At 62.6% G+C, this 54,939-nt stretch carries 55 protein-coding genes (1 of these 55 only partly in view); 11 read left to right on the top strand and 44 right to left on the bottom strand.

Annotated features, from left to right (window positions below; all coding sequences use genetic code 11):
- From ACQKPS_RS10490 to ACQKPS_RS10475, 4 genes are all read right to left on the bottom strand, one after another.
- Nucleotides 1–1,579: the 5' portion of a putative 2-aminoethylphosphonate ABC transporter permease subunit gene (locus ACQKPS_RS10490; protein WP_427603945.1), read on the bottom strand. 146 nt of this gene lie to the left of the window's left edge; the window shows 1,579 of its 1,725 coding nt (coding positions 1–1,579); the start codon lies at nucleotides 1,577–1,579; its stop codon lies beyond the left edge, outside the window.
- 1 nt (nucleotide 1,580) lies between these two features.
- Nucleotides 1,581–2,639, bottom strand: a complete 1,059-nt coding sequence (locus ACQKPS_RS10485; RefSeq protein ID WP_254482617.1) for a putative 2-aminoethylphosphonate ABC transporter ATP-binding protein — start codon at nucleotides 2,637–2,639, stop codon at nucleotides 1,581–1,583.
- Between the two features lie 130 nt (nucleotides 2,640–2,769).
- Complete coding sequence (locus ACQKPS_RS10480; RefSeq protein WP_283724667.1) at nucleotides 2,770–3,639, bottom strand: LysR family transcriptional regulator; 870 nt, start codon at nucleotides 3,637–3,639, stop codon at nucleotides 2,770–2,772.
- Between the two features lie 9 nt (nucleotides 3,640–3,648).
- Nucleotides 3,649–5,898 carry a heavy metal translocating P-type ATPase gene (locus ACQKPS_RS10475; protein ID WP_427603942.1) on the bottom strand — a complete coding sequence of 750 codons (2,250 nt, stop codon included), beginning with the start codon at nucleotides 5,896–5,898 and terminating at the stop codon, nucleotides 3,649–3,651.
- Between the two features lie 83 nt (nucleotides 5,899–5,981).
- Between ACQKPS_RS10475 and cadR the strand changes: the two genes are divergently transcribed.
- Entirely contained in the window at nucleotides 5,982–6,425 is a 444-nt protein-coding gene (gene cadR / locus ACQKPS_RS10470; RefSeq protein ID WP_254482614.1) for a cadmium resistance transcriptional regulator CadR, read from the top strand.
- A gap of 41 nt (nucleotides 6,426–6,466) precedes the next feature.
- Here cadR and ACQKPS_RS10465 read toward each other — a convergent pair whose 3' ends face one another.
- The 3 genes from ACQKPS_RS10465 to ACQKPS_RS10455 are packed head-to-tail and all read right to left on the bottom strand — an operon-like array spanning nucleotide 6,467 to nucleotide 9,096.
- Nucleotides 6,467–7,438, bottom strand: coding sequence for a thymidylate synthase (locus ACQKPS_RS10465; RefSeq protein WP_254482613.1), 972 nt, complete (start codon nucleotides 7,436–7,438; stop codon nucleotides 6,467–6,469).
- Nucleotides 7,439–7,490: 52 nt separating this feature from the next.
- Nucleotides 7,491–8,297, bottom strand: coding sequence for a prolipoprotein diacylglyceryl transferase (gene lgt, locus ACQKPS_RS10460; RefSeq protein WP_079230092.1), 807 nt, complete (start codon nucleotides 8,295–8,297; stop codon nucleotides 7,491–7,493).
- A 16-nt stretch (nucleotides 8,298–8,313) separates the two neighbouring features.
- Entirely contained in the window at nucleotides 8,314–9,096 is a 783-nt protein-coding gene (locus ACQKPS_RS10455; RefSeq protein WP_254482612.1) for a sulfite exporter TauE/SafE family protein, read from the bottom strand.
- 129 nt (nucleotides 9,097–9,225) lie between these two features.
- Here ACQKPS_RS10455 and ACQKPS_RS10450 point away from each other — a divergent pair, with 129 nt between their 5' ends.
- Nucleotides 9,226–9,972: an NRDE family protein gene (locus tag ACQKPS_RS10450; protein WP_427603939.1), complete on the top strand. Its 747-nt coding sequence runs from the start codon at nucleotides 9,226–9,228 to the stop codon at nucleotides 9,970–9,972.
- Between the two features lie 23 nt (nucleotides 9,973–9,995).
- On the opposite strand, the gene ptsP is transcribed toward ACQKPS_RS10450, so the two are convergent.
- The 4 genes from ptsP to ilvA all read right to left on the bottom strand — a co-directional run bounded on the left by ptsP (nucleotide 9,996) and on the right by ilvA (nucleotide 14,891).
- Nucleotides 9,996–12,275 (bottom strand): phosphoenolpyruvate--protein phosphotransferase, encoded by a 2,280-nt coding sequence (gene ptsP / locus ACQKPS_RS10445; RefSeq protein ID WP_254482610.1) that lies wholly within the window; start codon nucleotides 12,273–12,275, stop codon nucleotides 9,996–9,998.
- A gap of 22 nt (nucleotides 12,276–12,297) precedes the next feature.
- Entirely contained in the window at nucleotides 12,298–12,777 is a 480-nt protein-coding gene (locus tag ACQKPS_RS10440; protein WP_003249017.1) for an RNA pyrophosphohydrolase, read from the bottom strand.
- A 135-nt stretch (nucleotides 12,778–12,912) separates the two neighbouring features.
- Nucleotides 12,913–13,338, bottom strand: coding sequence for a DUF2269 family protein (locus tag ACQKPS_RS10435; RefSeq protein WP_427603936.1), 426 nt, complete (start codon nucleotides 13,336–13,338; stop codon nucleotides 12,913–12,915).
- 38 nt (nucleotides 13,339–13,376) lie between these two features.
- Entirely contained in the window at nucleotides 13,377–14,891 is a 1,515-nt protein-coding gene (ilvA, locus tag ACQKPS_RS10430) for a threonine ammonia-lyase, biosynthetic (protein ID WP_254482608.1), read from the bottom strand.
- 134 nt (nucleotides 14,892–15,025) lie between these two features.
- Between ilvA and rpiA the strand changes: the two genes are divergently transcribed.
- Nucleotides 15,026–15,700, top strand: coding sequence for a ribose-5-phosphate isomerase RpiA (rpiA, locus tag ACQKPS_RS10425; RefSeq protein ID WP_054885499.1), 675 nt, complete (start codon nucleotides 15,026–15,028; stop codon nucleotides 15,698–15,700).
- A gap of 82 nt (nucleotides 15,701–15,782) precedes the next feature.
- Here the strand turns inward: rpiA and ACQKPS_RS10420 are convergent, their stop codons facing one another.
- From ACQKPS_RS10420 to ACQKPS_RS10405, 4 genes are all read right to left on the bottom strand, one after another.
- On the bottom strand, nucleotides 15,783–16,685 hold the full coding sequence (locus tag ACQKPS_RS10420; RefSeq protein ID WP_254482607.1) for an SdiA-regulated domain-containing protein: 903 nt from the start codon (nucleotides 16,683–16,685) through the stop codon (nucleotides 15,783–15,785).
- Between the two features lie 81 nt (nucleotides 16,686–16,766).
- Nucleotides 16,767–17,690 carry an SdiA-regulated domain-containing protein gene (locus ACQKPS_RS10415; RefSeq protein ID WP_427603934.1) on the bottom strand — a complete coding sequence of 308 codons (924 nt, stop codon included), beginning with the start codon at nucleotides 17,688–17,690 and terminating at the stop codon, nucleotides 16,767–16,769.
- Between the two features lie 181 nt (nucleotides 17,691–17,871).
- Nucleotides 17,872–18,537 carry a fumarylacetoacetate hydrolase family protein gene (locus ACQKPS_RS10410; RefSeq protein WP_427603932.1) on the bottom strand — a complete coding sequence of 222 codons (666 nt, stop codon included), beginning with the start codon at nucleotides 18,535–18,537 and terminating at the stop codon, nucleotides 17,872–17,874.
- Between the two features lie 24 nt (nucleotides 18,538–18,561).
- Nucleotides 18,562–19,959, bottom strand: coding sequence for an FAD-binding oxidoreductase (locus ACQKPS_RS10405; RefSeq protein ID WP_427603930.1), 1,398 nt, complete (start codon nucleotides 19,957–19,959; stop codon nucleotides 18,562–18,564).
- Between the two features lie 171 nt (nucleotides 19,960–20,130).
- Here ACQKPS_RS10405 and serA point away from each other — a divergent pair, with 171 nt between their 5' ends.
- Nucleotides 20,131–21,360, top strand: coding sequence for a phosphoglycerate dehydrogenase (gene serA / locus ACQKPS_RS10400; RefSeq protein WP_254482604.1), 1,230 nt, complete (start codon nucleotides 20,131–20,133; stop codon nucleotides 21,358–21,360).
- Nucleotides 21,361–21,406: 46 nt separating this feature from the next.
- On the opposite strand, the gene ACQKPS_RS10395 is transcribed toward serA, so the two are convergent.
- Nucleotides 21,407–21,883 (bottom strand): DUF4399 domain-containing protein, encoded by a 477-nt coding sequence (locus ACQKPS_RS10395; protein WP_427603928.1) that lies wholly within the window; start codon nucleotides 21,881–21,883, stop codon nucleotides 21,407–21,409.
- A gap of 199 nt (nucleotides 21,884–22,082) precedes the next feature.
- On the opposite strand from ACQKPS_RS10395, the gene ACQKPS_RS10390 reads away from it, so the two are divergent.
- Nucleotides 22,083–22,604 carry a substrate-binding periplasmic protein gene (locus tag ACQKPS_RS10390; RefSeq protein WP_254482601.1) on the top strand — a complete coding sequence of 174 codons (522 nt, stop codon included), beginning with the start codon at nucleotides 22,083–22,085 and terminating at the stop codon, nucleotides 22,602–22,604.
- On the opposite strand, the gene ACQKPS_RS10385 is transcribed toward ACQKPS_RS10390, so the two are convergent.
- A complete protein-coding gene (locus ACQKPS_RS10385; RefSeq protein ID WP_254482599.1) occupies nucleotides 22,543–23,052 on the bottom strand; it encodes a DUF523 domain-containing protein in 510 nt (169 codons plus the stop codon). The genes ACQKPS_RS10390 and ACQKPS_RS10385 overlap by 62 nt on opposite strands.
- Nucleotides 23,039–23,671, bottom strand: coding sequence for a 2OG-Fe(II) oxygenase (locus tag ACQKPS_RS10380; protein WP_254485513.1), 633 nt, complete (start codon nucleotides 23,669–23,671; stop codon nucleotides 23,039–23,041). The genes ACQKPS_RS10385 and ACQKPS_RS10380 overlap by 14 nt, the downstream gene beginning before the upstream one ends.
- 113 nt (nucleotides 23,672–23,784) lie before the next feature.
- Between ACQKPS_RS10380 and ACQKPS_RS10375 the strand changes: the two genes are divergently transcribed.
- Nucleotides 23,785–24,537, top strand: coding sequence for a DUF2059 domain-containing protein (locus ACQKPS_RS10375; protein WP_427603926.1), 753 nt, complete (start codon nucleotides 23,785–23,787; stop codon nucleotides 24,535–24,537).
- Here ACQKPS_RS10375 and ACQKPS_RS10370 read toward each other — a convergent pair whose 3' ends face one another.
- On the bottom strand, nucleotides 24,538–25,464 hold the full coding sequence (locus ACQKPS_RS10370) for an alpha/beta hydrolase (protein ID WP_427603924.1): 927 nt from the start codon (nucleotides 25,462–25,464) through the stop codon (nucleotides 24,538–24,540).
- A gap of 98 nt (nucleotides 25,465–25,562) precedes the next feature.
- Here ACQKPS_RS10370 and ACQKPS_RS10365 point away from each other — a divergent pair, with 98 nt between their 5' ends.
- On the top strand, nucleotides 25,563–26,132 hold the full coding sequence (locus tag ACQKPS_RS10365) for a DUF6436 domain-containing protein (protein ID WP_427603922.1): 570 nt from the start codon (nucleotides 25,563–25,565) through the stop codon (nucleotides 26,130–26,132).
- Here ACQKPS_RS10365 and ACQKPS_RS10360 read toward each other — a convergent pair.
- The gene (locus tag ACQKPS_RS10360; RefSeq protein WP_427603921.1) at nucleotides 26,111–26,677 is read right to left on the bottom strand and encodes a sugar O-acetyltransferase; all 567 of its coding nucleotides are present in this window, start codon (nucleotides 26,675–26,677) and stop codon (nucleotides 26,111–26,113) included. The genes ACQKPS_RS10365 and ACQKPS_RS10360 overlap by 22 nt on opposite strands.
- An 87-nt stretch (nucleotides 26,678–26,764) precedes the next feature.
- Here ACQKPS_RS10360 and ACQKPS_RS10355 point away from each other — a divergent pair, with 87 nt between their 5' ends.
- On the top strand, nucleotides 26,765–29,122 hold the full coding sequence (locus ACQKPS_RS10355) for a penicillin acylase family protein (protein ID WP_427603919.1): 2,358 nt from the start codon (nucleotides 26,765–26,767) through the stop codon (nucleotides 29,120–29,122).
- 69 nt (nucleotides 29,123–29,191) lie between these two features.
- On the top strand, nucleotides 29,192–30,010 hold the full coding sequence (locus tag ACQKPS_RS10350; protein ID WP_427603917.1) for an alpha/beta fold hydrolase: 819 nt from the start codon (nucleotides 29,192–29,194) through the stop codon (nucleotides 30,008–30,010).
- Nucleotides 30,011–30,071: 61 nt separating this feature from the next.
- On the opposite strand, the gene ACQKPS_RS10345 is transcribed toward ACQKPS_RS10350, so the two are convergent.
- The 19 genes from ACQKPS_RS10345 to ACQKPS_RS10255 all read right to left on the bottom strand — a co-directional run bounded on the left by ACQKPS_RS10345 (nucleotide 30,072) and on the right by ACQKPS_RS10255 (nucleotide 47,831).
- Complete coding sequence (locus ACQKPS_RS10345) at nucleotides 30,072–30,944, bottom strand: transporter substrate-binding domain-containing protein (protein ID WP_427603915.1); 873 nt, start codon at nucleotides 30,942–30,944, stop codon at nucleotides 30,072–30,074.
- Nucleotides 30,941–31,714 carry an amino acid ABC transporter ATP-binding protein gene (locus ACQKPS_RS10340; protein ID WP_254482587.1) on the bottom strand — a complete coding sequence of 258 codons (774 nt, stop codon included), beginning with the start codon at nucleotides 31,712–31,714 and terminating at the stop codon, nucleotides 30,941–30,943. Before ACQKPS_RS10340 ends, ACQKPS_RS10345 begins: the two co-directional genes overlap by 4 nt.
- Nucleotides 31,711–32,370: an amino acid ABC transporter permease gene (locus tag ACQKPS_RS10335; RefSeq protein ID WP_427603912.1), complete on the bottom strand. Its 660-nt coding sequence runs from the start codon at nucleotides 32,368–32,370 to the stop codon at nucleotides 31,711–31,713. Before ACQKPS_RS10335 ends, ACQKPS_RS10340 begins: the two co-directional genes overlap by 4 nt.
- Complete coding sequence (locus ACQKPS_RS10330; protein WP_427603910.1) at nucleotides 32,351–33,016, bottom strand: amino acid ABC transporter permease; 666 nt, start codon at nucleotides 33,014–33,016, stop codon at nucleotides 32,351–32,353. The genes ACQKPS_RS10335 and ACQKPS_RS10330 overlap by 20 nt, the downstream gene beginning before the upstream one ends.
- Nucleotides 33,017–33,182: 166 nt before the next feature.
- Nucleotides 33,183–33,467, bottom strand: a complete 285-nt coding sequence (locus ACQKPS_RS10325; protein ID WP_427603908.1) for a hypothetical protein — start codon at nucleotides 33,465–33,467, stop codon at nucleotides 33,183–33,185.
- A 15-nt stretch (nucleotides 33,468–33,482) separates the two neighbouring features.
- Nucleotides 33,483–34,268, bottom strand: a complete 786-nt coding sequence (locus ACQKPS_RS10320; protein WP_054885481.1) for a MetQ/NlpA family ABC transporter substrate-binding protein — start codon at nucleotides 34,266–34,268, stop codon at nucleotides 33,483–33,485.
- Nucleotides 34,269–34,442: 174 nt separating this feature from the next.
- Nucleotides 34,443–35,273: a sigma 54-interacting transcriptional regulator gene (locus tag ACQKPS_RS10315; protein ID WP_427603906.1), complete on the bottom strand. Its 831-nt coding sequence runs from the start codon at nucleotides 35,271–35,273 to the stop codon at nucleotides 34,443–34,445.
- A gap of 64 nt (nucleotides 35,274–35,337) precedes the next feature.
- Nucleotides 35,338–35,919, bottom strand: a complete 582-nt coding sequence (locus tag ACQKPS_RS10310; RefSeq protein ID WP_427603904.1) for an alpha/beta hydrolase — start codon at nucleotides 35,917–35,919, stop codon at nucleotides 35,338–35,340.
- A 178-nt stretch (nucleotides 35,920–36,097) separates the two neighbouring features.
- Complete coding sequence (locus tag ACQKPS_RS10305) at nucleotides 36,098–36,499, bottom strand: ExbD/TolR family protein (RefSeq protein WP_054885478.1); 402 nt, start codon at nucleotides 36,497–36,499, stop codon at nucleotides 36,098–36,100.
- A 1-nt stretch (nucleotide 36,500) separates the two neighbouring features.
- Nucleotides 36,501–37,220 carry a MotA/TolQ/ExbB proton channel family protein gene (locus ACQKPS_RS10300; protein ID WP_054885477.1) on the bottom strand — a complete coding sequence of 240 codons (720 nt, stop codon included), beginning with the start codon at nucleotides 37,218–37,220 and terminating at the stop codon, nucleotides 36,501–36,503.
- A gap of 30 nt (nucleotides 37,221–37,250) precedes the next feature.
- A complete protein-coding gene (locus ACQKPS_RS10295; RefSeq protein ID WP_254482582.1) occupies nucleotides 37,251–38,039 on the bottom strand; it encodes an energy transducer TonB in 789 nt (262 codons plus the stop codon).
- 332 nt (nucleotides 38,040–38,371) lie between these two features.
- Nucleotides 38,372–39,361: a sulfate/molybdate ABC transporter ATP-binding protein gene (locus ACQKPS_RS10290; protein ID WP_079230119.1), complete on the bottom strand. Its 990-nt coding sequence runs from the start codon at nucleotides 39,359–39,361 to the stop codon at nucleotides 38,372–38,374.
- Between the two features lie 3 nt (nucleotides 39,362–39,364).
- Nucleotides 39,365–40,237: a sulfate ABC transporter permease subunit CysW gene (cysW, locus tag ACQKPS_RS10285; RefSeq protein WP_254482580.1), complete on the bottom strand. Its 873-nt coding sequence runs from the start codon at nucleotides 40,235–40,237 to the stop codon at nucleotides 39,365–39,367.
- 10 nt (nucleotides 40,238–40,247) lie between these two features.
- Nucleotides 40,248–41,066, bottom strand: coding sequence for a sulfate ABC transporter permease subunit CysT (gene cysT, locus ACQKPS_RS10280; RefSeq protein WP_254482579.1), 819 nt, complete (start codon nucleotides 41,064–41,066; stop codon nucleotides 40,248–40,250).
- 118 nt (nucleotides 41,067–41,184) lie between these two features.
- On the bottom strand, nucleotides 41,185–42,192 hold the full coding sequence (locus ACQKPS_RS10275; protein ID WP_254482578.1) for a sulfate ABC transporter substrate-binding protein: 1,008 nt from the start codon (nucleotides 42,190–42,192) through the stop codon (nucleotides 41,185–41,187).
- A 50-nt stretch (nucleotides 42,193–42,242) separates the two neighbouring features.
- Nucleotides 42,243–42,425, bottom strand: a complete 183-nt coding sequence (oscA, locus tag ACQKPS_RS10270) for a sulfur starvation response protein OscA (protein WP_016712582.1) — start codon at nucleotides 42,423–42,425, stop codon at nucleotides 42,243–42,245.
- A gap of 194 nt (nucleotides 42,426–42,619) precedes the next feature.
- Nucleotides 42,620–45,685 (bottom strand): efflux RND transporter permease subunit, encoded by a 3,066-nt coding sequence (locus ACQKPS_RS10265; protein WP_427603898.1) that lies wholly within the window; start codon nucleotides 45,683–45,685, stop codon nucleotides 42,620–42,622.
- Nucleotides 45,682–46,746, bottom strand: a complete 1,065-nt coding sequence (locus ACQKPS_RS10260; RefSeq protein ID WP_427603896.1) for an efflux RND transporter periplasmic adaptor subunit — start codon at nucleotides 46,744–46,746, stop codon at nucleotides 45,682–45,684. The genes ACQKPS_RS10265 and ACQKPS_RS10260 overlap by 4 nt, the downstream gene beginning before the upstream one ends.
- Nucleotides 46,743–47,831 carry an efflux RND transporter periplasmic adaptor subunit gene (locus ACQKPS_RS10255; RefSeq protein WP_427603894.1) on the bottom strand — a complete coding sequence of 363 codons (1,089 nt, stop codon included), beginning with the start codon at nucleotides 47,829–47,831 and terminating at the stop codon, nucleotides 46,743–46,745. Before ACQKPS_RS10255 ends, ACQKPS_RS10260 begins: the two co-directional genes overlap by 4 nt.
- A gap of 218 nt (nucleotides 47,832–48,049) precedes the next feature.
- Between ACQKPS_RS10255 and ACQKPS_RS10250 the strand changes: the two genes are divergently transcribed.
- The gene (locus ACQKPS_RS10250) at nucleotides 48,050–48,814 is read left to right on the top strand and encodes an RHS repeat-associated core domain-containing protein (protein WP_427603892.1); all 765 of its coding nucleotides are present in this window, start codon (nucleotides 48,050–48,052) and stop codon (nucleotides 48,812–48,814) included.
- Between the two features lie 228 nt (nucleotides 48,815–49,042).
- Nucleotides 49,043–49,348: a transposase gene (locus tag ACQKPS_RS10245; protein ID WP_427603890.1), complete on the top strand. Its 306-nt coding sequence runs from the start codon at nucleotides 49,043–49,045 to the stop codon at nucleotides 49,346–49,348.
- A gap of 105 nt (nucleotides 49,349–49,453) precedes the next feature.
- Here the strand turns inward: ACQKPS_RS10245 and ACQKPS_RS10240 are convergent, their stop codons facing one another.
- The 5 genes from ACQKPS_RS10240 to ACQKPS_RS10220 form a co-directional block, all read right to left on the bottom strand.
- Nucleotides 49,454–50,347 carry an ABC transporter permease subunit gene (locus tag ACQKPS_RS10240; RefSeq protein WP_003258560.1) on the bottom strand — a complete coding sequence of 298 codons (894 nt, stop codon included), beginning with the start codon at nucleotides 50,345–50,347 and terminating at the stop codon, nucleotides 49,454–49,456.
- Nucleotides 50,344–51,225, bottom strand: coding sequence for an ABC transporter permease subunit (locus tag ACQKPS_RS10235; RefSeq protein WP_176507617.1), 882 nt, complete (start codon nucleotides 51,223–51,225; stop codon nucleotides 50,344–50,346). The genes ACQKPS_RS10240 and ACQKPS_RS10235 overlap by 4 nt, the downstream gene beginning before the upstream one ends.
- A gap of 35 nt (nucleotides 51,226–51,260) precedes the next feature.
- Nucleotides 51,261–52,403 (bottom strand): ABC transporter ATP-binding protein, encoded by a 1,143-nt coding sequence (locus ACQKPS_RS10230; protein WP_254482572.1) that lies wholly within the window; start codon nucleotides 52,401–52,403, stop codon nucleotides 51,261–51,263.
- Nucleotides 52,404–52,474: 71 nt separating this feature from the next.
- The gene (locus ACQKPS_RS10225) at nucleotides 52,475–53,569 is read right to left on the bottom strand and encodes a polyamine ABC transporter substrate-binding protein (protein WP_254482571.1); all 1,095 of its coding nucleotides are present in this window, start codon (nucleotides 53,567–53,569) and stop codon (nucleotides 52,475–52,477) included.
- A gap of 173 nt (nucleotides 53,570–53,742) precedes the next feature.
- Entirely contained in the window at nucleotides 53,743–54,840 is a 1,098-nt protein-coding gene (locus tag ACQKPS_RS10220; protein ID WP_254482570.1) for a polyamine ABC transporter substrate-binding protein, read from the bottom strand.
- Nucleotides 54,841–54,939 lie beyond the last annotated feature (99 nt).

The raw sequence follows: 54,939 nt of genomic DNA, 5'->3' as shown, positions 1-54,939 counted from the left end.
CCATGTTCAACACGGCGACGGCGGCGAGGATGGTGTCGGGGCTGTAGAGAAAGATCGCCGCCGACACGGTGGTCATCGCCGAGACGAACAGGTAACGGATGATATCCAGCAGCGCCGGCAGGCAGATCGGCACGGTGACGCGCACGAAGTGCTTGTATAACGGCGCCTTGAGCGACAGCGCGGCAGCCTCGAACTCGGCGTCGAGCTGGCGCAGCGCGGTGGCGGCGGTCATCTGCGCGGTGGTCAGGTAGTGGGCGATGGTGCACAGCACCAGCAGCGCCATGCCGCCATAGAACACGTGCAGCGGGTTGCCGTTGAGGTTGAAGAAGAACACGTAGCCCAGGCCCAGTACCAAGCCAGGCACAGCCATGGGGATGAAGCTGAGCAGGCGCAGGGCCTGGTTGAGCAGACGCTGCCCTTGGGTCTTCTCCATCAGGTAGGCGCCGGTGAAGATCACCAGGCTACCAATCAGTGCAGTGCACAACGCCATGGTCACGCTGTTGCGATAGGCCAGCCAGCCGCCACCGGCGGTGTCGTCGAACCTGTAGTGCTTGAATGACAGGGTCAGGTTGTACGGCCAGAAGGTCACGAGCGACGAGTACACCGCCATGCCGATCACCACCAGCAGCGCCGCGCAGACCAGCAGCACGATGGTCAGGAAGCAGGCATCACGGCAGCGCGACGGCTTGGGTTCGAACACTTGGGCACGGCCGCTCATGGCCTCGCCCTGGCGCCGACGCAGCCAGGCATCGACGCCGAAGCTGAGCAGCGCTGGCAGCAGCAGCACGATGCCGATCAACGCGCCACGGCCGAACTGCTGCTGGCCGACCACCGCCTTGTAGGCTTCCAGCGCCAGCACCTGATAATCGCCACCGACCACGACAGGCACGCCGAAGTCGGTGATGGTCAGGGTGAACACCAGGCAGAATGCGGCGAACACCGCCTGACGCGTGGCTGGCCAGGTGATGCTGCAGAATGCCCGCCACGGCCCGGCGCCCATGCTCGACGCCGCGTCGAACAGCCGTGCGTCGGCCAGCGACAAGGCAGAAAGCAGGATCATCAGCGCATGGGGGAAGGTGTAGATGGCCTCGCCGAGCACGATGCCCCAGAAGCCGTAGATGTTGTCGTTAAGGAGGCTGCGCAGCAGGCCCTGGTTGCCGAACAGGTAGACCAGCGCAATCGCCGGCAGCATCGACGGCGCCAGCAGCGGCAGCAGCGAGATGCCGCGCCACAGGCCCTTGGCCGGGATCAGGGTGCGCTGCAGGGCATAGGCGAACAGGTAGGCCAGCGGTACCACGATTGCCGCCACGCTGAACGCCACCGACAGGCTGTTGCCGAGCAGCCAGCGGAAGTTCTCGCTGGCAAACAGTTCGCGGGCCGCCAGCAAACCGCCCCCCTGGCCGGCTTCAGCGCTGAAGCCTTTCCAGAAAATGGCCAGCAGCGGCATCACCACGGCCAGCAATAGCAGGACCAGCAGCAGGCTTTTGCCACCGATGACGAACAGGCGATCACCCAGGGCGACGTCACCGCGTCGCGCATCCTTGGTCTGGGTAAACGGCAGGGACATTGGCGCGGCCATTTCAGGCAAACACCTGCAGGCTCTGCGGCGGCAAGGCCACCCAGATATCCTGCGAGCCCAGGCGCGGCATGGCTTCCGGCGCCAGTTCGGCGAGCAACGCATGCCCCGGCAGGGCTTTGAGTTCGAAACTCATGCGGCAGCGGTTGCCCAGGAAGGTGATTTCGCGGACCTTGGCCGGGAACAGGTTTTCCTCATGCATCACCGGGTTCACCGTGATCGCCTCCGGGCGACAGAACAACCGGCCGCTGCGTGCGGAGCCGGCGTTGGCCGCCAGGCGCATGCTCATGGCGCCGACCTGGGCATGGCTGTCGCCACTGCGCTGGAACGGTAGCCAATTGCCCTGGCCGACGAATTCGGCGACGAACGGCGTGGACGGCTGGCCGTAGACTTCCTGCGGGGTCGCGTACTGCTCGACCTGGCCGTTGTTCATCACCGCAATGCGATCGGCCATGAGCATGGCCTCGTCCTGATTGTGGGTGACCATCAACGTGGTGATGCCCAGCTGGCGCTGCAGCTGGCGAAGCTCGGTGCAAAGGTGCTCACGCACCCGGGCATCCAGTGCCGACATCGGTTCGTCGAGCAGCAGCAGCGACGGCGACGGTGCCAACGCGCGCGCCAAGGCCACGCGCTGTTGCTGGCCGCCGGACAGCTGGCCGGGGTATTTCTTTTCGCTACCGGACAGGCCAACCAGTTCGAGCATATCAGCCACGCGCTGACGGCTCTCGTCGCGACTGCCGCCAGTCAAGCCGTAGGCGATATTGGCTTCGACAGTAAGGTTGGGGAACAGCGCGTAGGACTGGAACAGGATGCCGTAGTCCCGCGCTTGGGGAGGCAGCTCGGAAACATCGCGTTCACCGATGTACAGCGCACCACGGTCCTGGCGTTCGAGGCCGGCAATGCAGCGCAACAGGGTGGTCTTGCCGCAACCGGACGGGCCGAGCAGGCAGACCAGCTCGCCCGCAGCGACGTCCAGAGACACGTCGTTGAGCGCCGTGAAGGCACCGAAACGCTTGTGGATACCGCGCACTTTCATCTGTGCGCCCGGAATGGCGTGGTTCATGGCAAGGCCTCATCGAACAAGTGAGGGCCATGCTAGGAAGGCTGTGCGAAGGTTCTGTGGCTTTAGGGCAAAAGCCGGTGATAGTGGTATAGGCAGATTTTGTAGTGCCCGCGAAGAAAGCAACACCGATCTAGAACTGCGAACCCACCACTTCCTGGGCGACGCCAAGGAAAGCCGCCGGCAACCGGGCCTGGCGCCGCTCCTTCAGGCAATACAGGTACTCATGCATCACCGGCGCATTGTCCAGCGCCAGCACCCGCAGCTCCGGATTGTGCGGCACCTCATGGCGGGCTATCACGCTGATGCCGATATTGCGCAGTACCGCCTCGCGGATCGACTCGCGGCTGCCAATCTCCAGCAACGACCCGGCCTTCACCCCCGCCTCAAGCATCATCTGCTCGGTCAGCTGGCGCGTGGTCGAGCCCTTCTCGCGCATCAGCAGGCAATGCCCCGCCAGCACATCGATGGATACCGCATGCCGATGGGCCAACGGATGATTGCGATGCACTGCCACCACCAGCGGATCGGTGCCCAACACCCGTCGCACCAGCCGGGCATCCTCTACCAGCTGCGACGAGGCAGCGATATCCACCCGGTAATCTTCGAGCATCTCCAGCACCTGCTGCGAGTTGCCGATCTCCACCGTCAACTCGACATGGGGCAGGCGCTCGCGAAAGATCTTCACCAAGTCGAGGATGTAGTACGGCGCGGTGGCAGCGATGCGCAAACTGCCCTGGGCCTGGCCGCTGTTACGCAGCTCGAACTCGATGTCGGCCTCTTGCTGCAGCAGCGCCTTGACCATGGGTAGCAGCCGCACACCCTGCTCGCTTAACACCAGGCGCCGTCCACCGCGGTAGAACAGCTCCACCGCATAGTGGCTTTCCAGGCTGCGGATCTGCGTCGTCACGGTCGGCTGGCTGAGCCCGAGCTTCTTCGCCGCCAGGGTGATGCTGCCCAGACGGGCCACCATGTAGAAGGCTTTGAGCTCGGCACTCAGCATTGCAGGACCTCATTTGCGCAACAGGCGCAGACCGTTGAACACCACCAGCAGGCTCACGCCCATGTCGGCGAACACCGCCATCCACATGGTCGCCATGCCGGCAAAGGTGATCGCCAGGAATATCGCCTTGATGCCCAGCGCCAGAACGATGTTCTGCGTCAGGATCGCCGCACTTTGGCGCGACAGCCTGACGAACGCCGGGATTTTACGCAAGTCGTCATCCATCAACGCCACGTCGGCGGTCTCGATCGCCGTGTCGGTACCTGCCGCCGCCATGGCGAAACCGATCTCCGCACGGGCCAGTGCCGGCGCGTCGTTGATGCCATCGCCGACCATGCCGACCCGGTGCCCTTCGGCGTACAAGCGCTCGATGCTGTGCAGCTTGTCGGCCGGCAGCAGGTTGCCCTCGGCCCGGTCGATACCCACCTGCGCGGCAATGGCCTGGGCAGTGTGCGGATTGTCGCCGGTCAGCATGACGGTCCTGATACCCAGCGCGTGCAGTTCGGCAATGGCCTGGCGGCTGCTGTCCTTGACCGTGTCAGCCACGGCGAACAGGGCCAACGGCCCGGAGCGGTCGAGCAGCAGCACCACCGTCTTGCCCTGCCGCTCCAGCGTATCCAGCTGCGCCTCCAGCTCCGGCGAGCACAGGCCCAGCTCCTCGACCAGGCGATGGTTACCCAGGTGGTAGGTTTCGCCGTCGATATCACCGCGCACGCCGCGGCCGGCCAGGGCGACGAAATCGTTGACCTCGCTCAGCGCCAGGTTCTGCGCCTTGGCAAACTGGGCGATGGCGCCCGACACCGGGTGGTCGGAACGGTCGGCCAGGCTCGCCGCCAACGCCTGGGCACGGCCCTCGAACAGGGGTTCGAGCACCTTGGCATCGGTTTGCACCGGTTTGCCGTGGGTGATGGTGCCGGTCTTGTCCAGGGCGAGGAAATCCAGCTTGCGGCCGCCTTCCAGATAAACCCCGCCCTTGATCAGGATGCCTTTGCGCGCCGCAGCGGCCAAGCCACTGACGATGGTCACAGGCGTGGAGATGACCAGCGCACACGGGCAAGCCACCACCAGCAGCACCAACGCACGGTACATCCAATCGAACCAGGCCCCGGCCATGAACAGCGGCGGTATCACTGCCACCGCCAGGGCCACGATGAACACCACCGGGGTGTAGAGGCGCGAGAACTGGTCGACAAAACGCTGGGTAGGCGCACGCGCACCCTGTGCTTCTTCGACGGCCTTGATGATGCGCGCCAGGGTCGATTGCCCTGCAGCGGCCGTTACGCGGTATTCCAGGGCACCAGCCTGGTTGATGGTGCCGGCGAACAGTTTGTCGCCCGCCGCCTTCTCCACAGGCAGGCTTTCGCCAGTGATCGGCGCCTGATCGACGCTGGATTGCCCGCTGACCACGTGGCCATCCAGACCAATGCGCTCGCCTGGGCGCACCCGCACCAAAGCACCCGTCGTCACCTCACGCACCTCTACCTCATGCCACTGACCATCGGCCTGCTGTACCGTGGCCATGTCCGGAGCCAGCTGCATCAACCCGCCGATGGCATTGCGCGCACGGTCCAGCGAGCGCGCCTCGATCAGCTCGGCGACGGCGAAAAGCACCATGACCATGGCTGCTTCCGGCCACTGGCCAATCAGCACGGCGCCGGTCACGGCAATGCTCATCAGCGCATTGATGTTGAGATTGCGGTTCTTCAGGGCGATCCAGCCCTTCTTGTAGGTGCCCAGGCCGCAGCCGAGGATTGCCGCCAGCGCAAGCGCGGCCACCAGCCATTGCGGCGCAAGGCTGGCGAAGTGCACGATTTCAGCGGCGATCGCGGCAATACCCGAGAAGGCCAGCGGCCACCAATGGGCCTTGTGCGGCTGCGCTGCGGCGCCGCTGCCGTCGTCTTCAGCAGTCAACGGCTCGGCCTTCATGCCCAGGCTGTCGATGGCTCGCTCGATCTCGCCCGTACCGTTCAAGGTATGACGCACGCCGAGCACACGGTTGATCAGGTTGAATTCCAGCTGCTCGATGCCCGCCAGCTTGCCCAGCTTGTCCTGGATCAAGGTCTGCTCGGTGGGGCAGTCCATGGCGTCGATGCGAAAGCGGCTGAGCTGGGCGTGGCTGCTGGCCTCGCTCAATTGCACAAACGCGGGCGCAGCGCTGGAGCCACAGCAGCTGTGACCGTGAGCGACGTGGCCATGGTCTTCTTCGCCATGGGCATGATCGTGTGGATGCTTGTGTTCGTGGCTGACAGGCTGGTTCATGGGGTCATCCTTAAATTGAGCCTGTTGCCAAGTGAACACCCTGTAGCCACTATAGGGTCAAGCCACTTGTTGGAGATTTCGTCATGAAAATCGGAGAACTGGCCAAAGCCACCGATTGCGCCGTGGAAACCATCCGCTACTACGAGCGAGAACAGTTACTGCCGGAACCGGCGCGCACCGAGGGTAACTACCGGCAGTACACACAGGCTCATGTCGAGCGACTGACCTTCATCCGCAACTGCCGAACGCTGGACATGACCCTGGACGAAATCCGCAGCCTGCTACGCCTGCGCGACAGCCCCGACGACGCGTGCGGCAGCGTCAATGCGCTGATCGACGAGCATATCGAGCATGTACAGGCGCGGATCGATGGCTTGGTGGCATTGCAGGAGCAGCTGGTGGAGCTGCGGCGGCGCTGCCATGCGCAGGGGGCGGAGTGTGCGATCTTGCAGCAGCTGGAGACGAACGGGGCGGTATCAGTGCCTGATACCGAGCATTCGCATGTAGGCCGAAGCCACGGGCACTGAGATTGCCGGGGCTGCAAAGCAGCCCCCGGTAATCTAGAGAATCACACCGCCATCGGCGCCGTCATCGGCGCATGGTGCTCATACCCTTCCAGGCTGAAGTCGCTCGGCTCGATCTTCTCCAGCCACTCCGGCTCGTACTTGCCGGTCTTGGCGAACTCCGGCACACGGTCACTGATCACCAGCTTCGGCGCTGCCAGCGGTTCGCGCTTGAGCTGCTCGTTGAGCATGTCCAGGTGATTTTCATACACATGGGCATCGCCAATGAAGTAGGTGAACCAGCGCGGGGTGTAGCCGGTCAGGCGGCCGAACAGCGACAGCAGCGCCGCGCCTTCGGTGAGGTTGAACGGCGTGCCCAGGCCCAGGTCGTTGGAGCGGATGTAAAGGGTCAGGGAAATTTCCCTGGTCTCGACATTCGGGTGGAACTGGTACAGCAGATGGCACGGTGGCAGGGCCATTTCGTCAAGCTGGGCGCAGTTCCAGCCGTGGAACAGGATGCGTCGGCTGCCTGGGTCGTTGGCGATGGTGTCCAGGCACTGGCGCACCTGGTCGATGGCCTTGTACAGGATGACGAAGGCCACGCCATCCTCTTGGTCCTGGGCAATGCGACGGAAGCCCGCCTTCTCGGCCATTTCGATGGCGGCCGGGTTACTCAACGGGATGCGCTTGTAGCCCGGCCACTGGCGCCATTGCACGCCGTAGATCTCACCAAGGTCGTCATGGCCCTGGCGGAACGGGTTGGCCAGCCACTGGGCGTTCTCGTTGGCGTTCTGGTCCCAGACTTTGCAGCCCAGGTCGCGGAATTCACCGGCGTTCTTCACGCCACGCAGGAAGCCTACCATCTCGCCGATCGCCGACTTGAACGCCAGCTTGCGCGTGGTGATGGCCGGGAAGCCTTTTTGCAGGTCGAAACGCAGCATGGCGCCCGGCAGGCTGATGGTGCGGATGCCGGTGCGATTGCCTTGCAGGGTGCCGTTTTCGATGACGTCGCGGACCAGGTCCAGATACTGTTTCATGGCTTACCTGTAACGAAAACGGCAGGGGGATCACCCCCTGCCGTGGGAATAATCAGGCGGGTTTCGCCGTGGGCTTGCGATTATAAGCCCACCAGATCAGGCCAAGGCCAGCCAGGATCATCGGCACGCAGAGAATCTGACCCATGGTCAGCCAGCCCCAGGCGATGTAACCGAGCTGGGCGTCCGGCACCCGGACGAATTCGACGATGAAGCGGAAGATGCCGTAGAACAGCGCGAACATCCCGGATACCGCCATGGTTGGCCGCGGCTTGCGCGAGAACAGCCAGAGGATGACGAACAGTGCCACGCCTTCCAGGGCGAACTGGTACAGCTGCGACGGATGGCGCGGCAGCTGGGCCGGGTCGCTGAAGGGTGGGAAGATCATCGCCCATGGCACGTCGGTAGGCTTGCCCCACAGCTCAGCGTTGATGAAGTTGCCGATGCGCCCGGCGCCCAGGCCGATCGGCACCAGCGGCGCGACGAAGTCCATCAGCTCGAAGAACGACTTGTTGTTGCGCTTGCCGAACCACAGCGCGGCCAGCATCACGCCGATGAAGCCACCGTGGAACGACATGCCGCCTTTCCAGACCTCGAAGATCAGCGTCGGGTTGGCCAGGTAGGCATGCAGGTCGTAGAACAGCACGTAACCCAGGCGCCCACCCACGATCACCCCCATCGACAACCAGAACACCAGGTCGGAAAGTTTCTCGCGGGTCCAGGTCGGGTCGAAGCGGTTGAGCCGGCGCGAGGCCAGCAGCCAGGCACCGCCGATGCCGACCAGATACATCAGGCCGTACCAGTGGATTTTCAGTGGCCCGAGGGCTACGGCCACGGGGTCTATCTGCGGGTAAGGCAGCATGGAACTTCCTCTCGATTCAAATCAGAAAGCTGAGGCCGACGCAGAACAGCAAGGCTGCGAACAGGCGTTTCAACAGGCGTGGCGACAGCTTGTGCGCCAGGCGGGCGCCGAAGCGTGCGAAAAACATGCTGGTCACGGCAATGCCGATCAGCGCCGGCAGGTAGACGAAACCCAGGCTGTGGGGCGGCAAATGCTCCTCGTGCCAGCCCAGCAGCATGAAGCTCAGGGCGCTGGCCAGGGCAATTGGCAAGCCGCAGGCCGATGACGTCGCCACGGCTTTTTGCATCGGCAGGCCGCGCCATGTCAGGAACGGCACGGTCAGCGAGCCGCCGCCGATGCCGAAGATAGCCGAAGCCCAACCGATCACCCCGCCAGCGCCAATCAAGGCCGGCTTGCCAGGAATGTCACGGCTGGCCTTGGGCTTGAGGTCCAAGGCCATCTGCGCGGCGATGATCAGGGCAAATACGCCAATGATCTTCTGCAAGTGCGGGCCCTGGATCAGCGAAGCGGTCTTGGCGCCAATACCGGCGCCGATAAGGATACCGAGGGTCATCCAGGCGAAGATCGGCCATTGCACGGCGCCCTTGCGGTGGTGCTCGAGCACGGCATTGATCGAGGTGAAGACAATGGTTGCCAGCGAGGTGCCGACCGCCAGGTGAGTCAGCACTGACGCATCGAAACCTTGCAGGGTGAAGCTGAACACCAGCACCGGCACGATGATGATGCCGCCGCCCACGCCGAACAGCCCGGCCAGCACACCGGCACAGGCGCCCAATAGCAGATAGAGCACGAATTCCATTCGTCGTCCCCGAGAAAACAATCCGGCATGGTAACGGAAGCCGGGCTCGGGGCTCTAGTGAACTCTGTGACAGGATGGATCGACACCCGCGCACTGGGTACAGTGGGCAAAAACACAGAGGCCCAACCTATGTGCCTGATCGTATTCGCCTGGAGGCCCGGGCATGCCCTGCCACTGATCGTCGCGGCCAACCGTGACGAGTTCTACGCCCGCCCGACCCAGGCCCTGGCTGCGTGGGGCGATGCGCCCGGGGTATATGCCGGGCGTGACCTTGAAGCAGGCGGTACCTGGCTGGGCGTTGGCCCCCAAGGGCGCTTTGCGGCGCTGACCAATATCCGCGACCCTGGGCAGGTGCTGGGGCCGCGTTCGCGGGGCGAGCTGGTGGCGGCTTATCTGCAGGGTGAACTGGGGGTGGAGGCCTACCTCGACCAGGTGGCCAGCTGCAGCGACCAGTATTCCGGATTCAACCTGCTGGTGGGGGATGGCCGTCAATTAGGCTACCTGCATGCCCGCGACGTGGCGCCGCGCTTGTTGGAGGCCGGGGTGTACGGGCTTTCCAACGCCGGGCTGGATACGCCATGGCCGAAGCTGGTGAAGGCACGTACTGGGCTGGAGGCAGTGCTTGAGTCGGCAGATCCGCAGCGCTTGCTGGCGTTGCTGGCCGATAACGAGCCGGCAGCCGACGCTGAGCTACCGGAGACCGGCGTAGGGGTAGCGACCGAGAAGTTGCTGTCGAGTGTGTTCATTGCCAGCCAGAACTACGGCACGCGGGCGAGTACCGTGCTGATAGTGGATGAACAAGGCAGAAGGCAGCTGATTGAGCGTAGTTTCGGGCCTTTTGGTGGGCATTTGGGCGAAGTCAGCCTGGATATATGAGGCCAGTACAGGCAACTTCAAATTCACAGGGTTTTATTGGCCCCGGGCCCGATCATGCGCGCCAGCCCGAGGTTCTTCAGGGCCAGTTGCAACGAGCTGTGGATAACTTGCGGGTTGTCATGGCTCAAGGCTTCGACCAGCAGCTCCTTGGCCTTGCTCATGTTCACCTGGCGCAGCATCCACTTCACCTTCGGCAGGTTGGTGGCGTTCATCGACAGGCTATCGAAGCCCATGGCCATCAACAGGATCGCTGCCGCCGGGTCGCCGGCCATCTCGCCACAGATGCTCACCGGCTTGCCTTCGCCATGAGCATCACGCACCACGGTATTGAGCGCCTGCAGCACCGCTGGGTGTAGATAGTCGTAAAGGTCGGCGACCCGCGGGTTGTTGCGGTCCACCGCCAACAGGTACTGAGTGAGGTCGTTGGAACCGACCGAGAGGAAGTCCACCTGCCGCGCCAGCTCCTTGGTCTGGTACACCGCCGCAGGAATCTCCACCATCACGCCCACTGGCGGCATCGGCACGTCTGTGCCTTCGTCGCGTACCTCGCCCCAGGCACGGTGGATCAGATGCAGCGCCTCTTCCAGCTCGTGAATGCCGGAAATCATCGGCAACAGGATGCGCAGGTTGTTCAGGCCCTCGCTGGCCTTGAGCATGGCGCGGGTCTGCACCAGGAAGATTTCCGGGTGATCGAGGGTGACGCGAATGCCGCGCCAGCCGAGGAACGGGTTTTCTTCCTTGATCGGGAAGTACGAAAGCGCCTTGTCACCACCGATGTCGAGGGTGCGCATGGTCACCGGCAGCGGGTGGAAGGCCGCCAACTGCTCGCGGTAGATCGCCAGCTGCTCCTTCTCGCTGGGAAAGCGCTGGTTGATCATGAACGGCACTTCGGTGCGGTACAGGCCAACCCCTTCGGCACCGCGCTGCTGGGCGCGGGCCACATCGGCGAGCAGGCCGGTGTTGACCCACAGCGGCATGCGGTGGCCGTCGGGGGTGACGCACGGCAGTTCACGCAGGGCATCGAGGCCTTGGGCCAGCTGGCGCTCTTCCTCGACCACATCGCTGTACTGCTTGCGCAGCACGTCACTGGGGTTGGTGAACACCTCGCCCTTGTAGCCGTCGACGATCATCTCGATGCCATCGACCTTGGAATACGGCAGGTCGACCAGGCCCATCACCGTCGGGATGCCCATGGCACGGGCGAGGATGGCGACGTGGGAGTTGCCCGAACCCAGTACCGAAACCAGGCCTGCCAGCTTGCCTTCCGGCACTTCGCCGAGCATCGCCGGGGTCAGCTCTTCGCTGACCAGGATGGTGTTGTCGGCATACACCAGCGACTGCGAGCGGGCTTCCTGCAGGTAGGCCAGCAAGCGCCGGCCAAGGTCCTTCACATCCGAGGCGCGCTCGCGCAGGTAGTCGTCGTCCATCAGCTCGAAGCGGTTGACGTGCTCGCCAACCACCTGGCGCAAGGCACCCTGGGCCCATTGGCCGGTCTTGATGACTTCGATCACTTCGCCACCGAGGGCGGCGTCTTCGAGCATCATCAGGTACACATCGAACAGTGCGCGCTCTTCCGGGCGCAGCTGGGTCGCCAGCTTGGCCGACAGCTTGCGCATGTCTTCACGCACGCCTTCGAGGGCGTTCTGGAAAAGTTTCAGCTCGGCGTCGATGTCATCGACGGCCTTGTCCGGCACCACTTCCAGGTCGGCCGGTGGCAGCATGACCACGGCACGCCCAACAGCAGCCCCCGGCGAGCCCGGTACGCCGACGAAGCGCGCTTCCTGGATGCCCTTGCCCTGGCGGCCCAGGCCACGAATGGAGCCCGTGGCTTCGGCGTGGGCGATAACCCCGGCGAGCTGCGCGCTCATGGTGACGAGGAAGGCTTCTTCGCCTTCGTCGAACTGGCGGCGCTCCTTCTGCTGGATGACCAGTACACCCACCACACGCCGGTGGTGGATGATCGGCGCACCGAGGAAAGAGGCGAATTTCTCTTCGCCGGTTTCGGCGAAGTAGCGATAACGCGGGTGATCGGCGGCGTTTTCCAGGTTCAGCGGCTCTTCCCGGGTACCGACCAGGCCGACCAGGCCCTCGTTGGGAGCCATGCTGACCTTGCCGATCGAGCGCTTGTTCAGGCCCTCGGTGGCCATCAGCACGAAGCGGTTGGTTTCCGGGTCGAGCAGGTACACCGAGCAGACCTGGCTGCCCATGGCCTCCTTGACGCGCAAGACAATGATCCCCAACGCCGTCTTGAGATCTTTGGCGGAGTTCACTTCCTGGACGATCTTGCGCAGCGTATTGAGCATGGCTCGGGGTCGAACTCCGTCGTCAGTCGCGCGTCAGCAGACGCGGTGCAAGCTCTTTCAGGGCGCGGCGGTAGACTTCACGCTTGAATGTCACCACCTGGCCCAGCGGATACCAATAGCTGACCCAGCGCCAGCCGTCGAACTCCGGCTTGCCGGTCAGGTCCATCCGCACCCGTTGTTCATTGCTCACCAGGCGCAGCAGAAACCACTTTTGCTTCTGGCCGATGCACAGCGGTTGGCTGTGGGTGCGGACCAGCCGCTGGGGTAAACGATAACGCAACCAGCCGCGGGTGCAGGCAAGAATTTCCACATCGTCGCGTTCAAGGCCAACTTCTTCGTTCAGCTCGCGGTACAGGGCATCTTCTGGCGTCTCGTCAGGGTTGATACCACCCTGGGGGAATTGCCAGGCATCCTGGTTGATCCGTCGAGCCCATAGCACCTGCCCGGCATCATTCGTAAGAATGATCCCAACATTGGGGCGAAAACCATCCGGGTCGATCACGGCAGCAACCTCGCAAACGCATGTCACCGCATTGTTCCACAAAGCCTGCGAGCGCAGCAACGCGCCCGCCACGCTTATGTGCAGTGCGGTGAAAACTCCTCGTATCGCAATGGAGCGCGAAGCCCTGCCCAGGCTTCAGACCGGCTTGGCGCCCATCAGCCCGGCGATGGACAGGAAGCAGACACCGCTGAAAACCGCCAGTGCCAGGGTAAACCGCAACCCTACCACTTCAGCCTTGCGCAGCCGGTTCAGCCGCTCCAGCAGCCACCACCCGGCAAACGCGCCCAAGGTGTAGATGACGCTGGAGGCCAGCACCCAGGTCTGCCCCAGCGGCCAACCCACCCGATGCACCAGCCACCAGCCGGTGAACGGCATGCTCGCCATGCACACCCCCATTACCAGCCAGACGAACACCAGCGGCCGCCGCAGCAGCTTGGCATAGGCCTCGCCATCGCCCTGGCGGCGGGCCCGCACGGTCCAGGCCGTCAGGCCCAGGGCGCCCAGCAGCAACAGCACGGTGGCAATGATATGCAGCGCTTTGAGGGCAGTCAGGTGTTCCATGTCTTCACATCCTTGAGCGATAAGCCAAGCTTAGTCGCTCAACCCAGGAACAGCTTGTACGCCGGGTTGTCGGTCTCGTCCCAGTACGGGTAACCGATCTTGGCCAGCGCCGCCGGCACCAGGTGACGTTCGTCCTCCGGTACCTGCAAGCCTGCCACCACGCGCCCGTCAGCCGCACCGTGGTTGCGGTAGTGGAACATCGAGATGTTCCAGCGCCCACCCAGCTTGGTGAGGAAGTTGAACAACGCCCCCGGCCGTTCGGGGAACTCGAAGCGCAGCACGATCTCGTCGCTGGCACCGGCTGAATGGCCACCGACCATGTGGCGGATGTGCAGCTTGGCCAGTTCGTTGTCGGTCAGGTCTGTCACCGGGAAGCCCTGCTCGATCAGGTGCTGCACCAGCGCAGCGCGTGGGTCGTTTTCCGGGTGGGTCTGCACGCCAACGAAAATGTGCGCCTCATCGGAGGTGTGCTTGCGGTAGTTGAATTCGGTGATCTGGCGCTTGCCGACGGCCTCGCAGAAGGCCTTGAAGCTGCCCGGGCGCTCGGGGATGGTCACGGCAATGATGGCTTCGCGCCTTTCGCCCAGTTCGGCACGCTCAGCCACATGACGCAAGCGGTCGAAGTTGACGTTGGCGCCCGAGTCGATGGCTACCAGGGTCTGCCCGGTCACGCCGTTGAGCTCGACATACTTCTTGATGCCCGCCACGCCCAACGCGCCGGCAGGTTCGGTGATCGAGCGGGTATCATCGTAGATATCCTTGATTGCCGCACAGATTTCATCGGTACTGACAGTTACCACCTCATCCACGTGGTGGCGGCAGATGTCGAAGGTGTGCTGGCCGATCTGCGCCACCGCCACGCCGTCGGCGAACAGCCCGACCTGTGGCAGCACCACGCGCTCGCCAGCCGCCATCGCTGCCTGCAGGCAGTTGGAGTCGTCAGGCTCGACGCCGATCACCTTGATTTCCGGGCGCAGGTACTTCACATAGGCCGCAATACCGGCAATCAGGCCCCCGCCGCCCACCGGGACGAAGATCGCGTCCAGTTGCCCGGGATGTTGACGGAGGATTTCCATCGCCACGGTGCCTTGGCCGGCAATGGTGTGCGGGTCGTCATAGGGGTGGATATAGACGAAGCCTTTCTCGTCGACCAGCTTCAGCGAGTAGGCCAGCGCTTCCGGGAACGAATCGCCATGCAGCACTACCTTGCCGCCGCGCGAGCGCACGCCTTCAACCTTGATCTCCGGCGTGGTCTTGGGCATCACGATGGTGGCCTTGATGCCCAGCTCGCGGGCCGCCAGGGCCACGCCCTGGGCGTGGTTGCCAGCCGAAGCAGTCACCACGCCGCGGGCCAGTTCTTCCTGGGTCAGCTGCGCCAGCTTGTTGTACGCCCCGCGGATCTTGAACGAGAACACCGGCTGCAGGTCTTCGCGCTTGAGCAGAATCTGGTTGCCCAGGCGCTTGCTCAGTTGGCCGGCGCTCTGCAACGGGGTTTCGACAGCGACGTCGTAGACGCGCGAGGTGAGGATCTTCTTGACGTACTGTTCGAGCATCGGGAAAGCATCACTGGCCGCGGGACAAGGGCTGGGAGTCTACCCCAGCGCTACGTCGGGCGACCACAGCAAAGCCGCCCGAGCCGTTATACTAGGCTCCTTTCACTACCGCCCTGCCCCTTTCCGGAGCCCGCATGACCCAGGACCAACTCAAACAGGCCGTTGCCCAGGCCGCTGTCGACTTCATTCTGCCAAAGCTGGATGAAAAGAGCGTTGTCGGCGTCGGCACCGGTTCGACCGCCAACTTCTTCATCGACGCCCTGGCCCAGCACAAGGCCGCCTTCGATGGCGCGGTCGCCAGCTCCGAGGCCACCGCCCAGCGTCTGAAGGGCCATGGCATCCCGGTCTATGAGCTGAACAGCGTCAGCGAGCTGGAGTTCTATGTCGACGGCGCCGACGAAAGCGACGCGCACCTGAACCTGATCAAGGGCGGCGGCGCAGCCCTGACCCGCGAAAAAATCGTCGCGGCCGTGGCCAAGACCTTCATCTGCATCGCCGACGGCAGCAAGCTGGTGCCGGTGCTGGGCGCCTTCCCGCTGCCGGTCGAGGTCATCCCGATGGCCCGCAGCCACGTGGCGCGTCAGCTGGTCAAGCTGGGCGGCGACCCGGTGTACCGTGAGGGCGTGGTGACCGACAACGGCAACGTGATCCTCGATGTGTACAACCTGCAGATCACCAACCCGGTGGAGCTGGAAGCACAGATCAACGCCATCGTCGGCGTGGTCACCAACGGCCTGTTCGCGGCGCGCCCGGCGGACCTGCTGTTGCTGGGTACCGCCGAAGGCGTGAAGACCCTGAAGGCCGAGTGATGCATTCGCGGGGCAAGCCGGCTCTCACAAGCAGGAAACCTGTGGGAGCGGGCTTGCCCCGCGAAGAGGCCCTGACAGGCGCTCAATCAGCTGACCGCTTGAACACATAGAACAGGTTCGGCTCACTGACCAGGTAGATGGTCCCGGCTTCATCCATCGCAATGCCCTCGGCCTGCGGCACCGTCGCCTGCAACCCCTGATAGCCCTTGCGCAACGACAAGGTACTCAGCGGTTTCCCTTCCACATCCAGTTCGAGCACCAGCCGCGACTCATCCGACAGCGCCAGCAGGTGCCCACTGCGCTCGTCGAACTGCAAACTCGAAAGGTCACGCACGAACAACCGTGCATCGCGCTCGCGGTCCTGCAACACATGCACAGCATAGGGCTGCTGCGGATTCTGATGCGGGAAGCCCCGCACTTCGTAGATCAGCATCGGATCGCGCTCCTTGGCCACGAACAGGCGCTGGCCTGCCGAGTCGTAGGCCAGGCCCTCGAATCCCTTGTTGCCATTGAGGCCGATCCCCAGGCTCAACTGCTCGGCATCCGCGGCGTCGATAAACAACGTGTCATCATCGAGCCGTACACGGATCAACCGCTGCTGGCGCTCATCAGTGATCACGTAGGTGTTGGGCCCGACATACTCCACGGCCTCCGGGTCGCCAAAGCCGGTCAGCGGCACGCGACGCAGGATACGCCCATCCAGCGACAGCTCGATCAGCTCCGACCGGGCATTGGTGACGGTGAACAGGGTTTTGCGATCAGGGTCGTAGGTCAGCGCGGAGAGGTCGTCGTCCAGCCCGTCGACCGGCTGCGCCTCGACGACCACGCGATAACGATCAAGGCCAATGCCCCGCTCTGCTGGCTGCCACCAGGTCTTGAGGTTGAACCAGCCCCGCTCGAACAGGCGAAACTCCTGCCCAGCCAGGCCCAGAAGCAGCAGCCCGGCAAAAACGAAGAGCATGGGAAGACGAGCAAAGCGGCGCATAACGACAGACCCGACAGGAAGGAGGCGAATCTAACCATCGGCGACTGAAGTGAAACTTAATGTGCGATCAGTCTGATATTACTACTGACTTTTCTTGAATCGATAGAACAGGTTCGGCTCGCTGACCATGTACAGGTTTCCCTGATCGTCCATGGCAACGCCTTCGGCACGCGGAATGGTGTGCTGCAAGCCGTTGAAACCACCCAGCAGGGTCATGAAACTGACCTGCTGGCCTTGCTCATCAAGCTCCAGCAGCATGTTGGAGTCTGCCGATAAAACCAGCAGATGCCCCGTGCGCGGGTCGACGCCCAGGGCCGACAGGTTGCGCAAGTCGAGTTCGTCGTTGGCCAGGACCTGTTTCTCACCCTTGAGCGGGCTGCGCCCGTCGGTGCTCCAGGTGTACAGTTTCGGCGGCCGCTCCTCGCCGATCACCAGACGCTGGCGCAACGGGTCCCAGGCCACACCTTCAAAGCCCTTGTTGTGCTTCACCGACTCGCCCAGGTTGTAGCTCTGGAAATCCGCGTGGTTCAGCGAAGCGGTCCGGGCATCCATCTTGACCACGGTCAGGTCGTGCAGGCGTTCATCGGTGATCGCCAAATGGCCATCTTCCATCACGGCGACGCCTTCCGGGTTGCTCCAGCCCACCAGCGGGATCTTGCGCAGCACGTCGCCGTCGAGACTGAGCTCGACCAGGAACGGGTTCTTGCCCATCACCGCGAACAACGTGCGGGTGTGCGGGCTGTAGGCGATGTCCGAAGCTTCGTCATCCTCCATGCCCGGCAACACTTTGGCGTCGATCTCGACCTGGTAGTCCGGCAGCCACACGCTTTCGCTACGCTCGGCGCTGGTTTCGAAGCCTTCCTTGACCCACAGCAGGCCGCGGTCATCCCAGTGCATGGCCACTGACACGCCGTAACCGATCATTGCAGCAACGGCCAGGCCGAAAGGCCAGCGCAGGTAGAAGCGGCGCTTGGGGGATGCGGGGGCGCTGGAAGATGCCGACATGCGTAGGTCCTGGGAAATGGGCGAAGATGCGCGCATTATCCGCATGAGATGTGAAAAATCGGTAAATCGTGCTGGCCTCTTCGCGGGCATGCCCGCTCCCACAGGGATCGCACAACGCCTGAGGCTTGTGCATCACTTGTGGGAGCGGGCGTGCCCGCGAAGCAGGCGACACGGTTTCAGGTCAGAGCACCCGGCTCTCGAAGCGGCAAACGCCCGGCAGCTCCAGCACCAGCTCGTCACCGACATTGAACGGCCCGACACCGGCCGGGGTGCCGGTCAGGATCACATCCCCCGCCTGCAGCGAGAAATGCGCCGCCATGTACTGGATGATCGGCATGATCGGGTTGAGCATCATCGCGCTGTTGCCGTCCTGGCGCACTTCACCATTGATGGTCAGGCGCACCGGAATATCGGTTACATCTTCAAAGGACGCTGCGGAAACGAACGGTGGCAGCACGCAAGCGCCGTCAAAGCTCTTGCACAACTCCCACGGCAGGCCCTTTTCCTTGAGCTTGGCCTGCACGTCGCGCAGGGTCAGGTCCAGCGCCGGGGCGTAACCGGAGATCGCGTCCAGCACTTCTTCCTCGGAGGCGCTGGACGACAGCGGCTTGCCCAGCAGTACGGCAATTTCCGCCTCGTAGTGCACCGAGCCACGGTCGGTCGGGATCTTGAACCCGCCTTCCAGTGGCACCACGCAGCTGCCCGGCTTGATGAACAGCAGCGGCTCGCTAGGAATGGGGTTGTCCAGTTCCTTGGCATGTTCGGCGTAGTTGCGGCCGATGCACACCACTTTGCCCAGCGGGAAATGAATGCGCGTGCCGTCTACATACTGGTGCTGGTAACTCATGGCCGACTCCTTTGATTACTGCTTTTATTCAGGAGCGAAGATCTTACCCGGATTCATGATGCCATTAGGGTCGAATACGGCCTTGATTGCCTTCATGCAGGCAATTTCATCCGGCGAGCGGCTGTAGCCAAGGTAGTCGCGCTTGGTCATGCCCACGCCGTGCTCGGCCGAAATCGAACCGTTGTAACGCTGGACGATCTCGAATACCCACTTGTTGACCTTGGTGCACGAGGCAAAGAAGTCATCCTTGCTCATGTGCTCGGGCTTGAGGATGTTCAGGTGCAGGTTGCCGTCGCCGATGTGGCCGTACCAGACCACTTCATAGTCCGGATAGTGCTCGCTGACGATGGCATCGATATCGCGCAAAAACGCCGGCACCTTGGAAACGGTGACGGAAATGTCGTTCTTGTAGGGCGTCCAGTGGGAAATGGTCTCGGACAGGTACTCGCGCAGTTTCCACAGATTCTTCAACTGGGTTTCGCTCTGGCTCATCACCCCATCCAGCACCCAACCCTGCTCGACGCAGTGCTCGAAGGTGGCCAGCGCCTGGTTGGCCACCTCCTCGGTGCTGGCCTCGAACTCCAGCAACGCATAGAACGGACAGTCGGTGGCGAACGGGGCAGGTACATCGCCACGGGCCATGATCTTGGCCAGGCCCTTGTCGGAAAAGAACTCGAAGGCGGTCAGGTCGAGCTTGCCCTGGAAGGCATGCAGTACCGGCATGATCGAGTCGAAATCCGGCGTGCCCAGCACCATCGCCGTGAGGTTGCGCGGGGCACGGTCCAGGCGCATGGTCGCTTCCACCACGAAGCCCAGGGTGCCTTCGGCGCCGATGAACAGCTGACGCAGGTCGTAGCCGGTGGCGTTCTTGATCAGGTCCTTGTTCAGTTCCAGCAATTCGCCCTTGCCGGTGACCACTTTCAGGCCAGCCACCCAGTTGCGGGTCATGCCGTAACGGATGACCTTGATGCCGCCGGCATTGGTGCCGATATTGCCGCCAATCTGGCTGGAGCCGCTGGAGGCGAAGTCCACCGGGTAATAAAGGCCTTGTTCTTCGGCAAAGGCCTGCAACTGCCGGGTGATCACCCCCGGCTGGCACACCACGGTGCGGTCGAAGGCATTGAAACCGACGATCTGGTTCATATGGTCGAAGGCGACCACGACTTCGCCATTGGCCGCCACAGCACCGGCGGAAAGCCCCGTACGCCCGCCGGAAGGTACCAGTGCAACGTGGTGCTGGTTGGCCCAGCGGACGATGGCCTGGACCTGTTCTACCGTCTTGGGGAACACGATGGCCGTGGGCGCGGGTGGGTAATGCTTGGTCCAGTCCTTGCCGTAGGTGTCCAGGGAAACGGGGTCGGTCAGGACCTTGCCAGGGTCGACAAGGGTCATCAGTTCATCAATTACAGCGGGGTGGGTCATCGCTGGAACTCTCGACTTATTCATAGTCACCCTGAGCACACTTCACCTGTCGGGATAAGCTCAGATTGTGTCGCGTATGCTAGCATAGCCCTCCCGCTGTTCATGCTAAGGCTGCCGTAGCGCCTGGCATCAGTCCTCGCCATTTTTTCTCCGGGATACAGGTTTACGCAGATGAGCAAGACTTCTCTCGACAAGAGCAAGATCCGGTTCCTTCTTCTTGAAGGTGTGCACCAGAACGCAGTCGATACCCTCAAGGCTGCCGGCTACACCAACATCGAATACCTCACCGGTTCATTGCCGGATGCCGAGCTGAAGGAAAAGATCGCCGATGCCCACTTCATCGGCATCCGCTCGCGCACCCAACTGACCGAAGAAATCTTCGACTGCGCCAAGAAACTGGTCGCCGTCGGCTGCTTCTGCATCGGCACCAACCAGGTCGACCTGGCAGCGGCCCGCGAGCGTGGCATCGCCGTGTTCAACGCCCCTTACTCCAACACCCGTTCGGTGGCCGAACTGGTGCTGGCCGAGGCCATCCTGCTGCTGCGCGGCATCCCTGAGAAGAACGCTTCCTGCCACCGTGGCGGCTGGATCAAGAGCGCGGCCAACTCGTTCGAGATCCGCGGCAAGAAGCTGGGCATCGTCGGCTACGGCTCGATCGGTACCCAACTGTCGGTCCTGGCAGAAAACCTGGGCATGCAAGTGTACTTCTACGACCCGCTGACCAAGCTGCCGCTGGGCAACGCTGTACAGGTCACCAGCCTCAACGAGCTGCTGGGCCTGGCCGACATCGTCTCGCTGCACGTGCCTGAGCTGCCGTCCACCCAGTGGATGATCGGCGAGAAAGAAATCCGTGCGATGAAGAAGGGCGCGATCCTGATCAACGCCGCCCGTGGCACCGTGGTCGAACTGGACCACCTGGCTGCTGCCATCAAGGACAAGCACCTGATCGGCGCCGCCATCGACGTGTTCCCGGTCGAGCCGCGCTCCAACGACGAAGAGTTCGAAAGCCCGCTGCGTGGCCTGGACAACGTGATCCTGACTCCGCACATCGGTGGCTCCACCGCAGAAGCCCAGGCCAACATCGGCCTGGAAGTCGCCGAGAAGCTGGTCAAGTACAGCGACAACGGCACTTCCGTTTCCTCGGTCAACTTCCCGGAAGTTGCTTTGCCAGCGCACCCAGGCAAGCACCGCCTACTGCACATCCACGAAAACATCCCGGGCGTGCTCAGCGAGATCAACAAGGTCTTCGCCGAGAACGGCATCAACATCTCCGGTCAGTTCCTGCAGACCAACGAGAAAGTCGGTTACGTGGTGATCGACGTTGACGCCGAGTACTCCGACCTGGCGCAAGAAAAGCTGCAACAGGTCAAAGGCACCATCCGTTCGCGCGTCCTGTTCTAAGGTCGCTGGCGGCAAGAAAAAGGGAGGCCCTGGTGGCCTCCCTTTTTTATTTCACTTCAACCGTGATCTTTTTCGATTCGACACTTGGCTTGAATGGCACGTGATATTGGTCACCCAGCACCAGTTGCAGGGTGTGCTTGCCGGGCGTCAAGGTGATGGTCGTTTCGGTTTGTGCCTTGCCGAAGTGCAGCACTTGCGGGCCGGCCGGCAACGCGGTACCGGCTGCCGGCATCAGGCTGGTCGGCAGCGGCAGGTCGGCCGCAGGCTCCTTGTCCACATCCACCAGCAGGTGATGGTGGCCGGTATGCGGGGTCTGGTCTCCCGCAGGCTTGAGCTCCATGCCCTCGATGCCGAACTTGACGGTGAACGTCGCGGCGACCTGCTCGCCATCCTTGGGGGAAAGGATGGAAACCTTGGCACCCGCGGGCGGCTCCTGGCTCTTCAAGGCATCAGCAGCGCTGGCGAACACCGAGACGCCCATCAGCAGACCGGCAACGGCAGCACGCGAAAAGAGGCTGTTCATTCACTTCTCCTGTGATTCACTCATTGACCGCTGCCCGTTAAACGAATGGCGGCGGTAGTTCACGATAGCCCACAAAGACAAATATTTCAGTTAGGGTTAAACCTCGCCAAGGCTTCAAGGTCATAGGCTGCGCTCGACCGCGACGGGGAAGAAAGTCGCGGCGAAAGTTACTCATCTGCTGAAGGAAAAGGGGCAATACATGCGTTCGACCATAGGCGTACTGCTGGCGGTACTGATCACGCCATTGGCTCAGGCCGAGCTGATAGATGAAATCGCCGACCGGGGCGAATTGCGCATTGCCGTGCAGGCCGATAACGCGCCGTATTCCTACAAGGACAAAGAAAGTGACCGCCTGACCGGCTTTGAAATCGAGTTCGGCCAGGACCTGGCCCGTGAGCTGGACCTACGTGTCGAGTTTATCGAGGCGACGGCAGCGGACGTGCTGCCAGGTGTGGAAAGCGGCAAGTACGACATCGCCCTGACCCCGTCGAACGAATCGCCCAAGGCAGATGGCCCGTTCGATGTGAGCCAGACATTCGGCGACAAGAAGCTGGTGATCCCCTTCCAGAAGGACAACCCGGCGTTCGAGAGCGCACTGAACAATGCCCTGCAAAGGCTCAAGGACAGTGGCCGCACAGCAGAGCTTGAGCAAAAGTGGTTCAAGGCCATGCAGGCAGGCGAGCCAGCGCCTGCTGCGCTTGTTCCAGCTCCAGCTCACTGAAGACCTGCACGCCCTCACGCCGCAGCAACGCCGTGGTCACCCCCTCGCCCGGCACCTTCACCCCACTGAAGGTGCCATCGTAGGTCAAGCGGTTGCCACACGAAGGGCTGCCCGCCTTCAGCACCGCCACCCGAATGCCATGCCGCCGCACCAGCGCCAGCGCCTGCCGAGCCCCGGCGAGAAATTCGGCAGTGACATCCTCGCCGGTCACCGTGACCACCTGCACTTCACCCGCGAGCACCTGCGAGCCCTGACCACCGGGGATCTCCGCCGGTGGCCGCGGCGTCGGCAAACCACCCGCCACCTCCGGGCACAAGGGCACCACACGCCCTTCAGCCTGCCACTGCTGCAACACATCGGGATGCCCGCTGGCCCGACCGTCATAGCGCACCGGCTGGCCCAGCAGGCAGGCGCTCACCAGCACCTTGGGCAGATCAGAACGGGTCATTGCCACGGCGCCTGAACCAGCCGGTCAACGACAGGCGCTCGCGCCTGGCCGGCAGCACTTCGTGCGGCACCTCACCGGAAAGGAATATCGCCAGGCAACCTGCCACCGGCTGCACATCGTGCTCGACATCGTCCGCCAGGAACATGCGCAGCTGCCCGCCGTCCTCCGGCTGCCAGTCTTCGTTCAGATAGAGCACCGCCGACACCATGCGCCGGTCATCGTCGCGGAAGCGGTCCAGATGCCGGCGATAGAACGCCCCCGGTGGATACAGGGCGAAGTGGCATTCGAAATCTTCCAGGCCCAGGAACAGGCCCTGGTTGATGGCTTGACGCAACTGGTCCATGGCCGCCAGGTACTGGTCGCAGGCCTCGGCCTGCCCGGGGTCGATCCACTGGATCTGGTCACCGCGAATGCTCTCGCGCACCTCCTGGGCATCACCGCGCCCGACGCCGGCCGGGTTGAGTTCGCCTTCGGCATCACGGCGCCGGCATTCGGCCGCCAGCGCGCGCACCAGGTCGGCAGGCAGGAAGAGCGCCTGCTGCGACCAGCCATGGGTGGCCAGGTCGTCGACGACGGCCGCAAGCATCGGGTTTTCAGGGGAGTTGTGCATGGCGCGCATCATATCCATTCGCCCTGTCGGCGCACAGCGCCACTTGGCTGAGAAGCGTTCGGATTACTCGACAAAACGGCGCCGGGCCTAGGACAATAGCCACCTGCCGACAGGAGTCCTGAATGCACCGTCTGTTTTCCCTGCTTCTGCTGATGATCTGCACCGTGCCTGTCTGGGCAGACAGCCTTGATCAACTGTACAAGGCTGCCGGCTGGCCCGACCAGCGCGCCCATTTTTCCGATGCCGTGAGCGCGGCCCAGCAGCGCTACCGCAACAGCCTGCCGCCTGCGGTCTACCAGGCGCTGGTCAACAACAGCAACCAGCGCTTCCAGGCCCAGGCGATGGACAACCGTGCCTTGGCCAAACTGCGCAGTACGTTGCCCAACCCGACCCCGGCGCTGGCCTTCTTCCAGTCGCCGCTGGGGCGCAAGATTGTCGCCGCCGAGTTGCTGGCCACGCGCAAGGACCAGCTGGCCAAGAACGCCAAGGGCCTGCCGAAGATGCAGGCCAGCGACAATCGCATGCTGGTCATAGGCCACCTGGCCCAGGCCCTGCCAGCCCGCGAGGCCGGCGCCGAAGTCAGCCTGGCGATTGCCGGGGTGGCCGCCGACAGCCTGAGCTCGATGATCCCCGGCCTGTTCGGCGCCAGCCAGGCCCAGAGCCTGCTCGACGGCCAGCGCCAGCGTCTTATGGGACAGATCGGCGAAGACCTGAACAACACCCTGCTCTACGTCTACCGCGACCTGTCCGACGACGAGCTGGAAGAATTCGCTACCTTCGCCGAGTCGCCAGACGGCAAGGCTTATTACCAGGCCGCCGTGGCTGCGGTGCGTGCCGGCCTGGCGGTGGGCCAGAACAGCGCCGACCTCAAATGATCAGCCCAGGCGCTGCTCGATGAAATCGAAGTAGCGCTGGCGAATGTCCGGCAGCTCGTTGGCCAGGTGATGGCGAGCTTCGGGCAACAACAGGATCTGTGGCTCGCTGAACTTGGCCTTGAGCACTTCGAGGTTGTAGGGCCAATCCACCGTACCATCCGCTTCGCCCTGCACGATCAACGGCCGTCGCGCGCAATGCGGCGCCGCCTCGATACGCCTGACCCAGGCAATCAACGCGCCGACCCAGGCGGTGGGCAGCCGCCGCGGTTGCAGCGGGTCGGCCTCGAGAAAGGGCAGGAAAGTCGGGTCGTTGGTGTTCTCGCTGAAGCGCCGCTCGATGCCGTTGACGAAGTGGCGCAATACCCGATAACTGAATTTCGACCAGCGCCAGGACCGGGGCCGCACCAGCGGCGCCAGCAGGATCACCTCACCATCGATGGGACTGCGCTCGCCTTCGTTCAGCAAGTGATCGACAGCGATGGCGCCACCTGTGCTCTGCCCGCACAGGTGCCAGGGCCGTGGCAGATCAAGGCCACGCGCCTGTTCGAACAAGGCGCCCAGCACTTGCTGGTAGACCGCGAAATCACTGACGCTGGCGCGCTCGCCGCTGGACAGGCCGTGGCCTGGCAGGTCACAGCTGATCACTGCGTAACCGCGCTTCAGCGCCCACTCGATCACATGCCGATAGAGGCCCATGTGGTCGTAATAGCCGTGTAGCAGGAACAGCGTCGCGACCGGTTTTTCAGGCAACCACACCTGCCCGACCAGCTCGAACCCCGCCGTCTGGAAACCGCCCAGCCAGCTCTGCGCCGGCAGGTTCAGGCCATAGAAGCGTTGATAGTCCTGAGCCTGCGTGGACAACGGCTGGCGGTTGGCCAACGGCGCGAGGCTGGCACGCAGGAGGTCGGGGTCAAAAGCAGCGGGCATCGGGTACATCCAAGGCGGAGCGAGTATTGATCTGGGATATTCAGCTCTGGCCGGCGTCGTGGCAAGCTTGCTCACCTCGAACAGCACCACCGGCCTTCATGAAGACTCGACTCATCAAACAGCTATGCGCAGCAATCGCCCTGCTGATCGGCGTGGCCGTGCTCTGGCAGGCCTACGCCACCTTCCAGTCCCGCTACCTGCGCCCGTTCGACAACCAGACCACGCTGTTCGACGGCAGCCAGCTGCAACTGCCCGCCGAACTCGCCGGCCCCGGCCCGATCCGCGTGGTGCACTTCTGGGACCCTGCCTGCCCGTGCAACGTCGGCAACCAGCAGCACCTGGGCGACCTGATGACCCAGTTCGCAGGTCAGGGCGTGACCTTCCACGTCGCGCAGAAGGCTGGCAGCCACGGCCAGCTACCCGCCAACCTCGCCAGCCTGCAACCCATCGACCACTTGCCCGGCAGCGGACAGCTGCCCGCCTCCCCCGCCGTGGCCATCTGGGACCGCCAGGGGAACCTGGCCTACTTCGGCCCTTACAGCGAAGGTGCGGTGTGCAACGCCAGCAACAGTTTCATCGAGCCGATCATCAAGGCGCTGCTGGACGGCCGCAAAGTCAGCGCCTCCAATACTCTGGCGCTGGGCTGTTATTGCCCCTGGTCCGGCTGACGCACCCGCGCCGGGTTACCCACCACCGTCACCCCCGCTGGTACATCACGGGTCACCACGCTGCCAGCTCCAATCACGGCGTTGTCACCAATGGTCACCCCCGGCAGGATGACCGCCGCGCCGCCGATCCACACGTTGTTGCCAATGCTCACCGGTCGGCCGCTTTCCAGCCCGCTACGGCGGACTTCGGGGTCGAGTGGGTGGTCGGCCGTATAGATCTGCACGTTGGGGCCGATCTGGCAGTCTTCGCCGATGCGCACCGGCACCACGTCGAGGATCACGCAGTTGAAGTTCATGAACGTATTGCGCCCGACGCTGATGTTGTAGCCGTAGTCGCAATAGAACGGCGGGCGGATCACCGTACCTTCGCCGACATGGCCGAAGTGCTCGGCCAGCAGGCCGTTGCGCGCGTCGTTGAGCAGCTCGACGCTGTTGTTGTAGCGGTGCATCCAGTGCTTGTTGGCAATCTGCTCGGCCTGCAGCTCGGGGCAGCCGGCGTGGTAGAGCTGGCCACTGAGCATTTTCTGTTTTTCGCTGAGGGACATGGAAACTCCTTTGAGAGGGCTATGCTCTGTTCGCGAATCCGTCGATGATCGGACCACAGTTTCCCTTCGAATGCACAAGGAGTTTCGATGAAGCGCAGCCTGACCCTGTTGGCCGTGGTCGTTGCAGTGGCGGCGGGCGCCGGTTACTGGTACGTGCACGGCAAGCAGCCGCAGCGTGAAGGCGAAGTGGCAATGGCCGGGCTGCAAGGCCCGGTCAGCGTGCGCTACGACGCCCGCGGCGTGCCTCATCTGCAAGCACAGAGCGAAGCGGACCTGTACCGCGCCCTGGGCTACGTGCATGCCCAGGACCGCTTGTTCCAGATGGAGATCATGCGCCGCCTGGCCCGTGGCGAGCTGGCCGAAGTGCTGGGCAGCAAGCTGCTGCCCACCGATACGCTGTTCCGCAGCTTGCGCATCCGCGAGCAGGCTGCGCTGATGGCTCGGCGCCAGAACCACCAGTCACCCGCCTGGCAAGCCTTGCTGGCCTATCTCGATGGCGTCAACGCCTGGCAGGCCAGCCACCCCAGACCGATGGAATTCGACCTGATCGGCATCACGCCACGGCCGTTCACCGCCGAAGACACCCTGAGCATTGCTGGCTACCTGGCCTACAGCTTCGCCGCAGCGTTTCGCACCGAACCTGCGCTGACCTACATCCGCGACCAGCTCGGCCCGCCATACCTGAACATCTTCGACCTCGACTGGCAGCCACAAGGCGCCATGGGCACGCCACTGGCAGCGGCGGACTGGCAAAGCCTCGAAGCCGTGGCCCGCGTCAGCCATGAAGCGCTGGTCGAAGCCGGCATCCCGCAGTTCGAAGGCAGCAATGCCTGGGCCGTTTCCGGCAGCCGCACCCGCAGCGGCAAACCCTTGCTGGCCGGCGACCCGCACATCAGTTTTGCCGTGCCCGCCGTCTGGTACGAGGCCGAACTTTCGGCGCCCGGCTTCAACCTGTACGGCTACTTCCAGGCGCTCAACCCGTTCGCGATGCTGGGCCACAACCGTGACTTCGGCTGGAGCCTGACCATGTTCCAGAACGATGACGTCGACCTGATCGCGGAAAAGACCAACCCTGCCAACGCCGACCAGGTGATGATCGACGGCCAGTGGCAAACGCTGGAAAAGACCGAACAGCAGATTGCAGTCAAAGGCGAACAGCCCGTCACCCTCAACCTGCGCCGCTCCCCCCACGGGCCAATCGTCAACGACGTCCTCGGCACCACGGCCGGGGCCACGCCGATTGCCATGTGGTGGGCGTTCCTCGAAACCGAAAACCCGATCCTCGAAGGCTTCTACCAGCTCAACCGCGCCGACACCCTGGCAAAGATGCGCGAGGCGACCGCCAGGGTGCAGGCGCCGGGGCTGAATTTCGTCTGGGCCAATGCCCGTGGCGATATCGGCTGGTGGGCGGCGGCGAAGTTGCCGATTCGCCCGGACGGGGTGAACCCGGCGTTCATCCTCGACGGCGCCAGCAGCCAGGCCGACAAGCACGGTTTCTACCCGTTCAGCGTCAACCCTCAACAGGAAAACCCGGCCAGCGGCTATATCGTCTCGGCCAACTACCAGCCTCCGGCCGTTGTGCCGATACCGGGCTACTACAACCTCGCCGACCGCGGCCGTCAGCTCGACCGCCAGCTGGCCAACCCGGAGGTGAAATGGGACATGCAAAACAGCCAGGCGCTGCAACTCGATACGGCCAGCGATTACGGCCCGCGCACCTTGGCACCGGTGCTGGCGACGTTGCGTCAGATCGCCCAGGGTGACGAGGAAAAAGAACTGGTCGAGCAGCTGGCCGCCTGGCGCGGCGACTATCCGCTGGACTCCACCAGTGCCACGTTGTTCAACCAGTTCCTCTACGAGCTGGCCTATGCCGCGTTGCATGACGAACTGGGCGACACCTGGTTCCCGGTGCTGATCAGTACCCGCGCCATCGATGCTGCGCTGCCGCGCCTGGCCGCCGACGCCGATTCACCCTGGTGGAATACCCGCGGCAGCAACCAGCGCACTGACCGCACCGCCATCGTCCGCGTGGCCTGGCAGAAGAGCCTTGCCCACTTGCGCGACACCCTCGGCCAAGACCCGGCCAGCTGGCAGTGGGGCAAGGCCCATACCCTGACCCACAACCATCCACTGGGCTCGAAAAAACCGCTGAACCTGCTGTTCAATGTCGGCCCGTTTGCCGCCCCCGGCACCCATGAGGTGCCGAACAACCTGTCAGCGAAGATCGGCCCGGCGCCGTGGCCGGTGACCTACGGGCCATCGACCCGGCGCCTGATCGATTTCGCCGATGCCGGGCAGGCACTGACCAGTAACCCGGTCGGGCAGAGCGGAGTATTGTTCGACAAGCACTACGCGGATCAAGCCGAGGGATATGTGGAGGGGAAATATCAGCGGGCGCAAATGGGCGTGATCCCGGCACAGAGCACCCTCAGGCTGGTGCCATGACATCAAGGTGTAACTGCTCTGGCGCGGCATATCGAATACCCTGTAAAACCCTCAGCCGAGAACCCATCCATGCAAAAAAACTACATCGAAATCGACGGCGCCCGCATGAGCTACGTCGACCAGGGCCAAGGCTTCCCGGTGCTGCTCGGCCACAGCTACCTGTGGTCGGCCGAGATGTGGCAGCCGCAGATCGAGGCACTGTCTGAGCATTTCCGCGTCATCGTCCCCGAGCTCTGGGGCCATGGCGGCTCCGATGCGCCGCCCGCCACTACCACCGACATGAGCGCCCTGGCCCGCCAGCACCTGGCCTTGCTGGACGCGCTGGACATCCCCCAGTGCCACCTGGTCGGCCTGTCTGTCGGCGGCATGTGGGGCGCGCAGCTGGCCATCGAACACCCCGAGCGGGTCGACCGCCTGGTGCTGATGGACACCTACCTCGGCGCCGAGCCAGAGGCGACCCGGCTGAAGTATTTTGGTTTGCTGGATGCTGCGAGTGCGGCGGGGTCGTTTCCGGAGCCATTGCTGGACATCGTCGTGCCGATCTTCTTCCATGCCGGCGGGCAGACCGTGCCCGAAGTGCGCGACGGCTTCCGGGCGGCGTTGAAGGCCAGCAGTGCCGAGGTGATTCGCAACAGCCTCGACCCGATGGGGCGGGTGATCTTCGGGCGGCCCGACCTGCTGGCGCGGCTGGGTGAGCTGGAGGGTTCGCGGACCATCGTGGTCTGTGGCGACCAGGACATTCCGCGGCCGCCTGAAGAGTCCAACGAAATGGCGCGGATCATTGGCTGCCTGGCGGCGCAGATTCCCTTTGCCGGGCACATCTCCAGCCTGGAGAACCCGCAGGTGGTGAATGAGTTCTTGTTGAATTGGCTGCCGCGCAAGGCTTGATATTGCTGCGGCCGCTGTGGGAGCGGGCGCGCCCGCTCCCACAGCGGCCACGATTATCCGGTCAACCCTGCCACTTGCCGCCTTCGACGATCACGCTTTCCGGCTTGGTGTCATCGCTCAGTTCCTTGCGCACATACTGGTCATACAGTTTCAGCAGAAACTTCTCCTTCCCCAGTTTGGCCAGCTCGGCATTCACCCAGTCGCGCAGCTCGGTATTGCCCTTCTTCACCGCTGGCGCAATGGGCGCTTCCTCACCCAGCAACTGCGGCAGCACACGGTAGCCCGGGTTCTGCTTGGCCCAGCTGAACAGGATCAGGTTGTCCTGGGCATAGGCATCGCCACGGCCATTGGCCAGCGCTTGCAACGACTCGCTGTTCTTCTCGAACTTGAGCAGTTTCCAGTCCGGGTGGTGCTTGGTCAGCCAGATATCGGCCGTGGTGCCCGTGGTGACGATGATGGTCTTGTCCGCCAGGTCATCGAGCTTCTGCACCGGGCTGCCGTCGGCCACGATGGCCTGCACGGCCACGCGCAGGTTGGGGTTGGTGAAGTCCACCGCCTCCTTGCGTTCCGGGGTCACGGTCATGTTGGCGAGAATCAGGTCGACCTTGTCGCTCTGCAGGAACGGAATGCGGCTGGCCGGCTCCACGGCGACGAACTCCACCTTGTTCTCGTCGCCCAGCAGGTCCTTGGCCAGGCGCCGGCCGATGTCGGTGTCGAAGCCGACGTAGCGGCCACTTGCGTCGACGAAACCGAACGGCGGCTTGTCGGTGAATACGCCAACGATGAGCTTGTCGCGGGCCTTGATGGTTTCCAGGTAGCTGGTGGCCGGCGATGCGGCAGCTGGCTTGGGCGGTTCCTCGGCCTTGTTGCAACCGGCCAGCAGGGCCAGGCCGAACAAGGGCGCCAGCAGTTTGGTAAGCGGGGCAGTTTTCATGACAATTCCTTTTTCATTGTCTTCGGCAGGCTTTCGACAAAAGAGAATTTGTCCAGGAACTGCTGCGCGCGTGCGGTCCGCGGTTGGCTGAAGAAGCTCTCGGGGTCGCTCTGTTCAAGGATCCTGCCGGCCTCCATGAACACGATGCGGTCGGCCACCGCGCGAGCGAAGGCCATTTCGTGGGTAACGATGAGCAGGGTCATGCCGTCGCGGGCCAGGCCCTGGATCACCTGCAGCACTTCCTTGACCATTTCCGGGTCGAGCGCTGCGGTGACTTCATCGAACAGCATCACCTGCGGGTTCATGCACAGCGAGCGGACGATGGCGATGCGCTGCTGCTGGCCGCCGGACAACTGCCGTGGGTAGGCGTCACGCTTGTCCAGCAGGCCGACCCGCGCCAGCAGTGCTTCAGCCTGGGCCTGGGCTTCGGCGCGTTCACGCTTCTGCACCTTGAGCGGGCCGAGCAGCAGGTTGTCCATCACACTCATGTGGCCGAACAGGTGATAGCTCTGGAACACCATGCCCACCCGCTGGCGTACCTGCCGCCAGTCGGTTGCAGGGGTCAGCAGCTCTTCACCCTCCAGCAGCAGGTGCCCGCCATGGGCCTCTTCCAGGCCATTGAGGCAACGCAGCAAGGTGCTCTTGCCGCAGCCGCTGGGGCCGAGAATTACCACCACCTCGCCAGTGCGCACCTTGAGGTCGACGTTATTCAGCACCTGGTGCGAGCCGAAATACTTGTTGAAACCCTGGAATTCGATCAGTGCGGTCATGTGTGGGCCCAGCGACGCTCCAGCACGCGCGAGGCGGCGGACAGCGGATAGCAGACGAGGAAAAAGAACAGGAACAGCACGGCGTAGATCAGCAGCGACTCGTAGGTGCGCTCGATGATCTGCTGGCCGGCCTTGATCACTTCGACCACGCCGATCAGCACCGCCAGCGAGCTGGTCTTGATGATCCGCGTGTAGATGTTGATGGTCGGTGGCGTCATGCGCTTGAGGGCCTGGGGCAGCAGCACGTAGCCGTAAAGCTGGCCAGTAGAAAGCCCGATCGACAGCCCGGCCTCGCGTTGCCCACGCGGCAGCGATTGCAACGCCCCACGCACCACCTCGCCGACCTCGCTGGCACCCCACAGGCCCAGCACCAGTACCGCGCACCAGAAGCTGGGAATGCTCAGGGCAAAGAAGATCGGCAAACCGAAGAACACCAGGTACAGCCAGACCAGCACCGGGATCGCCCGAAACAGCTCCAGGTACACCTGCAAGGCGATGTTCAGCAGGCGGTTGCCCAGGGTGGCCAGCGTGCCGTACAGCACACCACCGAGCGTTGCGAAGACAATCCCCAGCGCCGAAATGGCCAACGTTTGCGCCGCCCCCTTGGCCAGCAGCGGCAAGGACGTCAGCAGCAGCTCAATTGCCGAACTGGCCATGTTGCAGCCTCCTTTCCAGGTAGCGCAGCAGCAGCGACAGCGGCAGGAACAGCAGTACGCAGAGCAGCGTCAGCACCGCGAGCATCTCGTAGGTCTTGTAGTACAGGGCGATGTAGCTCTTGGTGGTGTAGAGGATTTCAGGCACCGCCACGGCCGAGACCACGGTGGTTTCCTTGAGCAGGAAGACGAAGTTGGCGAACAGTGCCGGCAGGCTGAGGATGCCAGCCTGGGGCAGGACCACGTGGCGCAGCAGCTGGCCTTCCGACAGCCCGATGGAGCGGCCCGATTCCAGCTGCGCACGTGGCACGGCCTCGACACCGGCACGCAGCACCTCGGTGAGGTAGGCACCGCCCATGAAGGTCATGGTGATGATCGCTGCGGCAAAACCGGAGATCTTCAGGCCCAGGCTCGGCAACGCGAAGTAGACGAAGAACAGCTGGATCAGCAAGGGGGTGTTACGCGCCAGTTCCACATAGCCTTTGACCACGTGCCGCAGGTAAGGCGTGCGTAGCACCAGGACCGTGGCATTGAGCAGCGCCACCAGCAGCGAGGTGGCGATGGCGATCAGCCCGACCTGCAAGGTCACGCCGACCGCCTTGAAGAAGGCTGGCAATGTGCTAAGAATGAACGCGGTGTCGAAGGTCATGGATTGTGCCTCGACATCCGGTGTGCGAAGTACGACATAGGGAAGTCTGAACGATGCGCCATGCGCGATCAGTAGACTCTAAAGGCATAAAAATCTTTTTATAAATATCTTTATTGCATATATATATCACGCCTTGGGCTATCGAAACTTTTCTGTATCACGCCTTTCAAACAGCTTCAGACAGCACGGCCATCTCCACAAGGACGACAACGATGAATAGCCCCTGCTCACCTGACTCGAACGAACAATTGCTGTGGCTGCTGGCATTGCGCCGGGCCTTGGGTGGATTGCCTTCGGCATAAGCCTGTCCTGGCCTCTTCGCGGGTAAACCCGCTCCCACCGGCAACGCCATACCTGTGGGAGCGGGTTTACCCGCGAAGAGGCCAGAGGCCAACTCAACCTTCCCCAGCCACAAACAAAAATGCCGACGCAGATGCGTCGGCATTTTCATGCACCGATCAAACCATCAGAACGCAGGCAGTACCGCACCCTGGTATTTCTTGGCGATGAATTCCTTCACCTCAGGGCTGGTCAGCGCCTTGGCCAACTTCTGGATAGCCTCGCTGTTCTTGTTGTCCGGGCGGGCCACCAGGAAGTTCACGTACGGCGAGTCGCTGCCCTCGATCACCAGCGCGTCCTTGGCCGGGTTCAGGCCGGCTTCAAGGGCGTAGTTGGTATTGATCATGTCCAGGTCGACCTGGTCCAGCACGCGCGGCAGCATGGCCGACTCAAGCTCGCGGAACTTGAGTTTCTTCGGGTTCTCGGCGATGTCTTTGGGGGTCGCCAGGGCATTCTTCGGGTCTTTCAGGGTGATCAGGCCAGCCTTCTGCAGCAGCAGCAGGGCGCGGCCGCTGTTGCTGCCCTCGTTCGGGATGGCAACGCTGGCGCCTTCTTTCAGCTCGCTCAGGCTCTTGACCTTTTTCGAGTAACCACCGAATGGCTCGACGTGCACGCCAATCACGGTTTCAAGGTGGGTGCCCTTGCCTTCGTTGAAGTTCTGCAGGTATGGCAGGGTCTGGAAGTAGTTGGCGTCCAGACGCTTCTGGTCAACTTGCACGTTCGGCTGCACGTAGTCGGTGAAGACCTTGATCTGCAGGTCCACACCTTCCTTGGCCAGGGTCGGCTTGATCAGCTCGAGGATCTCGGCGTGCGGTACCGGGGTCGCGGCAACCACCAGTTTCTCGGCAGCGGATGCCAGGCCAGCGAACGACAGCGCGGCGGCCAGGGCAGTGGTCAGCAGGGTCTTCTTCATGGTGTTCCTTATTCTGTATCTGGGCCATCGCGGATGGCGAAGTCGGGTGCCCAACCGTTTCATCGGCGGGCGTGAGGCGGACAATACCGAGATTTTTTATGCCGTAACAATATCTTTTAATTAGCTGCTTATTCCAAAAACAAAATGCCACTATCCGATTTGCTTATTGCTCGTTTAGGGTGCGGGGTTGGGCAGGTCGAGGTCTTCCGGCAGCAGCTCGTCACCCTCGTTCACCAGCAGGGCGAAGTGGATCACGTTCTCCAGCTCGCGGGTGTTGCCCGGCCAGGCATGCGCTTCCAGCACCCGCTGCGCGGCCTCGCTGATGAGTGCCAGTGGTCGCTGCAGGCGCACGCTGTAGATACCCACGAAATACTCGGCCAATGGCAGGATATCGCCCGGCCGCTCGCGCAGCGGTGGCAGCTCAAGCGCGCCTTCGCGCAGGTACTGGTACAGGCGCTCGTTGAATCGCCCGGCCTTTACCACCCGCGCCAGGTCGATGCTGGTCGCGGCGACCAGGCGCACATCCACCGGCTGTGGTTGCTGCGCGCCGACACGGGTGACCTCGCGGTTTTCCAACGCTGCCAGCAGCTTGCCCTGGATCGCCAAGGGCAGGTCGGCGATCTCGTCCAGGTACAAGGTGCCGCCATTGGCCGAACCGAACCAGCCGGCGCGGCTGCTGGCCGTGCCGCCCTGGCTGCCGGCGCTGTAGCCGAACAGCTCGGCGTCGGCGTAGGTCGGGCTGATGCCTGCGCAGTTGACCGAGACGAACAGGCCCGGCCGGTCACTGGCCCGATGGATCTGCCGTGCCAGCAATTCCTTGCCGGTACCGGTTTCGCCGCGGATCAGCACCGGTACCGGTTGCGGCGCCAGCTGCTCCAGGGTCTGGCGCAACTGCTGCGAGCGCGGGTCGATGAACACCAGCGCCTTGGCACGGATGCTCAAGGGACTCTTGTCCAGTTCAGGGAAGGTCAGCAGCGGCTGGCCGAACGGGTTTTGTACAGTCATGGCAGACTCCCGCCCCAGGCCATCGTGGCCGGGCGTCAGGCAAACGGTAAACGGTCGGGGCCGATCAGGCGCGTTGCAGTGCGCGCTGCTCGACCCGGCTTTGCAGGCGATACAGGTAGGCGAAGCCTTGTTCCCAGCGCTCGTGGCCGGACTTCACGTTGATGTGCCCGGCATTGCTCAGCAGGCCCGCCTCGGCGCCCCAGGCCTGAGCCAGGTACAAGGCACGTGGCACGCTCACTGCCGGATCGTTGTCCGAGCTGACCACCTGGCTGGGGAACGGTAGCGTCTGCAGCGGGATCGGCGCGAAGTTGCGCAAGGCCGACGAGCATGTGGGCCGCTCGACATCTGCCGGCGCCACCAGCAACGCGCCGCGTACGCGGCGCAGCAGGGCCGGGCTGGCGTGTGCGGCCCAGTGAGCGACGGTGATGCAGCCGAGGCTATGAGCGATGAGAATCACCGGCGAGCGTTCGGCGGCAATCGCCTGCTCCAGCGCCTGCACCCAATCACGGCGCTGTGGGGTGAGCCAGTCATGCTGCTCGACACGGGCGCTGTTGGGCAGCGTGCGCTGCCAGTGACTCTGCCAATGGTTGTCTGGCGATCCTTGCCAGCCCGGCACAATCAGGTAACGAATTGACTCATTGCGCATGGGGACGCCTCCAGTAAGTTTGCGTGCTTGGGAACCAGTATAGGGAGGCATTTATATTCGTAAAGGAATAAGAAGCTATTTATTAATAACCAGAACATAGCTTGGATAACAGGCAAAAAAAGGGGCCAACCCCTGCCAAGAGATATGGCCCTTAAGCACTTGCCTGAAGAATATGAGACTACCGTGCAGTTATTACCGCCAGCTTGCTGATCCCGGCGCGCTCGATCGCAGCCATGGCCCGCGCCACTTCGCCATAGTTCACGCCGTCATCGGCCTGCAGCTGCACACGCACGTCGGCGTCCTTGTCCTTGGCCGCCTTGAGGTTGCTTTCCAGCAGGTCCGGCTGGATCTCGTCCTTGTTGATGAACAGCTTGCCACCCCCATCGATGCTCACCACCAACGGGTCCTTCTGCTCCACTGGCGCCACGGCCTCGGTCTTGGGCAGGTTGATCGGGATGGCGTTGGTCAGCAGCGGCGCGGTGACGATGAACACCACCAGCAGTACCAGCATGACGTCCACCAGCGGCGTGACGTTGATTTCACTGAGGACTTCGTCGCTATCCTGGGTCGAAAAGGCCATGTCAGGACGCCTCCTTCACCGGCTGGGTGAAGCCACCCTGGGCCTTGTGCACAGCCGGGTGCACCAGCACGCGGAAGGCACTCTTCTGCGCCAGGCTGTAGAAGTCGTGAGCGAAGTCATCGAGGTCGGCCGCCGTCAGCTTGAGGCGACGCAGGAAGTAGTTGTAGACCAGAACCGCCGGCACCGCGACGGCGATACCCACACCGGTGGCGACCAGCGCCGCGCCGATCGGCCCGGCCACGGTTTCGAGGCTGGCGGAGCCGGCCGCGCTGATGCCCTTGAGCGCTTCCATGATGCCCCACACGGTGCCAAACAGGCCGATGAAAGGCGAGGTGCTGCCGATACTGGCGACCACTGCCAAGCCGGTTTCCAGAGAGCGACGCTCACGCACGATCTGCTGGCGCAGGGCGCGTTCGAGGCGGTCCTGGTGGTTGATGGCGTGGCTCAGGTCATTGGCGTGCGCTTCACCGACCGCAATCGCCGCATAACCGGACTGGGCGACACGCGCGGCCGGGCCTGGCAGCTCGTGGCTGATTTCCGCCGCCGAGTCGAGGCTCGATGCGGCCCAGAATTGCTGGTGGAAGCGCTTGTCCTGATTCTTCAGCCGTACGAACTGCACGATCTTGACCAGGGCCAGGCCCCAGGTGACGACGGAAAAACCGACCAGCAGCCAGATGACTGCACTTTCAACGGATTCGAGGGGGGATGCCAGCAGGCTCATGATGATGTCTTCCTGTGTTCTGCGAAAAAGTTAGCGAAGCTTGAAATCGATCGGCACGCTGACCCAGCCGGCCTGGGCCACATCGCCCTGCTTGGCGGGAACGAAGCTCCAGCGCTTGACCGCGGCCAGGGCGGCGGCGTCGAGGGCATCGCGGCCGCTGCTCTGCTGGATCTGGATCTGCCCCGGCTTGCCGCTGGGCAGTACCTCGACGCGCAGCAGCACGGTGCCTTCCCAACCACGGCGCAGGGCCATCTGCGGGTACTCCGGCGCAGGGTTCTTCAGGTACGCGGCGTTGGCAGACGGCGGCGTGACCGGGGCCGGCGCGGGTGGCGCAGGGGGTGCCGGAGCAGCAACCGGAGCAGGCGGTGGCGCCTCGACCGGCTTGGGTTGTGGCTTGGGCGGTTGCTTGGCAACTGGCTTGGGCACCGGTTTAGGCTTGGGCTTGGGCTTGGCGGCCAGCTCGTCGATCGCTGGTGGGGGTGGCTCGACCACTGGCGGGGCAGGCGCAGGTGGCGGCGGCTCCACGACCGGCGGTGCGGGCGCGGCGAACTCGATGGTCATGGGCGGAATCTGGGGCGGCACCACGGGCAGCGTGGGCGTGGGAGCCTGGCTGACCCAGTACGCGGCGGCACCGTGCAAGGCCAGTACCAGCAGGCCCAGCGCCAGCTTGTCCCGGCGCTTGAGGCCGCTGACGGGGGTGCGTTGCAGGCGCAGCTGGCCCAGAGGCAGGCGAAGCGTCCGTCCAAGGTCGACCAGGTCACCCGGGCTCGGGCGCCATGGCTGGTCGTAGGCCCTGACGGCCGACTGGACATTACCCATTGATCAAACTCCTGGGGTTCTTGATTCAGGTGTGTGGCTGAATCATCGCGGCCAGGGGCTTATCTCTTAAAGTAATGTTTAAAATTAAAGTTAGTTGCTTTGGGAATATAGATTTTATGGGGATCGCTCTAGGCCGCGGGATTCGCGGGGTGTGGGTTTATTGCGATCGGGCTATGCTTTGCAGGCATATGAAATATTCGTGCAAGGCATCAGATTACTGCGAGCGCTATGCGCTCGATCGCGGTTGAACCCGCTCCCACTGGGACCGCGTCAGGTTGGCGCCCAAAAAAGAACCCGGGACCATGCCCGGGTTCTTTTTTGCTCAAAGCGACTCAGATATCCGCCACCTTCTGCCAGACCTTCGGCCGGAAGAACAGCGTTTCGCCACGCGCCAGCCCGGTCAGGCTGTCGTGGTCCTTGACCACTTCGGCCTCGATCAGCTCGCTCTGCCCTTCCACCTTCAAGGTCACCCGGGTGGTCGCGCCCAGCGGGCGGATATCGCGCACTTCGGCCGCATGGTGACCCTCGGTCTCATGCCGCGACAGCGACACTTCGTGCGGGCGGAACAACACATGGTGGCCCTCGCTCAAGGCCAGGCGGTTGGAGTCGCCGAGGAAGTGGTAGACGAAATCGTTCGCTGGCTGCTCGTACACCTCGCCCGGCGAACCGATCTGCTCGATCACGCCCTTGTTCATCACCACGATGCGGTCAGCCACTTCCATGGCCTCTTCCTGGTCATGGGTGACGAATACCGAGGTCAGGTTGATGTCCTCGTGCAGCCGCGCCAGCCAGCGGCGCAGCTCCTTGCGCACCTTGGCGTCGAGCGCCCCGAACGGCTCGTCCAGCAGCAGCACCTTGGGCTCCACTGCCAGTGCGCGGGCCAGGGCGATACGCTGGCGCTGGCCACCGGACAGCTGCTCGGGGTAGCGGTCGGACAGCCAGTCGAGCTGCACCATGTTCAGCAGTTCGTGGACTTTCTCGGCAATCTTGCTTTCGCTCGGGCGCTCGCCCTTGGGCTTCATGCGCAGGCCGAAGGCGACGTTGTCGAACACGCTCATGTGGCGGAACAGCGCGTAGTGCTGGAACACGAAGCCGACGTTGCGATCACGCACGTCGTGGCCGGACACGTCCTCGCCATGGAATACGATGTTGCCCTGGTCCGGGGTCTCCAGGCCGGCGATGATCCGCAGCAGGGTGGTCTTGCCGCAGCCGGACGGGCCAAGCAGGGCCACCAGCTCGCCGCTGTTGATGTCCAGGTTGATAGCGTTCAGGGCCTGGAAGCTGTTGAAGCGCTTGCTGACGTTACGAACTTCGATCGACATGAATCATTCCTCCGCGGCGCTGTGGCGCAGGCGGTTAATACGGTTCTCGCTCCACTGCTTGAGCAGCAGGATGAAGAGCGCCAGGATCAGCAACAGGCTGGCCACGCTGAAGGCCGCGACGTGGTTGTACTCGTTGTAGAGGATCTCCACGTGCAGCGGCAAGGTATTGGTCACGCCTCGGATATGGCCCGAAACCACCGACACTGCGCCAAACTCGCCCATGGCCCGCGCGGTGCACAGCACCACGCCGTAGATCAGGCCCCATTTGATGTTCGGCAGGGTCACATGCCAGAACATCTGCCAGCCGTTGGCACCGAGCAGGCGCGCGGCCTCCTCCTCTTGCGTGCCCTGTTCCTGCATCAGCGGGATGAGCTCACGGGCGACGAACGGCACGGTGACGAAAATGGTCGCCAGCACGATGCCCGGCAGGGCGAACACGATCTGGATGTCATGGTCCTGCAGCCATGGGCCGAAAAGGCCCTGGGCACCGAACATCAGCACGTAGACCAGGCCGGCGATCACCGGCGACACCGAGAACGGCAGGTCGATCAACGTCACCAGGATACTCTTGCCGCGAAAGCTGTACTTGCTCACGCACCACGCGGCGCTGACACCGAACACCAGGTTCAGCGGCACCGAAACGACCACGGCGAGCAAGGTGAGCTTGAGCGCCGACAAGGCATCAGGCTCCAGGATCGCCTCGACGAAGGTGCCGAAGCCATTCTTCAGCGCCTGCGACACCACGATCACCAAGGGCAGCAGCAGGAACAGCGCGAACACCAGCCAGCCAAGGCCGATCAGCACGCGCCGCGAGGTGGCGCTGCCACGTCGCGCAGCATTGGCGGCAGCGCTTGCACTCAGGGTTGAACCAGACATGCGGCCTCCTTCAAGGGGTTTCGATGCGGCGCTGCAGCAGGTTGATCAGCAGCAGCAGGATGAAGGAAACCACCAGCATCAACACGCCGATGGACGTGGCGCCGGTGTAGTCGTACTGGTCGAGCTTGACCATGATCAGCAGCGGCAGGATCTCGGTCTTCATCGGCATGTTGCCGGCAATGAAGATTACCGAACCGTACTCGCCAACACCGCGCGCGAAGGCCAGGGCGAAACCGGTGAGCCAGGCGGGCAACAGCGCCGGCGCGAGGATATGGCGGAACACCTGTAACGGCTTCGCACCCAGGCATGCTGCGGCCTCTTCCACTTCACGCGGGATGTCGGCCAGCACTGGCTGCACCGTGCGCACCACGAACGGCAGGGTAACGAAAGTCAGCGCCAGGGTGATGCCCAGCGGCGTGTAGGCGATCTTGAAACCGAGGTCGGTGGCGAACTGGCCAACCCAGCCCGCAGGCGCGTACAGGGCGGTCAGGGCAATACCGGCAACGGCGGTGGGCAGGGCGAACGGCAGGTCGATCATCGCATCGATGATCTTGCGCCCCGGAAACGTATAGCGCACCAGCACCCAGGCCAGCAGGGTACCGATCACTCCGTTGATGATGGCGGCGAACAGGGCGGTGCCGAAACTCAATTGCAGCGCGGCGATCACCCGCGGCGCACTGATGACGTTCCAGAACTGCTCCCAGGTGAGCTGCGCGGCATGCACGAACATGGCCGCCAGCGGTATCAGCACAATCAGGCTGAGGTACACCAAGGTGTAGCCCAGCGTCAGCCCGAAGCCGGGTATGACGGGGGAAATGCGACGTGACATAAATATCCCTGGTTGAACGCACGAAGCCCGGAAACAATTCCGGGCCGTGCAGGCTTCTGAATCCTGGGGCTGCTACGCAGCCCTTTCGCGGCTGAAGGCCGCTCCTACAGTGACCGCGTTACTGTGCCTGATAGATCTGGTCGAAGACACCGCCATCATTGAAGAACTTCGGTTGTGCAGTCTTCCAGCCACCGAAGTCCTTGTCGATGGTCACCAGGTCCAGTTTCGGGAACTGCTTGCCGAATTCGGCAGCGACTTTCTCGTCACGCGGGCGGTAGAAGTTTTCGGCGGCAATCTTCTGCCCGGCCGGGCTGTACAGGTGCTTGAGGTATTCAGTGGCAATCTCGGTGTTGCCCTTCTTCTCGGCGTTCTTGTCGACCACCGCCACCGGCGGCTCGGCAAGGATCGACAGCGACGGCACGACGATGTCGAACTTGTCGGCGCCCCCGTCTTCCTTGAGCGCCAGGAAGGCTTCGTTTTCCCAGGCCAGCAGCACGTCTCCCTGACCGTTGTTGACGAAGGTGATGGTCGAGCCGCGGGCACCGGTGTCCAGCACTGGCACGTGCTTGAACAGCTCTTGCACGTAGGCTTTGGCCTTCTCTTCACTGCCGCCGGTCTTCAGGCCGTAGGCCCAGGCGGCGAGGAAGTTCCAGCGGGCGCCACCGGACGTTTTCGGGTTGGGCGTGATGACCGACACGTCCTTCTTGATCAGGTCGCCCCAGTCCTTGATACCTTTCGGGTTGCCCTTGCGCACCAGGAACACGATGGTCGAGGTGTACGGAGTGCTGGCGTCCGGCAGGCGCTTCTGCCAATCCTCAGGCAAGGTCTTGCCGAGTTTGGCGACTTCGTCGATGTCACCGGCCAGGGCCAGGGTCACCACGTCGGCGCGCAGGCCATCGATCACCGCACGAGCCTGTTTGCCCGAGCCGCCATGGGATTGCTGGATCTTCACCTTGTCGCCCGGATGGGCCTGTTGCCAGTGCTTGATGAATTCGGCGTTGTACTGTTGGTACAGCTCACGGGTCGGGTCATAGGACACGTTCAGCAGTTCGTAGTCCTTGGCGATGGCGGAACCGGCAAAAACAGCACTGGCCAGGGCGGCAAGCGCATAACGGCGGATGGACATGGTGAAGCTCCCGATTGGCATTTTTCTAGTTTTGGATGTTGTGGCGCGAATCAGCCGGCCTTGTTGCCTGGCTGTTGCAGGCGGAACTTCTCCTTGCGCTCGATCTGCACGACCTGAGCGTTGTGCACGGTGATTTCCACCGCACCGAAACGCAGGTCGCGCAAGGCGCTCTGGATCTCACGCAGAATGGTGGCTTCGTCCTGACCGTCGATGCTACGCAGCGATGCACTCATGCTCGTTCTCCTTGGAATGAGGGTGCCGGGCATGGATGTGAAGGGGTTCATTGCCTGGCTTGAGGGCAATAGTAGTGAGGCGGGATTATTCTTAAAAATACTGTTTAAGAATGTTTATATAACCAAATTCAAGTGATGATCTTGAGGGCGAGAAAATACCTCTGTGGGAGCGGGCGTGCCCGCTCCCACAAGGATCAGTGCTGGGTCTTGGTGCTGTGTTCAGGCTCGCGGATCTTGTACCAGGCCACGTACAACGCCGGCAGGAACAGCAGCGTCAACAGGGTCGCGACAATGATCCCGCCAATCATCGCGTAGGCCATCGGCCCCCAGAACACCTCGCGGGCAATCGGGATCATGCCCAGGCTCGCTGCCGCCGCCGTCAGCAGGATCGGGCGACGCCGATGGTTGGTCGCCTCCACCACCGCATCCCACGGCGAAAGGCCCTGGGCCTCGAACTCGTCGATCTGGGTCACCAGGATCACCGAGTTACGAATGATGATGCCCGCCAGGGCGAGGATGCCGAGGATCGCCACAAAGCCCATCGGCGTGCCCGTCGGTACCAGTGCCAGCACCACGCCGATCAACCCCAGTGGCGCCACGCTGACCACCAGCAACAGCTTCTGCACGCTGTGCAGCTGGATCATCAGGAAGGTCGCCATGAGGAACAGCATCAACGGGATGACCTTGCGGATCGGCCCCTGGGCCTTGGCGCTCTCCTCCACGGTACCGCCTGTGGCCACTTCGAAGCCCACCGGCAGCTTGCTGGCGAACTCGTCGATCTTCGGCTTGAGCTGGGCCACCAGGTCGGTCGGCTGGATATCGCCGTTGACCGAGGCCTTGATGGTGATGGTCGGCTTGCGGTCACGGCGCCACACCAGCGGCTGCTCCAGTTCGTAACGCACGGTGGCGAACGACAGCAGCGGAATCGAGGTGCCGCTAGGCGTGAGAATCTGCAGGTTCTGCAGGGTATCGGGCGAACCGCGCTCGCTGTCCTCGGCACGCGCGACCACATCGACCAGGTAGATGTTGTCGTTGACCTGGGTGATATCCACGCCGCTGACGATACTGTTCATCACATTGGCCACGTCCTCCGATGACAACCCCAGCTGACGTGCCTTGTCCTGGGCGATTTCCACCCGCAGTACCTTACCCGGCTCGTTCCAGTCGTAGATCATCTCGCCGATGTGCTCGTTCTGGTCGAGCAAGGTGGCCAGGTCGATGGCGTGCTTGCGCACCTCGTCGATATTGGCGCCGCTGACCCGGTACTGGATCGGCCTGCCCACCGGCGGGCCCATTTCCAGCGACTGCACGTTGACGCCGATGCCGACAAAGTCTTCATGCAGGATCTTCTGCAGCCGCTGCATCATGCCCTGGCGCTCTTCGAAGCCCTTGCTGACGATCACCAGCTGCGCGTAGTAAGGGTTCTGCAACTGCTGGTCGAGGGGCAGGTAGAAACGAATCGCACCCTGGCCGATGTAGGTGCTCCAGCTCACCATGTCCGGGTCATCCTTGATGAGGGCCTCGAAGCGGTCGACCACCTTGCGGGTCTCCTCGATCGAAGCATTCTGCGGCAGGTTGAGGTCGACGAGGATTTCCGGGCGGTCCGATGACGGGAAGAACTGGTTCTGCACGAAGCGCTCGCAAAAGATCGCCAGGGCAAACAGCACCACTGTGCCGATGATGGTCAGCCAGCGGTTGCGCATGCACCACAGCAGACCATGCTCGAAGGCCCGGCCGACGCGCCCTGGCTCGGCTTCATGGGCCTTGAGCTTGGCACTGCTGAGAATGTGCACGCCCAGCACCGGGGCGAAGAACACCGCCACCACCCACGACACCATCAACGCCACGGCGATCACCGCAAACAGCGTGTAGGTGTATTCACCGGCGGAACTGGCGTTGAGGCCGATGGGCACGAAGCCGGCAACCGTCACCAGGGTACCGGTGAGCATGGGGAACGCCGTCGAGGTATAGGCGAACGTGGCCGCCTGCTCCTTGCTCTCGCCCATTTCCAGCCGCGTGACCATCACCTCGACGGTGATCATGGCGTCATCCACCAGCAAGCCAAGGGCGATGATCAGCGCACCCAGCGAAATCCGCTGCATGGTGATGCCGCTGTATTCCATGAACACGAACACCATCGCCAGCACCAGCGGAATCGAACAGGCCACCACCAGGCCAGCGCGCATGCCAAGGCTGACGAAGCTCACCGCCAGCACGATCACCACCGCTTCGAACAGCGCGCTGGTGAAGCCGCCGACCGCCTGCTTGACCACTACGGCCTGGTCCGACACGGTGTGGACGCCCACGCCGACCGGCAGGTCCTCTATCACCTGATCCATGCGCTTTTTCAGCGCCGCGCCAAATACCTGCATGTTGCCGCCGGCCTTCATGCCGATGGCCAGGCCGATGGCGGTCTGCCCGTTGTAGCGGAACATCGGTGATGGGGGGTCGACGTAACCGCGCTGGATGTCGGCGATATCGGCCAGGCGGAAGAAGCGGTCGTTGATCTTCAGGTTGACCGTCTGCAGGTCTTTTTCCGAAGCGAATTGCCCGGTAGTGCGTACCGAAATGCGCTCGGGGCCAGCCTCGATAACTCCGGCCGGGGTCACCGCGTTCTGCGACTGCAGGGCTTGCATGACTTGGCGCTGGTCGATGCCCAGAGACGCCAGCTTGCGGGTCGAGAAGTTCAGGTACAGCACTTCGTCCTGGGTGCCGACCAGCTCGATCTTGCCGATGTTGGGCACATCGCGCACCTCGGCGCGCGCCTGCTCCACGTAGTCACGCAACTGACGCAGGGTGAGGCCGTCGGCGGTGAAGGCGTAGATCGAACCAAACACATCGCCGAACTCGTCGTTGAAGCCAGGCCCCTGGATACCCTGCGGGAACTGGCCGCGGATGTCCTGGATCTTCTTGCGCACCTGGTACCAGATTTCCGGGATGTCCTTGGCCTTGGTGGTATCGCGCAGGTACACATACACCGTGGATTCGCCCGGGCGGGTGTAGCTCTTGGTGTAGTCGAGGGAGTCCAGCTCTTCGAGCTTCTTCTCGATACGGTCGGTGACTTGATAGAGCGTTTCGTCCTGGGTCGCACCCGGCCAGCGGGTCTGGATCACCATGGTCTTGATGGTGAACGAAGGGTCTTCCTCACGGCCAAGGTTGAAGTACGAGAAAATGCCCATCAGCAAGGCAACGAACATCAGGTACCAGACGAACGATTGATGCTTGAGCGCCCATTCGGACAGGTTGAAGCTTCCTTTCATTGCGCATCCTCGTCGAAGGCGACCTTCTGGCCAGGCTTGAGGCTGTTCACACCCGCCGTCACCACGCGCTCGCCAGGCTGCACGCCCGCAGCCAGGACGATGCTGTCGGCGGTACGGTCGATCAGGGTGACGTCGCGGGTACCCACGGTTTTCTGCTGGGTGTCGATCACCCAGACCTGCGTCTTGCCATCACGTTCGAGCAAGGCACTGAGCGGCAGCTCGCTGCGCGGGCTCACTTCGGAACTCAGGGTCACGCTGATCGCGGTGCCCAGGTGGAAGGCCGGCGGGGTGCTGGCCAAGGTCAGACGCGCGCGGCGGGTCCGGGTCGTCGCATCGGCCTGCGGCTCCAGCTCGCGCAGGGTGGCGGTGGTGTTGATGGTCGGGTCGAGCTGCGATGCAACGGTGAAGGTCAGGCCCTTGTTCAGTTGTTCGGCCAGGCCGATCGGCAGGTCGATCACCGCCTCTTTCACATCCGGCCGCGCCAGGGTCACCACGGCCTGGCCGGCGGTGACGGTCTGCCCGGCTTCGGCCTGCCAAGCGGTGATGACGGCCGCGTGATCGGTGCGCAGGGTGCTGTAGTCGAGCTGGTCGCGGGCCTGGCTGAGTGCCGAGCGCGCCTGCTCCAGCGCGGCGCTGGTGGTTTTCAGGTTGGTCTGGGCGATATCCAGCTGGGCCTGGGCACCGACGCCGCGGTCGAACAGCTGCTGCTGGCGGCGAGCGTCAGCCTGGGCGTTGATCCACTGCGCCTGCACTTTGGCCAGGTCGCCTTCGGCAGCACGCAGCTGGTTCTGCTGGTCGGTGGGGTCGAGCGTGGCCAAGGTGTCGCCCGGTTTGACCTGGGCGCCCACATCCAGCCAACGCCGGGCAATGCGCCCGCCAACCCGGAAGCCCAAGGTGCTTTCGAAGCGCGCCTGGATAACGCCAGCGAAGCGGCCAAGCTGCGACTGCACCTGGGGTTCCACCTTCACCGACAGCACCGGCCGGATCGGCTCGGGCGCTTCTTCCTCGTGACCGCAGGCGGCCAGCAGCAGGCCGGCCGACAGTATCAGCAGGCGCTTCATAGCTCATCCTCCGCAGCCTTGGCATCGACCTTCTCTACCTTCATGCCGGGGTGCAGCAGCTGGCTCCCGACTACCACCACGGTCTCGCCGGCCTTCAGGCCGCTGGCGACCACGATCTTGCCGGTCAGGTAGCGGCTGACCTCGATCTTGCGAAGCTCGACCTTGTCGCCCTCGCCCACGACCCAGACGGCGGGCTCATGCAGTGCCTTGGTCAAGGCCGACCATGGCAGCTCGACGCTGGGCCGCCCCACCGCGTTGGTGCTGGCAGTGACCGGGGCGCCCAACTGCATGCCTGGCGGCACGTCCCTCAGTGCCACCTTGACCTGCACGGTGCCGCTTTGCGCCGACACGGTGGGGGTGATCTCGCGGACAACGCCATGCGCCTGGACCTTGGGGTCATCCAGCAGGCTGACGATGACGCCAGCGTCGCTGGGCGGCGCCACCAGCAGCGATTCGTAGACGTTGAACACCGCATCGCGGTCGCCGTCACGGGCCAGGCTGAAGATCGGCATGGTCGCCTGAACCACCTGGCCCACCTCGGCCTGGCGCTCGGTGATCACGCCATCGGCATCGGACACCAACGCGGTGTAGCTCAACTGCTCATTGGCATCGGCCAGCTCTGCCTGGGCAGCCTTGAGCGCGCTCTGGTTGCTGCGCAGCGCCGCTTCGGCGGAATCGTATTCGCTCTGGCTGGTATAGCCCTTGGGCAGCAATTTTTGCTGGCGGACAAAGGCCGCGCTGGCCTGGGTGACCCGCGCTTGCGCCGCGAACACCTCGGCCTTGGCCGAGTCGACATTGTTCTGCAGGTCTTTCGGATCGAGCCGTGCCAGCACCTGGTTGGCCTTGACGTGATCGCCCACATCGACGCTACGGGAAATGATCTTGCCGCCCACGCGGAACGACAGGTCGGTCTGCACCCGCGCCTGCACATCGCCGGTCAGGGTGACCCTGGCAGCGAAATCAGTGGGTGATACCTGTTGCACGCCGACACGTGGCAGTGTTTCGGTGGTTTCTTCCTTGCTACAGCCTGACAGCAGGGTACCCAGCCCCAGGCAAATGACCAACAGCGGACGCATCAACGTCATGCAGGCTCCTTGCTTGCGCGCAAATGATTCGTGGGATGCGACTGTCAGCGTAGTTCAGGGTTCATTAAACGTCATTGACCTGAATGCTTTTAGCTCCGTGCCAAAAGCGAGGAAAAGCGCAGAGGTAGCACAAAAACGCTCCGCTGAAACCTGAGATTTCTACCAGTTGAAAAACTGCGGAAAAAGTAGAAAGTCAGCTTTCAGCAGGAGGACTAAGAATGACGAAGCCATGTAACACCCCCCATAACAATACTTACTGCCCCTATGGATACTCAAAGCGATCTGTTGACCATACCGGATCGCTACAATATTGCGGAGAATTTCTAAACAATATAACGGGCCTTTACTTCCTTGGACTCGGGACCCGAATTTACAACCCCAGAATCTTTCACTTCAACTCCAGCGATAGCATGAGCCCTTTTTCGCTTGGCGGTATAAACTCATACAGCTATTGCTTTAACGACCCCATAAATCTGTCTGATCCAACTGGCCATTCCCCACTATTACTTCGCCCCAAGGTAATAAAACTCGATACGAACTGGACTTTGAAAAGCAGGGATTTTTATGTAAAAAAACAGCTTCGCTGGGGCAATTCGTACATCAAGCCTTTCCAATCTAATGATCCCACCGATGAGCTGAGGCTTACGAAATCCTACATGCAGCAACTCCATGAGTCGTCACCGATCGGACCACGCTCAAAACGCCCGCCCGTACGCATTGAAGTAAAGGCTGACGCATTCATCAGGATTCCCGACAGCACTAAGGTTCCGCTAAGAGCATATCTCCGCGCTGCAAATCAGCACAATGTGTTTAAGGCTCAGAAGGTCCGGCATCTTCCTTCAGACTCGCCAATGACTCGGGATTTTATTCAGAATCAGGGTGAAGCCAGACGGCTACGCACTATTTTGTTCGGTATCGCAGAATCCACTTCCGATGAATTTGAATATGATTTGCTATCTAAAGTTCTTCGCGTCAGGCTATGAGACGTACTTGTACGGAAAACGGTATCTACGAGTAAGCGTCGATGGTACTGATTTGGTTTGAATTGACGAAAAGCCGTACGCCTTTACGGCCTCTTCTCGGGCGAGCCCGCGAAGAGGCCGGTACTGCCACCTCAAAATTTCTGCCATGTCCAGAAACCATCCTCTACACCGCACCTGCCTTCCACCCACTACCTTTCAGAGTTCACCTGCTTTTCAAGGAAGAAGCGAATGTCTCGGGCCCAATCCCATTTACTGCGCCGTGGTCGCTATTCAGAACTTGGCCGGCTCTATCTGCTGACCACCGTCCCCCATCAGCGCGCCTTGATGCGCAGGTTCAAGTCCAGGTCCAGTCTGGTTTTGCATCAGGCGGGGGTTGAGCATGATCCGGTATGGCAGTCTGGGTATCAGGACCGGGCATTAAGAAGGGAAGAAAGCATGGTGCATGTCGCCAGATACATTGTTGCCAACCCCTTGCGGGCAGGCCTGGTCAGAAGCGTCAGGGACTATCCACATTGGGATGCGGTCTGGCTTTGAATCTGTGCTGGGGCCTTCGCGGGTGAACCCGCTCCCACAGGGTCACCGCAAACCTGAAGGCTGTGGTATCCCTGTGGGAGCGGGTTTACCCGCGAAAGGGCCGGGTCAGGCCGAAGCGGCCACCTGCGCCGGGCGCTTGACCTGCGGCTGCGAGGCGTTGGCCGCCGCACCCTCTTCGATCGCCTGCTGGATCGCTTTGCGTCGACGCTCTTCGGCCTGGCGGCTGAAGTACCAGACGAAGAACGTCACCAGCGACACCGACAGCAGGATCAGGCTGGCCACGGCGTTGATCTCAGGCTTCACGCCCAGACGCACCGCCGAGAACACCTCCATCGGCAAGGTGGTCGAACCTGGGCCGGACACGAAGCTGGCCAACACCAGGTCGTCCAGCGACAGGGCGAACGACATCATGCCGCCCGCCGCCAGCGATGGCGCGATCATCGGGATGGTGATCAGGAAGAACACCTTCCACGGCTTGGCACCCAGGTCCATCGCCGCCTCTTCGATCGACAGGTCCAGCTCGCGCAGGCGTGCCGACACCACCACCGCCACATACGCCGCACAGAACGTGGTATGCGCGATCCAGATGGTGACGATGCCACGCTCCTGCGGCCAGCCGATCATCTGCGCCATGGCCACGAACAGCAGCAACAGCGACAGACCGGTGATCACCTCAGGCATCACCAACGGTGCAGTGACCAGGCCGCCGAACAGCGTGCGGCCCTTGAAGCGGGTGACCCGGGTCAGCACGAAGGCCGCCAGGGTACCCAGCGCCACCGCAGCCACCGCAGTGTAGCAGGCGATTTCCAGCGAGCGCATCACCGAACCCATCAGCTGGGTGTTATCGAGCAAGCCGACGTACCACTTAACCGACCAGCCGCCCCAGACCGTCACCAGCTTGGAGGCGTTGAACGAGTAGATCACCAGGATCAGCATCGGCAGGTAGATGAACAGCAAGCCGAGCACCAGCATCAGCTTGGAAAAACTGAAGCGCTTCATGCTCTGCCCTCCATTTCTTTGGCCTGGCTGCGGTTGAACAGCAGGATCGGCACGATCAGGATCGCCAGCATCACCACCGCCAGGGCGGATGCCACCGGCCAGTCACGGTTGTTGAAGAACTCCTGCCACAGCACTTTACCGATCATCAAGGTTTCCGGGCCGCCAAGCAGTTCAGGAATGACGAACTCGCCCACCACCGGGATGAACACCAGCATGCAGCCGGCAATGATGCCGTTCTTCGACAGCGGCACGGTGATCTTCCAGAAGCTGTTGAAGGTGCTCGACCCCAGGTCCGAAGCCGCTTCGAGCAGGCTCGGGTCGTGCTTCACCAGGTTGGCGAACAGCGGCAGGATCATGAACGGCAGGTACGAATAGACCACGCCGATGTACACCGCCAGGTTGGTGTTGAGGATCTGCAACGGCTGATCGATCAAGCCGGTCCACAGCAGGAAGCCGTTGAGCAGCCCGTTGTTGCTGAGTATGCCCATCCAGGCATAGACGCGGATCAGGATCGCGGTCCAGGTCGGCATCATGATCAGCAGCAGCAGGACCGTCTGGGTCTCCTTCTTGGCGTTGGCGATGGCGTAGGCCATCGGGTAGCCGATCAGCAAGCACAGCAGGGTGCTGAAGAAGGCCATCTTCAACGAGCCCAGATAGGCCGAGATGTACAGCTCATCCTCGGTCAACAGGCCGTAGTTGGCCAGGTTGAGCACCAACTGGATCTTGTCTTCGACGTAGGTGTAGATCTCGGTATACGGCGGGATCGCCACGTCGGCTTCGGCGAAGCTGATCTTCAACACGATGAAGAACGGCAGCATGAAGAACAGGAACAGCCAGATGAACGGCACGCCGATCACCAGGTGCCGCCCCTCCGGGATAAGGCGCTGGAAGGCTCGCTTGAGCTTGCGAGGTTTCATGACCGCAGTACCACGCCGCTGTCGTCTTCCCACCACACGTACACTTCATCGCCCCACGTCGGGCGGGCGCCCTGGCGCTCGGTGTTGGCGACGAACGACTGGACGACCTTGCCGCTAGGCAGCTCGACGTAGAACACCGAGTGGCCGCCCAGGTAGGCGATGTCGTGAACCTTGCCGCGCGACCAGTTGTGCTCGAAGTCCGGCTGGCTGGTGGTTACCAGCAGCTTTTCCGGGCGCAGGGCGTAGGTGATGTGCTTGTCTTCGACCGACGTGGTGATGCCGTGGCCGACGTAGATCTTGCGCTCCAGTTCCGGGCTGGCAATGATCGCGTGGCCTTCGGCGTCGTCGACCACTTCACCCTCGAACAGGTTGACGTTACCGATGAATTCACACACCAGGCGGCTGGTCGGGGTCTCGTAGATATCCACCGGCGAGCCGATCTGGGCGATCCAGCCCAGATGCATGATGGCGATACGCTGGGCCATGGTCATGGCCTCTTCCTGGTCGTGGGTCACCATCACGCAGGTCACCCCTACGCGCTCGATGATTTCCACCAGTTCCAGCTGCATCTGCGAACGCAGCTTCTTGTCCAGCGCACCCATCGGCTCGTCGAGCAGCAGCAGTTTGGGGCGCTTGGCCAGGGAACGGGCCAGGGCCACCCGCTGGCGTTGGCCGCCGGAGAGCTGGTGTGGCTTGCGCTTGGCGTACTGGGTCATGTGCACCAGCTTGAGCATCTCGGCCACGCGGGCGTCGATCTCAGCCTTGGGCATCTTGTCCTGCTGCAGGCCGAAGGCGATGTTCTGCGCCACGGTCATGTGCGGGAACAGGGCATAGGACTGGAACATCATGTTGATCGGCCGCTCGTACGGCGGCATATCGGTGATGTCGACGCCGTCGAGGAAGATCCGCCCTTCAGTCGGGCGCTCGAAGCCGGCCAGCATACGCAGCAAGGTCGACTTGCCGGAACCGGAGCCACCCAGCAGGGCGAAGATCTCGCCTTTGCGGATTTCCAGGGACACATCGTCCACGGCGACCGTTTCGTCGAACTTTTTTGTAACCCGGTCGATCTTGACCAGCACCTGCTTGGGTTGCTGGCCACCCTCGAGGGCTTTTTTATAGGCACCGGAGGCAACTGCCATGAGTGAAACTCCCAACAAGATTTTTGTGCCCGCGCGGCCTGTGCTCCAGGTACCGCTGCGGGTCTGGATGATTACTTGCCCGACTTGACCTTGGTCCAGCTGCGGGTCATCAGACGCTGCACCTTGGGTGGCAACTCTGAGTTCACGAACATCTTGTCCAGCACTTCCTGCGGTGGGTAAACCGCAGCGTCAGTCCTCACGGCCTGGTCCATCAGGTCGCCAGCCTTGGGGTTCGGGTTGGCATAACCGACGTAATCACTGACCTGGGCGATAACCTCAGGTTTCAGCAAATAGTTGATGAAGGCATGGGCCTCCTTGACGTTCCTGGCGTCCTTGGGGATCGCCAGCACGTCGAACCAGAGGTTGCCGCCTTCCTTGGGAATGGCGTAGGCCAGGTTCACGCCCTTCTTCGCTTCTTCAGCGCGGGCCTTGGCCTGGAACACATCACCCGAGAAACCTGCCGCGACGCAGATGTCGCCGTTGGCCAGGTCGGTGATGTACTTGGACGAGTGGAAGTAGGTCACGTATGGGCGCACGGCCAGCAGCTTCTGTTCGGCCTTGGCGTAATCCTTGGGGTCGGTGCTGTTGGGGTTGAGCCCCATATAGTTGAGCACCGCCGGGAGCATTTCGTCCGCCGAGTCGAGGAAGGCCACGCCGCACTTGGAGAGCTTCTTCATGTTCTCGGGTTCGAACAACACGGCCCAGGAGTCGATCTTGTCCACGCCCAGCGTGGCCTTGACCTTGTCGACGTTGTAACCGATGCCGTTGGTGCCCCACAGGTAAGGCACGGCGTACTGGTTGCCGGGGTCGTTCTTTTCAAGGCGCTTCATCAGCGCCGGGTCCAGGTTGGAATAGTTGGGCAGCAGGTGCTTGTCGAGCTTCTGGAACGCGCCCGCCTTGATCTGCTTGCCGAGGAAATGGTTGGACGGCACTACCACGTCATAGCCGGTGTTGCCGGCCAGCAGTTTGCCTTCCAGGGTTTCGTTGGAATCGAAAACATCCTGCACGGGCTTGATGCCGGTTGCTTTCTCGAAGTCCGCAAGGGTGTTGGGGCCGATATAGTCCGACCAGTTGTAGAAGTGCACCGTAGGCGCCGCTTGGACGCTGCATGCCAGCGTCAGGCCCGCTCCAGCCATCAAGGCCTTGCGAAGTACAGAAATAGACAAGTGGGTGGTCCTCACAATCAGTGCCTCGGTGACGGCGTGCTTATGGGTACAAGCGCTGCGCGCACACAAAACCGGCGCGCAACTTACCTGCGCAGCTTCGTTGCCGCAATCATCAATTGCCATTCACTGGCTCTGGGCCGGAAAACCCCGGCCCAGAGGTCACGCATCGGGGGTTATTTGCCCGATTTGATCTTGGTCCAGCTACGGGTGATGTCACGCTGGACCTTGGCATCCGGGGCAGCGATGGCGTACAGCTGTTTCTTCACGTCAGCTGGCGGATAGATGCTCGGGTCGCTGGTGATTTCCTTGTCCACGAACTGGGTGGCAGCGGCGTTGCCATTCGGGAAGCGCACAGCGTTGGTGATTTCGGCCATGACTTCCGGCTGCAGCAGGAAGTTCATGAACTGGTAGGCGGCATCTTTATGTTCGGCATCTTTCGGGATGGCGACCATGTCATAGAAGGTGCCGGCACCTTCTTTCGGAATCACGTAGTCCACCTTGACCTTGTCGCCGGCCTCGTGGGCACGGGCCTTGGACTGCTCCAGGTCACCCGAATAGCCAACGGCCACGCAGATGTTGCCGTTGGCCATGTCGCCAATGTACTTGGACGAGTGGAAGTAGGTGATCGAAGGACGGATCTTCAGGAACAGCTCTTCGGCGGCCTTCAGGTCTTCCTTGCTGGTGCTGTTGGTCGGCTTGCCCAGGTAGTGCAGCGCCGCCGGGATCATCTCGGTCGGGGCATCCAGGAAACTCACGCCGCAGCTCTTGAGCTTGGCGATGTTCTCAGGCTTGAACACCACGTCCCACGAGTCGATCTTGTCCACGCCCAGCGCGGCCTTGACCTTCTCCGGGTTGTAGCCGATGCCGATCGAGCCCCACATGTACGGGAAGGCGTGCTTGTTGCCCTGGTCGCTGGCATCGCCAACGGCCTTGAGCAGGTCCTGGTCGAGGTTCTTCCAGTTGGTCAGCTTGGAGCGGTCCAGTTCCTCGTAGACGCCAGCCTTGATCTGCTTGGCCAGGAAGTTGTTGGACGGCACGACGATGTCGTAGCCCGACTTGCCGGCCAGCAGCTTGGCTTCAAGGGTCTCGTTGCTGTCGAAGACGTCGTACTTGACCTTGATACCGGTCTGCTTCTCGAACTTGGCGATGGTGTCCGGAGCGATGTAGTCCGACCAGTTGTAGACGTTAAGTACCTTGTCCTCAGCCTGTGCAGCAGTGGCCATGGCACCCATCAGGGCGGCGGCCAGCAACGTCTTGCCCATTTTCTTCATGCGTCATGCTCCAGATTTTTTTGATTAGCCATCCGTTCAGCAGCCAGGCCCCGCGCTACACGCGTCGCAGCGACTGAAACAGTCGCTAGTCTGGCAAGT

Origin of the sequence: Pseudomonas sp. NPDC086566 (assembly GCF_050280885.1) — a bacterium.
In the GTDB taxonomy this organism is placed as follows: Bacteria; Pseudomonadota; Gammaproteobacteria; order Pseudomonadales; family Pseudomonadaceae; genus Aquipseudomonas; species Aquipseudomonas vlassakiae.
This window is presented reverse-complemented; position numbering and strand designations above follow the sequence as displayed.

Excerpts from the sequence above, each read along its gene's own strand:
- ACQKPS_RS10485 (WP_254482617.1), bottom strand. The coding sequence starts at position 2,639 with ATGAACCACGCCATTCCGGGCGCACAGATGAAAGTGCGCGGTATCCAC.
- ACQKPS_RS10480 (WP_283724667.1), bottom strand. The coding sequence starts at position 3,639 with ATGCTGAGTGCCGAGCTCAAAGCCTTCTACATGGTGGCCCGTCTGGGC.
- ACQKPS_RS10475 (WP_427603942.1), bottom strand. The coding sequence starts at position 5,898 with ATGAACCAGCCTGTCAGCCACGAACACAAGCATCCACACGATCATGCC.
- cadR (WP_254482614.1), top strand. The coding sequence starts at position 5,982 with ATGAAAATCGGAGAACTGGCCAAAGCCACCGATTGCGCCGTGGAAACC.
- ACQKPS_RS10465 (WP_254482613.1), bottom strand. The coding sequence starts at position 7,438 with ATGAAACAGTATCTGGACCTGGTCCGCGACGTCATCGAAAACGGCACC.
- lgt (WP_079230092.1), bottom strand. The coding sequence starts at position 8,297 with ATGCTGCCTTACCCGCAGATAGACCCCGTGGCCGTAGCCCTCGGGCCA.
- ACQKPS_RS10455 (WP_254482612.1), bottom strand. The coding sequence starts at position 9,096 with ATGGAATTCGTGCTCTATCTGCTATTGGGCGCCTGTGCCGGTGTGCTG.
- ACQKPS_RS10450 (WP_427603939.1), top strand. The coding sequence starts at position 9,226 with ATGTGCCTGATCGTATTCGCCTGGAGGCCCGGGCATGCCCTGCCACTG.
- ptsP (WP_254482610.1), bottom strand. The coding sequence starts at position 12,275 with ATGCTCAATACGCTGCGCAAGATCGTCCAGGAAGTGAACTCCGCCAAA.
- ACQKPS_RS10435 (WP_427603936.1), bottom strand. The coding sequence starts at position 13,338 with ATGGAACACCTGACTGCCCTCAAAGCGCTGCATATCATTGCCACCGTG.
- ilvA (WP_254482608.1), bottom strand. The coding sequence starts at position 14,891 with ATGCTCGAACAGTACGTCAAGAAGATCCTCACCTCGCGCGTCTACGAC.
- rpiA (WP_054885499.1), top strand. The coding sequence starts at position 15,026 with ATGACCCAGGACCAACTCAAACAGGCCGTTGCCCAGGCCGCTGTCGAC.
- ACQKPS_RS10420 (WP_254482607.1), bottom strand. The coding sequence starts at position 16,685 with ATGCGCCGCTTTGCTCGTCTTCCCATGCTCTTCGTTTTTGCCGGGCTG.
- ACQKPS_RS10415 (WP_427603934.1), bottom strand. The coding sequence starts at position 17,690 with ATGTCGGCATCTTCCAGCGCCCCCGCATCCCCCAAGCGCCGCTTCTAC.
- ACQKPS_RS10410 (WP_427603932.1), bottom strand. The coding sequence starts at position 18,537 with ATGAGTTACCAGCACCAGTATGTAGACGGCACGCGCATTCATTTCCCG.
- ACQKPS_RS10405 (WP_427603930.1), bottom strand. The coding sequence starts at position 19,959 with ATGACCCACCCCGCTGTAATTGATGAACTGATGACCCTTGTCGACCCT.
- serA (WP_254482604.1), top strand. The coding sequence starts at position 20,131 with ATGAGCAAGACTTCTCTCGACAAGAGCAAGATCCGGTTCCTTCTTCTT.
- ACQKPS_RS10395 (WP_427603928.1), bottom strand. The coding sequence starts at position 21,883 with ATGAACAGCCTCTTTTCGCGTGCTGCCGTTGCCGGTCTGCTGATGGGC.
- ACQKPS_RS10390 (WP_254482601.1), top strand. The coding sequence starts at position 22,083 with ATGCGTTCGACCATAGGCGTACTGCTGGCGGTACTGATCACGCCATTG.
- ACQKPS_RS10385 (WP_254482599.1), bottom strand. The coding sequence starts at position 23,052 with ATGACCCGTTCTGATCTGCCCAAGGTGCTGGTGAGCGCCTGCCTGCTG.
- ACQKPS_RS10380 (WP_254485513.1), bottom strand. The coding sequence starts at position 23,671 with ATGCGCGCCATGCACAACTCCCCTGAAAACCCGATGCTTGCGGCCGTC.
- ACQKPS_RS10375 (WP_427603926.1), top strand. The coding sequence starts at position 23,785 with ATGCACCGTCTGTTTTCCCTGCTTCTGCTGATGATCTGCACCGTGCCT.
- ACQKPS_RS10370 (WP_427603924.1), bottom strand. The coding sequence starts at position 25,464 with ATGCCCGCTGCTTTTGACCCCGACCTCCTGCGTGCCAGCCTCGCGCCG.
- ACQKPS_RS10365 (WP_427603922.1), top strand. The coding sequence starts at position 25,563 with ATGAAGACTCGACTCATCAAACAGCTATGCGCAGCAATCGCCCTGCTG.
- ACQKPS_RS10360 (WP_427603921.1), bottom strand. The coding sequence starts at position 26,677 with ATGTCCCTCAGCGAAAAACAGAAAATGCTCAGTGGCCAGCTCTACCAC.
- ACQKPS_RS10355 (WP_427603919.1), top strand. The coding sequence starts at position 26,765 with ATGAAGCGCAGCCTGACCCTGTTGGCCGTGGTCGTTGCAGTGGCGGCG.
- ACQKPS_RS10350 (WP_427603917.1), top strand. The coding sequence starts at position 29,192 with ATGCAAAAAAACTACATCGAAATCGACGGCGCCCGCATGAGCTACGTC.
- ACQKPS_RS10345 (WP_427603915.1), bottom strand. The coding sequence starts at position 30,944 with ATGAAAACTGCCCCGCTTACCAAACTGCTGGCGCCCTTGTTCGGCCTG.
- ACQKPS_RS10340 (WP_254482587.1), bottom strand. The coding sequence starts at position 31,714 with ATGACCGCACTGATCGAATTCCAGGGTTTCAACAAGTATTTCGGCTCG.
- ACQKPS_RS10335 (WP_427603912.1), bottom strand. The coding sequence starts at position 32,370 with ATGGCCAGTTCGGCAATTGAGCTGCTGCTGACGTCCTTGCCGCTGCTG.
- ACQKPS_RS10330 (WP_427603910.1), bottom strand. The coding sequence starts at position 33,016 with ATGACCTTCGACACCGCGTTCATTCTTAGCACATTGCCAGCCTTCTTC.
- ACQKPS_RS10325 (WP_427603908.1), bottom strand. The coding sequence starts at position 33,467 with ATGAAAATGCCGACGCATCTGCGTCGGCATTTTTGTTTGTGGCTGGGG.
- ACQKPS_RS10320 (WP_054885481.1), bottom strand. The coding sequence starts at position 34,268 with ATGAAGAAGACCCTGCTGACCACTGCCCTGGCCGCCGCGCTGTCGTTC.
- ACQKPS_RS10315 (WP_427603906.1), bottom strand. The coding sequence starts at position 35,273 with ATGACTGTACAAAACCCGTTCGGCCAGCCGCTGCTGACCTTCCCTGAA.
- ACQKPS_RS10310 (WP_427603904.1), bottom strand. The coding sequence starts at position 35,919 with ATGCGCAATGAGTCAATTCGTTACCTGATTGTGCCGGGCTGGCAAGGA.
- ACQKPS_RS10305 (WP_054885478.1), bottom strand. The coding sequence starts at position 36,499 with ATGGCCTTTTCGACCCAGGATAGCGACGAAGTCCTCAGTGAAATCAAC.
- ACQKPS_RS10300 (WP_054885477.1), bottom strand. The coding sequence starts at position 37,220 with ATGAGCCTGCTGGCATCCCCCCTCGAATCCGTTGAAAGTGCAGTCATC.
- ACQKPS_RS10295 (WP_254482582.1), bottom strand. The coding sequence starts at position 38,039 with ATGGGTAATGTCCAGTCGGCCGTCAGGGCCTACGACCAGCCATGGCGC.
- ACQKPS_RS10290 (WP_079230119.1), bottom strand. The coding sequence starts at position 39,361 with ATGTCGATCGAAGTTCGTAACGTCAGCAAGCGCTTCAACAGCTTCCAG.
- cysW (WP_254482580.1), bottom strand. The coding sequence starts at position 40,237 with ATGTCTGGTTCAACCCTGAGTGCAAGCGCTGCCGCCAATGCTGCGCGA.
- cysT (WP_254482579.1), bottom strand. The coding sequence starts at position 41,066 with ATGTCACGTCGCATTTCCCCCGTCATACCCGGCTTCGGGCTGACGCTG.
- ACQKPS_RS10275 (WP_254482578.1), bottom strand. The coding sequence starts at position 42,192 with ATGTCCATCCGCCGTTATGCGCTTGCCGCCCTGGCCAGTGCTGTTTTT.
- oscA (WP_016712582.1), bottom strand. The coding sequence starts at position 42,425 with ATGAGTGCATCGCTGCGTAGCATCGACGGTCAGGACGAAGCCACCATT.
- ACQKPS_RS10265 (WP_427603898.1), bottom strand. The coding sequence starts at position 45,685 with ATGAAAGGAAGCTTCAACCTGTCCGAATGGGCGCTCAAGCATCAATCG.
- ACQKPS_RS10260 (WP_427603896.1), bottom strand. The coding sequence starts at position 46,746 with ATGAAGCGCCTGCTGATACTGTCGGCCGGCCTGCTGCTGGCCGCCTGC.
- ACQKPS_RS10255 (WP_427603894.1), bottom strand. The coding sequence starts at position 47,831 with ATGACGTTGATGCGTCCGCTGTTGGTCATTTGCCTGGGGCTGGGTACC.
- ACQKPS_RS10250 (WP_427603892.1), top strand. The coding sequence starts at position 48,050 with ATGACGAAGCCATGTAACACCCCCCATAACAATACTTACTGCCCCTAT.
- ACQKPS_RS10245 (WP_427603890.1), top strand. The coding sequence starts at position 49,043 with ATGTCTCGGGCCCAATCCCATTTACTGCGCCGTGGTCGCTATTCAGAA.
- ACQKPS_RS10240 (WP_003258560.1), bottom strand. The coding sequence starts at position 50,347 with ATGAAGCGCTTCAGTTTTTCCAAGCTGATGCTGGTGCTCGGCTTGCTG.
- ACQKPS_RS10230 (WP_254482572.1), bottom strand. The coding sequence starts at position 52,403 with ATGGCAGTTGCCTCCGGTGCCTATAAAAAAGCCCTCGAGGGTGGCCAG.
- ACQKPS_RS10220 (WP_254482570.1), bottom strand. The coding sequence starts at position 54,840 with ATGAAGAAAATGGGCAAGACGTTGCTGGCCGCCGCCCTGATGGGTGCC.